The sequence below is a fragment of the Streptomyces sp. NPDC058291 genome (assembly GCF_042880855.1).
Taxonomy (GTDB): domain Bacteria; phylum Actinomycetota; class Actinomycetes; order Streptomycetales; family Streptomycetaceae; genus Streptomyces.
In genome coordinates this window covers 113,548-157,088 of the sequence record NZ_JBHVYK010000005.1, presented here as the reverse complement: position 1 = coordinate 157,088, position 43,541 = coordinate 113,548, and the positions used below count along the sequence as shown (strand labels likewise).

At 72.9% G+C, this 43,541-nt stretch carries 41 protein-coding genes and 3 pseudogenes; 18 read left to right on the top strand and 26 right to left on the bottom strand.

From position 1 onward, the window contains the following. The 6 genes and pseudogenes from ACFVYK_RS04540 to afsQ1 all read right to left on the bottom strand — a co-directional run. Nucleotides 1-109: pseudogene (locus ACFVYK_RS04540) on the bottom strand (universal stress protein); the annotation flags it as partial. After that, a pseudogene (locus tag ACFVYK_RS04535) lies at nt 109-261 on the bottom strand (PspC domain-containing protein); the annotation flags it as partial. The pseudogenes ACFVYK_RS04535 and ACFVYK_RS04540, both read right to left, overlap by 1 nt. A gap of 130 nt (nt 262-391) precedes the next feature. Continuing rightward, nucleotides 392-943, bottom strand: a complete 552-nt coding sequence (locus tag ACFVYK_RS04530) for a VanZ family protein (RefSeq protein ID WP_389768365.1) — start codon at nt 941-943, stop codon at nt 392-394. Between the two features lie 208 nt (nt 944-1,151). Beyond that, the gene (locus ACFVYK_RS04525) at nt 1,152-1,787 is read right to left on the bottom strand and encodes a hypothetical protein (protein ID WP_389768364.1); all 636 of its coding nucleotides are present in this window, start codon (nt 1,785-1,787) and stop codon (nt 1,152-1,154) included. Beyond that, nucleotides 1,784-3,370: an ATP-binding protein gene (locus tag ACFVYK_RS04520; protein ID WP_389768362.1), complete on the bottom strand. Its 1,587-nt coding sequence runs from the start codon at nt 3,368-3,370 to the stop codon at nt 1,784-1,786. The genes ACFVYK_RS04525 and ACFVYK_RS04520 overlap by 4 nt, the downstream gene beginning before the upstream one ends. After that, on the bottom strand, nt 3,367-4,044 hold the full coding sequence (gene afsQ1, locus ACFVYK_RS04515; RefSeq protein ID WP_057584528.1) for a two-component system response regulator AfsQ1: 678 nt from the start codon (nt 4,042-4,044) through the stop codon (nt 3,367-3,369). Before afsQ1 ends, ACFVYK_RS04520 begins: the two co-directional genes overlap by 4 nt. Nucleotides 4,045-4,856: 812 nt before the next feature. Here afsQ1 and ACFVYK_RS04510 point away from each other — a divergent pair. Beyond that, nucleotides 4,857-5,600: a SigE family RNA polymerase sigma factor gene (locus ACFVYK_RS04510; RefSeq protein ID WP_389768359.1), complete on the top strand. Its 744-nt coding sequence runs from the start codon at nt 4,857-4,859 to the stop codon at nt 5,598-5,600. 263 nt (nt 5,601-5,863) lie between these two features. Here the strand turns inward: ACFVYK_RS04510 and ACFVYK_RS04505 are convergent, their stop codons facing one another. Beyond that, complete coding sequence (locus ACFVYK_RS04505; protein WP_389768357.1) at nt 5,864-6,571, bottom strand: uridine kinase; 708 nt, start codon at nt 6,569-6,571, stop codon at nt 5,864-5,866. Between the two features lie 59 nt (nt 6,572-6,630). Here ACFVYK_RS04505 and ACFVYK_RS04500 point away from each other — a divergent pair, with 59 nt between their 5' ends. Next, nucleotides 6,631-7,038 (top strand): hypothetical protein, encoded by a 408-nt coding sequence (locus tag ACFVYK_RS04500; RefSeq protein ID WP_389768355.1) that lies wholly within the window; start codon nt 6,631-6,633, stop codon nt 7,036-7,038. A 141-nt stretch (nt 7,039-7,179) separates the two neighbouring features. On the opposite strand, the gene ACFVYK_RS04495 is transcribed toward ACFVYK_RS04500, so the two are convergent. From ACFVYK_RS04495 to deoC, 3 genes are read right to left on the bottom strand one after another with little or no spacing between them, the layout of a single operon-like run. Beyond that, nucleotides 7,180-8,091 (bottom strand): aldehyde dehydrogenase family protein, encoded by a 912-nt coding sequence (locus ACFVYK_RS04495; RefSeq protein WP_389768353.1) that lies wholly within the window; start codon nt 8,089-8,091, stop codon nt 7,180-7,182. Continuing rightward, on the bottom strand, nt 8,084-9,532 hold the full coding sequence (locus ACFVYK_RS04490; protein ID WP_389768351.1) for an aldehyde dehydrogenase family protein: 1,449 nt from the start codon (nt 9,530-9,532) through the stop codon (nt 8,084-8,086). Before ACFVYK_RS04490 ends, ACFVYK_RS04495 begins: the two co-directional genes overlap by 8 nt. A gap of 5 nt (nt 9,533-9,537) precedes the next feature. Further along, nucleotides 9,538-10,497: a deoxyribose-phosphate aldolase gene (gene deoC / locus ACFVYK_RS04485; protein ID WP_389768383.1), complete on the bottom strand. Its 960-nt coding sequence runs from the start codon at nt 10,495-10,497 to the stop codon at nt 9,538-9,540. A gap of 123 nt (nt 10,498-10,620) precedes the next feature. Here deoC and ACFVYK_RS04480 point away from each other — a divergent pair, with 123 nt between their 5' ends. After that, entirely contained in the window at nt 10,621-11,331 is a 711-nt protein-coding gene (locus tag ACFVYK_RS04480) for a PH domain-containing protein (RefSeq protein WP_389768349.1), read from the top strand. Between the two features lie 164 nt (nt 11,332-11,495). Here ACFVYK_RS04480 and ACFVYK_RS04475 read toward each other — a convergent pair. The 5 genes and pseudogenes from ACFVYK_RS04475 to ACFVYK_RS04455 form a co-directional block, all read right to left on the bottom strand. Further along, nucleotides 11,496-11,835, bottom strand: a pseudogene (locus ACFVYK_RS04475) (DUF899 family protein); the annotation flags it as partial. A 334-nt stretch (nt 11,836-12,169) separates the two neighbouring features. Further along, a complete protein-coding gene (locus ACFVYK_RS04470) occupies nt 12,170-13,804 on the bottom strand; it encodes a phospho-sugar mutase (protein ID WP_389768347.1) in 1,635 nt (544 codons plus the stop codon). Nucleotides 13,805-13,962: 158 nt separating this feature from the next. Then, nucleotides 13,963-14,787, bottom strand: coding sequence for a purine-nucleoside phosphorylase (locus tag ACFVYK_RS04465; protein WP_389768345.1), 825 nt, complete (start codon nt 14,785-14,787; stop codon nt 13,963-13,965). 108 nt (nt 14,788-14,895) lie between these two features. Then, nucleotides 14,896-15,177 carry a type II toxin-antitoxin system RelE/ParE family toxin gene (locus ACFVYK_RS04460; RefSeq protein ID WP_389768343.1) on the bottom strand — a complete coding sequence of 94 codons (282 nt, stop codon included), beginning with the start codon at nt 15,175-15,177 and terminating at the stop codon, nt 14,896-14,898. Nucleotides 15,178-15,229: 52 nt separating this feature from the next. Beyond that, on the bottom strand, nt 15,230-15,667 hold the full coding sequence (locus ACFVYK_RS04455) for a gamma-glutamylcyclotransferase (RefSeq protein ID WP_389768341.1): 438 nt from the start codon (nt 15,665-15,667) through the stop codon (nt 15,230-15,232). Between the two features lie 96 nt (nt 15,668-15,763). On the opposite strand from ACFVYK_RS04455, the gene ACFVYK_RS04450 reads away from it, so the two are divergent. Together ACFVYK_RS04450 and ACFVYK_RS04445 are read left to right on the top strand one after the other, a co-directional pair. Next, on the top strand, nt 15,764-17,212 hold the full coding sequence (locus ACFVYK_RS04450) for an NAD(P)H-quinone dehydrogenase (RefSeq protein WP_389768339.1): 1,449 nt from the start codon (nt 15,764-15,766) through the stop codon (nt 17,210-17,212). A 200-nt stretch (nt 17,213-17,412) separates the two neighbouring features. Beyond that, nucleotides 17,413-18,378 carry a DeoR/GlpR family DNA-binding transcription regulator gene (locus ACFVYK_RS04445; protein ID WP_389768337.1) on the top strand — a complete coding sequence of 322 codons (966 nt, stop codon included), beginning with the start codon at nt 17,413-17,415 and terminating at the stop codon, nt 18,376-18,378. A gap of 271 nt (nt 18,379-18,649) precedes the next feature. Here the strand turns inward: ACFVYK_RS04445 and ACFVYK_RS04440 are convergent, their stop codons facing one another. Continuing rightward, nucleotides 18,650-20,422 carry an acetyl/propionyl/methylcrotonyl-CoA carboxylase subunit alpha gene (locus ACFVYK_RS04440; RefSeq protein WP_389768335.1) on the bottom strand — a complete coding sequence of 591 codons (1,773 nt, stop codon included), beginning with the start codon at nt 20,420-20,422 and terminating at the stop codon, nt 18,650-18,652. A 384-nt stretch (nt 20,423-20,806) separates the two neighbouring features. Here ACFVYK_RS04440 and ACFVYK_RS04435 point away from each other — a divergent pair, with 384 nt between their 5' ends. Next, entirely contained in the window at nt 20,807-21,313 is a 507-nt protein-coding gene (locus tag ACFVYK_RS04435; protein ID WP_389768333.1) for a hypothetical protein, read from the top strand. On the opposite strand, the gene ACFVYK_RS04430 is transcribed toward ACFVYK_RS04435, so the two are convergent. The 4 genes from ACFVYK_RS04430 to ACFVYK_RS04415 form a co-directional block, all read right to left on the bottom strand. Continuing rightward, complete coding sequence (locus tag ACFVYK_RS04430; RefSeq protein WP_389768331.1) at nt 21,282-21,887, bottom strand: Maf family protein; 606 nt, start codon at nt 21,885-21,887, stop codon at nt 21,282-21,284. The genes ACFVYK_RS04435 and ACFVYK_RS04430 overlap by 32 nt on opposite strands. A 110-nt stretch (nt 21,888-21,997) precedes the next feature. After that, nucleotides 21,998-22,126, bottom strand: a complete 129-nt coding sequence (mmpB, locus tag ACFVYK_RS04425; RefSeq protein WP_389768329.1) for a morphogenic membrane protein MmpB — start codon at nt 22,124-22,126, stop codon at nt 21,998-22,000. A gap of 171 nt (nt 22,127-22,297) precedes the next feature. Then, nucleotides 22,298-22,510: an acyl-CoA carboxylase epsilon subunit gene (locus ACFVYK_RS04420; protein ID WP_389768327.1), complete on the bottom strand. Its 213-nt coding sequence runs from the start codon at nt 22,508-22,510 to the stop codon at nt 22,298-22,300. A 9-nt stretch (nt 22,511-22,519) separates the two neighbouring features. Beyond that, nucleotides 22,520-24,157, bottom strand: coding sequence for an acyl-CoA carboxylase subunit beta (locus ACFVYK_RS04415; RefSeq protein ID WP_389768325.1), 1,638 nt, complete (start codon nt 24,155-24,157; stop codon nt 22,520-22,522). A 111-nt stretch (nt 24,158-24,268) separates the two neighbouring features. On the opposite strand from ACFVYK_RS04415, the gene ACFVYK_RS04410 reads away from it, so the two are divergent. Further along, nucleotides 24,269-25,135, top strand: coding sequence for a biotin--[acetyl-CoA-carboxylase] ligase (locus ACFVYK_RS04410; RefSeq protein WP_389768323.1), 867 nt, complete (start codon nt 24,269-24,271; stop codon nt 25,133-25,135). Nucleotides 25,136-25,275: 140 nt separating this feature from the next. Further along, nucleotides 25,276-26,421, top strand: a complete 1,146-nt coding sequence (locus ACFVYK_RS04405) for an adenylate/guanylate cyclase domain-containing protein (protein WP_389768321.1) — start codon at nt 25,276-25,278, stop codon at nt 26,419-26,421. A gap of 62 nt (nt 26,422-26,483) precedes the next feature. Here ACFVYK_RS04405 and ACFVYK_RS04400 read toward each other — a convergent pair whose 3' ends face one another. Further along, nucleotides 26,484-27,176, bottom strand: coding sequence for a hypothetical protein (locus ACFVYK_RS04400; RefSeq protein ID WP_389768319.1), 693 nt, complete (start codon nt 27,174-27,176; stop codon nt 26,484-26,486). A gap of 276 nt (nt 27,177-27,452) precedes the next feature. Here ACFVYK_RS04400 and ACFVYK_RS04395 point away from each other — a divergent pair, with 276 nt between their 5' ends. From ACFVYK_RS04395 to hutH, 3 genes are all read left to right on the top strand, one after another. Further along, a complete protein-coding gene (locus tag ACFVYK_RS04395; RefSeq protein WP_389768317.1) occupies nt 27,453-28,322 on the top strand; it encodes an enoyl-CoA hydratase/isomerase family protein in 870 nt (289 codons plus the stop codon). A 104-nt stretch (nt 28,323-28,426) separates the two neighbouring features. Then, nucleotides 28,427-29,575, top strand: coding sequence for a diguanylate cyclase domain-containing protein (locus tag ACFVYK_RS04390; RefSeq protein WP_389768315.1), 1,149 nt, complete (start codon nt 28,427-28,429; stop codon nt 29,573-29,575). 84 nt (nt 29,576-29,659) lie between these two features. Then, entirely contained in the window at nt 29,660-31,198 is a 1,539-nt protein-coding gene (hutH, locus tag ACFVYK_RS04385; protein WP_389768381.1) for a histidine ammonia-lyase, read from the top strand. 73 nt (nt 31,199-31,271) lie between these two features. Here hutH and ACFVYK_RS04380 read toward each other — a convergent pair whose 3' ends face one another. Together ACFVYK_RS04380 and ACFVYK_RS04375 are read right to left on the bottom strand one after the other, a co-directional pair. Beyond that, a complete protein-coding gene (locus ACFVYK_RS04380; RefSeq protein ID WP_389768313.1) occupies nt 31,272-32,072 on the bottom strand; it encodes a hypothetical protein in 801 nt (266 codons plus the stop codon). 42 nt (nt 32,073-32,114) lie between these two features. Continuing rightward, nucleotides 32,115-32,492: an LPXTG cell wall anchor domain-containing protein gene (locus ACFVYK_RS04375; protein WP_389768311.1), complete on the bottom strand. Its 378-nt coding sequence runs from the start codon at nt 32,490-32,492 to the stop codon at nt 32,115-32,117. 148 nt (nt 32,493-32,640) lie between these two features. Here ACFVYK_RS04375 and ACFVYK_RS04370 point away from each other — a divergent pair, with 148 nt between their 5' ends. From ACFVYK_RS04370 to ACFVYK_RS04350, 5 genes are all read left to right on the top strand, one after another. After that, nucleotides 32,641-32,970 (top strand): hypothetical protein, encoded by a 330-nt coding sequence (locus tag ACFVYK_RS04370; RefSeq protein WP_389768309.1) that lies wholly within the window; start codon nt 32,641-32,643, stop codon nt 32,968-32,970. Nucleotides 32,971-33,173: 203 nt separating this feature from the next. Next, complete coding sequence (locus ACFVYK_RS04365) at nt 33,174-34,436, top strand: Ig-like domain-containing protein (protein WP_389768307.1); 1,263 nt, start codon at nt 33,174-33,176, stop codon at nt 34,434-34,436. A 167-nt stretch (nt 34,437-34,603) separates the two neighbouring features. Next, complete coding sequence (locus ACFVYK_RS04360) at nt 34,604-36,067, top strand: ABC transporter permease (protein ID WP_389768306.1); 1,464 nt, start codon at nt 34,604-34,606, stop codon at nt 36,065-36,067. Between the two features lie 36 nt (nt 36,068-36,103). Continuing rightward, nucleotides 36,104-36,790: an ABC transporter ATP-binding protein gene (locus tag ACFVYK_RS04355; RefSeq protein WP_389768305.1), complete on the top strand. Its 687-nt coding sequence runs from the start codon at nt 36,104-36,106 to the stop codon at nt 36,788-36,790. A 115-nt stretch (nt 36,791-36,905) separates the two neighbouring features. Beyond that, nucleotides 36,906-37,724: a group II truncated hemoglobin gene (locus ACFVYK_RS04350; protein WP_389768303.1), complete on the top strand. Its 819-nt coding sequence runs from the start codon at nt 36,906-36,908 to the stop codon at nt 37,722-37,724. A 33-nt stretch (nt 37,725-37,757) separates the two neighbouring features. On the opposite strand, the gene ACFVYK_RS04345 is transcribed toward ACFVYK_RS04350, so the two are convergent. Continuing rightward, nucleotides 37,758-38,657: a helix-turn-helix domain-containing protein gene (locus ACFVYK_RS04345; RefSeq protein WP_389768301.1), complete on the bottom strand. Its 900-nt coding sequence runs from the start codon at nt 38,655-38,657 to the stop codon at nt 37,758-37,760. 175 nt (nt 38,658-38,832) lie between these two features. On the opposite strand from ACFVYK_RS04345, the gene ACFVYK_RS04340 reads away from it, so the two are divergent. After that, the gene (locus ACFVYK_RS04340) at nt 38,833-39,876 is read left to right on the top strand and encodes an NAD(P)-dependent alcohol dehydrogenase (RefSeq protein ID WP_389768300.1); all 1,044 of its coding nucleotides are present in this window, start codon (nt 38,833-38,835) and stop codon (nt 39,874-39,876) included. Nucleotides 39,877-40,127: 251 nt separating this feature from the next. On the opposite strand, the gene ACFVYK_RS04335 is transcribed toward ACFVYK_RS04340, so the two are convergent. Together ACFVYK_RS04335 and ACFVYK_RS04330 are read right to left on the bottom strand one after the other, a co-directional pair. Then, a complete protein-coding gene (locus tag ACFVYK_RS04335; RefSeq protein ID WP_389768298.1) occupies nt 40,128-40,454 on the bottom strand; it encodes a hypothetical protein in 327 nt (108 codons plus the stop codon). Between the two features lie 86 nt (nt 40,455-40,540). Continuing rightward, the gene (locus ACFVYK_RS04330) at nt 40,541-41,134 is read right to left on the bottom strand and encodes a DUF4291 domain-containing protein (RefSeq protein ID WP_389768296.1); all 594 of its coding nucleotides are present in this window, start codon (nt 41,132-41,134) and stop codon (nt 40,541-40,543) included. 206 nt (nt 41,135-41,340) lie between these two features. On the opposite strand from ACFVYK_RS04330, the gene ACFVYK_RS04325 reads away from it, so the two are divergent. After that, nucleotides 41,341-43,401, top strand: a complete 2,061-nt coding sequence (locus ACFVYK_RS04325) for a restriction endonuclease (RefSeq protein ID WP_389768294.1) — start codon at nt 41,341-41,343, stop codon at nt 43,399-43,401. Nucleotides 43,402-43,541 lie beyond the last annotated feature (140 nt).

Sequence of the window (43,541 nt, the reverse complement as noted above, 5' to 3'; positions counted from 1 at the left end):
GCGTGGAACCGACGACGATCGCGTCGGCCGAGTACTCCCGGCCGACCTCCTCCAGCTCGTGGCAGATGTCCCCGCCGCGCTCCACCAGGACCCACGGCACCTCGGTGAGGCTATGTAGAGCAGGAACTGCGGGCCCGGCAGCAGGCAGGAGAGCAGGAAGATCACGCGCATCGTGGTCGCGGAGGTGCCGAAGCGCCGGGCCAGCGCGGCGCACACTCCGCCGATCATGCGGCCGTTGGTGGGGCGGGCGAGGCTGGACATCTGCGGCTCCTTCGTGAGCGATGGGGGCCCCACCCGCTCGAGTGAAGTCGAGAGTGGGGGACGGAGGCGGCCTCTGCGGCTGCCCCATCTGACGTCAACGTTACGGAGACGAAGGGGACGAAGCGTCGCTCTATGGGGCGATGCCGACCCTGGGAATCCTCGGGGTCCGACCCTGAGGCGCATCCTCCTGGCGGACCGGGGCGGACGGCCGGTGATCCTCCCTGCGGCGCAGCCGCGAGCGCACCGCCGGCACCACCGCCACATGGGCGAGGGCCACGCCCACGGTGTTCAGCAGCATCGAGTCGACGTCCACCACCTGACCGGGCACCCCGGTCTGCAGCAGTTCGATCCCCAGCGACAGCAACGCGCCCGCCGTGACCGTGCGGAGCAGGGAGGCGAGCGGCGAGACCCGGACCCTGCCGTGCGTCAGCGGCAGCAGGACGCCCAGCGGAGCCAGCAGCCCGAGCCCCGCGCCGATCCGCCGCGCCGCCTCGGGCCAGCCCAGCCGCAGGTCGGCGCGGATCCCGTCGAACGGGTGCAGATTGGCCGGCAGCACCCAGGGAACGTCCAGCGGACGCAGCGTGACCCAGGCGACGTACACGAGATGGGCGGCCAGGAGAACAATCCCGGTCGCGCGGATGCGGATCGCGGCGCTGCCGCCGATGGAGCCTTGACGCTGCACGCCCCCCAAGACGCGCCCCCCGGCACGATCGGTTCCGGCCCGCCCCCCGCCACCGTCGCACCCGCCATGCCCGGCCGCCGCCCGGCAGCCGGTGACCTGGGACGAAGACGGCCGCGGGCCCCCGCATGAGTCGTCCGCCACACCGGCCGTTCCGCCGCACCGGCCGTTCCGCCGCCCGCCGCTCGACGTCCGGGCCGGATGGCGCGGCTCAGCCCCCGTCGGCGACCGGCGACGACGGGGGCTCGGCGCTGCCGGGACGGGAGCGGACCTCGTCGGTGCACGCGTAACGACGCACCGGCGCGGAGTCGGGGCCGCCCAGGATCACCGAGCCGTCGCCCTCGGCGGCCGCCGAGTCGGAGAACGTGCAGACGAGCTGGGCGAGGGCGTACGAGGTCAGGCTCCCGGGCCGGGCGCTCAGCCGCAGCGCGTCGTCCGGGTCCCGCGGACCCGGCCCGCGCACCGTCATCCCGCCGCGCACGTCCGTCGTGTAGCCGGCCTCCTTCTCGGCCGCCGACGGCGACTCGGCGAGCTCGTCCAGCAGGCCCTGCGCGACCAGCGCGCGCCGCGCGGAGTCGGCCGCGCCGTCCGGGACCCGCACGGAGCGGTCCACGGCCACCAGCGACGAACCGCACAGCAGGAACACCCGCACCGGCACGCCCGCGCGCGTGGACTGCGTCGTGACCTCCGGCTCGGCGAGCGAGCAGCGCACCCGGGAGGGCGCGGGTCCGAAGTCGGTCGGCACCTCGGTGGCCCGTATGCCGCAGCCGCCGAGGAGAGCGGCCGCCAGACCGGCCAGCGCGGGAACGGCGAACAGCCGTCGTACGGTCGCACGGCTCTTGCTCACGAGGCGTTCCCCTTGTCCGGCACGGTCCGCACGTCCTGCTCGCCGCCCCCGCCGTCCTGTTCGCTCTGCCCGGAGACGTCCCGGGGCAGCCGCAGCGTGAACACCGCACCGCCGTCCGGGGAGTTGGCGGCGGTGATCTCGCCGCCGTGGATGTGGGCGTTCTCCAGGGCGATGGACAGGCCGAGCCCGCTGCCCTCGGAGCGCGGCCGCGAGGCGCTCGCCTTGTAGAACCGGTCGAAGACGTGCGGCAGCACGTCCTCGGGGATGCCGGGCCCGTGGTCGCGCACCGCGATCACGACCGCGTCGTCCGCCGCCGACACCGACACCCGCACCGGCGAACCGCCGTGCTTGAGCGCGTTGCCGATGAGGTTCGCCATGATGACGTCCAGCCGGCGCGGATCGAGCAGGGCGTGGATGCCGCGCTCGGCGTCCAGGTCGACGGCGTCCAGCCAGGCGCGCGCGTCGATGCAGGCGGTGATCTGGTCGGCGACGTCGACGTCGTCCAGGACCAGCCGGGCCGTCCCCGCGTCGAAGCGGGTGACCTCCATCAGGTTCTCGACGAGGGTGTTCAGCCGCCGCGTCTCGCTGACCACCAGCCGCACCGCGGGCTCGATCATCGGGTCGATGCTGCCCGACTCGGCGTCCAGCTCCTCCTCCAGCACCTCCGCGACGGTGGTGATGGCGGTCAGCGGCGTCCGCAGCTCGTGCGACATGTCGGCGACGAACCGGCGCGAGGCCTCGTCGCGGGCGGCCATGTCGTCGACCCGCTTCTCCAGCGCCTCCGCCGTCCGGTTGAACGTCCGCGACAGATCGGCCAGTTCGTCCGTCCCGGACACCCGCAGCCGGGTGTCCAGCCGCCCCTCGCCGAGCCGGCGCGCCGCGACGCCCAGCCGGTGCACCGGCTTCAGGACGGTCGTGGCGGCGGCCTGGGCGAGCAGCGCGGCCCCGATCAGCGCCAGAGCGGTGGCGATCCCCAGCGACCAGGCCAACGAGTTGAGGTCCTTGGCCTCCGGCTCCAGCGACTTGCGCATGTACCCGGTCGGACCGCCGCCGATGACCTTCGTCCCGGCCACCAGATAGGGCGTCCCGTGGGTCACGACCCGCTGCCAGTACACGTGGTACGGGGACTTGTTGCCGCCCGAGAGGTCCTGCTGTTTGTTGACCGCCGTGCGCAGCGACCCGGGCACGTCCTCCAGCGAGAACCCGTTCAGCCCGCCCGAGCTGCCGTACACGGTCTGGCCGCTGCCGTCCGCGGCCACCAGCAGCACGCTGAACCGCTGGCTGCTGTTGGCCATCTGCCCGGCGGTGTGCTGCAGTTCGTCCTGCGAGGGGTGCTCCGGCAGCGAACCCGCCCGGTTCTGCATCTCCTGCTCGAAGTCCCGCAGCACCGAGCCCTGCGTGCGGGTCAGGACGGCCTCGCGGTTCAGCCAGTAGGCGATGCCGGACGCGGACACGGCGGCGGTCAGCGCCACCGCGCCGAAGACCACGACGAGCCGCAGCCGCAGGCTCGTCAGACGCAGCCGTGACACTCTTCCCCTGCGCGCCGCGGACCGGCCGCGCAGCCCCCCTTGCGCCTGGGTCACTGAGGGGCGTCCAGGCGGTAGCCGACGCCGCGCACGGTACGGATCAGGACGGGGGACGACGGCACGTCCTCCACCTTGGCCCGCAGCCGCTGGACACAGGCGTCCACCAGCCGCGAGTCGCCCAGGTAGTCGTGCTCCCACACCAGGCGCAGCAACTGCTGCCGGGACAGCGCCTGGCCGGGCCGCCGGCTCAGTTCGAGCAGCAGCCGCAGCTCGGTCGGGGTGAGCTGGAGGTCCTCGCCGTTCTTCGTCACCGTCATCGCGGCACGGTCGATGACGAGGCTGCCGAAGGTGGCCGCGTCGCTCGACTCGCGCTCGCCGCGCCGCAGCACGGCCCGGATCCGGGCGTCCAGCACCCGGCCCTGGATGGGCTTGACGACGTAGTCGTCGGCGCCGGACTCCAGCCCGACGACCACGTCGATGTCGTCGCTGCGCGCGGTGAGCAGGATGATGGGCAGCTGGTCGGTGCGCCGGATGCGACGGCACACCTCGAACCCGTCGATGCCGGGCAGCATCACGTCCAGCACGATCAGATCCGGCCGTTGCTCGCGCAGCAGCTTCAGACCGTCCTCACCGCTCGCAGCGGTCGCCACCCGGTGTCCCTGGCGCGTCAGTGAGAGCTCCAGGGCCGTACGGATGGCGTCGTCGTCCTCGATCAGCAACAGGGAAGGCACGGGCTCATTCTGGCCCATGAGGGGGCCGTCGTTCGACCTGTGGGGCGGGGCCCGTCCGGGCGCGACCGCCGGAGCGAGGTGGCCGCGGCGGCGCGCGCGGCTCGCGGCGGGTCGGCCGCGCCCCGCGAACGCCGGCGCCGGGGTCGGGCATCCATGCGGTTCACAACCCATTGGACCTGCGGTTTTCGACAGGCCCGAGCAGTCCGCGGCGGGCGCTCGGGCCGGGGGCTCGGCCCGCTCGGACGGCATCGGCCGGACCTCCCGACCGGTGCCGGACACCCCGCCGGACCCGCCGGGAATCCGGGGAGCGTCCCGCCGTCCCCGTCGAACGCGCCGGGCCGCGGCTCGTCCGCCGGCCGTCCGGGCGCCACGGCGGACCGCGGACACGGAGACCCGCCCCGGCGGCGGTGTCCGGAAAAGGCGGTGATGTCCGCCCGGCGGCCGGTCCGTTCGCGGCCCCGCGAGGCGGCGCGGGGCACGAACACGGCCCGGTGACGCCGTTCCGGTCGTCCGGGGCCGGACAGCGGGCGCCGAACCGCACCGCGCTGCCGGCCGCCCCTCGCCGCCCCCCGTCAGCCCGCGCCGCTGACCTGCGAGAACCCGAGCCGACGGCCGTACCGCGCCCGCCTGTGGACGATCTGTGCGCCCGCCGTGACAGGCCGCTGTGACAGGTCTGTGACAGTCGGCGGACACGGCGATGAAGTGGCCCGGGCAGTCTTTTCGTCACCAGGCAGGGCGACGCGGGAACAGCACGGCGAAGCCCGGCCGGCGCAGGGAACCGAACACCGTAAGTCCACGACGGGGGGCGCGAGATGAACACGCTGCACGGTATGAGCACCACCGCAGTCGCGGTCGTCACGCGTCTGCACGACGTGCACCGGACCGCCGAGAAGTCCGGCGCCGTGACCGCTCGGGGGTGCGGTCGCGGCGCCGGGCGTCAGCACACCGCCTTCATGACGGTGGTCGACGCGGGGGAACAGGCGGCTCACGGGGGAGCCGCTCAGGGGGAGGACGCGGTGGTGCGCCGCTCGCTGACGGAGGCGGAGTTCACCGCCTACGTCCAGGAGCGCCGCGCCTCCCTGTACGCCACCGCCTACCACCTCACCGGCGACCGGTTCGAGGCCGAGGACCTGCTGCAGAGCGCCCTGTTCTCGACCTACCGGGCCTGGGAGCGCATCAGCGACAAGGCCGCGGTCGGCGGATACCTCCGCCGGACGATGACCAACCTGCACATCAGCGCGTGGCGCCGCCGCAAGCTGAACGAGTACCCGACCGAGGAACTGCCGGAGACGCCCGGTGACACGGACGCGATGCGCGGCACGGAACTGCGCGCGGTCCTGTGGCAGGCGCTGGCCCGGCTGCCCGAACTCCAGCGGACGATGCTGGTCCTGCGCTACTACGAGGGCCGCACCGACCCGGAGATCGCGGAGATCCTCGACATCAGTGTCGGCACGGTGAAGTCCAGCATCTGGCGCTCGCTGCGCCGGCTGCGCGAGGACGAGGTCCTCAGCTTCGGCCGTGACGAGGAGGACGCCTTCGGGGAGCTTGTCGCCTGAGGGTGAACGGGGGAAGGGCCGGCTCCGCTCCACGCAGCCGGTGAACGGGGGAAGCACGGGGGAGCGGTACCGGGGGGACCCGACGGGGGACGTCAGGGGAGCGGTACCGCACCAGCACGGGGGAAGCACCACCCTGGGGGGAGCACGGGGGAACAGAGGGAGCGGGACCGGAGGGCCGGGGGGTCCGTCCAGTCCCGCTTCTTCGTGTGCGTCGGCCTGGGCGGCCGTGTGCGTCGGTCTGGGCGGCCGTGCGCGTCGGCGGTCTAGACGGCCGTGTGCGCCGTCGGGGTCCGGTCGCCCGTCGCCGCGGCGGCCAGCCGGTCCATCGCCTCGTCGCGGTCGCACGCGTACGCGCCCAGCGCGGTCTGGCGGGCCACGATGGAGCGTTCGGTGCGCATCAGCCGCCAGCCGCGGCGCAACAGGAAGGGCACCGACTTGCGGCCCTCCTTCAGGTCCCGCAGGAAGCGGCGCCGGAACGTCTTCACCGGGCCGCGGCTCAGACACAGCGCGTCGGCCAGGACGCCCAGTTCCCGGCAGCGGTTCACGATCTCGGCGGCGAAGATGCCCTCCGCGATGAACAGCGGCGTCCGCCCGATGCCGATCTCCTCCTCGCCCGTGCGGGCGCTGAGCGAGATGTCGTACACGGGAACGTTCGTACGGCCCGTGCCGCACAGGTCCAGGATCGCGGCGACGGCCGCGTCCGCGTCCCACGAGCCGGGGTGGTCCCAGTCGATGTCGGAGCTCCCCGCGACCAGCGGCAGCGTCGGGTCGTCGCCCTCCTTGTAGAAGTCGTCGAGCCGGAGCACCGGGAGGCCGCAGCGGGCGGCGAGCAGGGACTTGCCGGAGCCGGAAGGGCCGCAGAGCAGCACGACTCGCGTGGGTATGGGCGGCAGGGAGGTCACGGGACACCAGTGTGAGGCATCCCCCGGGGCGTCAACGACCCCGCGGGTCGGCTTTGATGCGCGCGTCACACCTCAACTACCCTTCGTGTCGACCGGATCACCTTGCGCAGCAGAAGGCGGCATCGACGATGGCCCGACACGACTCCCCCCAGACTCCCACCGCCCGGCGCGCCCTCGCCGCCCTCGCGACCGCCGGAGTGGCGCTGGGCGCGGGCGCCGGCACCGCCGCCGCGGCGGCCGGCGAGCCCGTCGTCGACGTGGCGCGGACGCGGCCCACCTCGATCGGCCAGATCGACCCGCAGGCCGGGCTGCAGGGGGCGCTGGGCTCGCTGTCCTACGTCACCGGCACGGTCTCCGGTCTCAAGCCCAACCCGCTGGCGGGCACCGGCGTCGACCCCCTCGACAACGGCGTCGGCACCCAGCTCGCCGACTTCAAGCCGCTGACGTCCCAGATGCTGACCGGCCCGGTGGCGCAGGCCCAGTCGATCGGGTCGATCCCGGTGGTGGGCGACGTCACGAAGGTGCTCGGCGGCTGACCGCGCCCCCGCGCGCACGGCGACGCACGGAAGCCGCGCCGCCCCCGGACGGAGGGGTGGCGCGGCTTCCGCGTCTGCGCGGGCGCCCGGGAGCGCCCGGGAGCGCCCGGGAGCGCCGGTTCGGGGCGCCCGAGGGGCCTGCTAGTACGACGACCCGGACGCGCCCAGCGAGCCCGTCGGGTGCCAGACCGTCTTCGTCTCCAGGAAGGCCGTCAGGCGGTCGATGCCCGGCGTCGCCGACCAGTCGTCCACAGACTGTGGACGAAGAACGCGCTTCAGGTTGTCGGCCGCCGCGATCTCCAACTCCTTCGCCAGCGCCTCGTCGGCGCCCGCGAGGTCGATCGCGTTGACGTCCTGGTGCGCGGCCAGCGGCGCCGCGATCTCCGCCGTGCGGCCCGAGAGGATGTTGACGACGCCGCCGGGGACGTCGGAGGTGGCCAGGACCTCGCCGAGGGAGAGCGCCGGGAGCGGGGCGCGCTCGCTCGCGATCACGATCGCCGTGTTGCCCGTGGCGATCACCGGGGCCAGCACCGAGACCAGGCCCAGGAACGACGACTCCTGCGGCGCGAGGACCGCGACCACGCCCGTCGGCTCGGGCGAGGAGAGGTTGAAGAACGGCCCCGCGACCGGGTTCCCGCCGCCCACCACCTGGGCGATCTTGTCGGTCCAGCCCGCGTACCAGACCCAGCGGTCGATCGTCGCGTCGACCTGCTCGGCGGCCTTCGACTTCGACAGGCCCTCGGCGTCGGCGACCTCGCGGACGAACTGGGCCCGGCGGCCCTCCAGCATCTCCGCGACGCGGTAGAGGACCTGGCCCCGGTTGTACGCCGTGGCCCCGGCCCAGCCGCCGAACGCCTTGCGCGCGGCGACGACCGCGTCCCGGGCGTCCTTGCGGGAGGCCTGCGGGGCGTTGGCGAGCCACTCGCCGTTGCCCGCCGCGTCGGCGGCTGACGTCTTCGTGGTCACCTCGTACACCCGGCCGCTCTCGGAACGCGGGAACTTCCCGCCGACGTACAGCTTGTAGGTCTTGAGCACGGAAAGTCGGTCAGACATCGAGGTACGCCTCCAGGCCGTGGCGGCCGCCCTCGCGGCCGAATCCCGACTCCTTGTAGCCGCCGAACGGCGAGGTGGGGTCGAACTTGTTGAACGTGTTGGACCAGACGACGCCGGCCCGGAGCTTGTTCGCGACGGCGAGGATCCGCGACCCCTTCTCCGTCCAGATGCCCGCCGACAGGCCGTACTGCGTGTTGTTGGCCTTGGCGACGGCCTCGTCCGGGGTGCGGAAGGTGAGGACCGACAGCACCGGGCCGAAGATCTCGTCCCGCGCGACCGTGTGCGCCTGGGTGACGTTCGTGAACAGCGTCGGCGCGAACCAGTAGCCGGCGGTGGGCAGTTCACAGGCCGGGGACCAGCGCTCGGCGCCCTCCGCCTCGCCCTGCTCGACGAGGGTGGTGATGCGGGCGAGCTGCTCGGCGGAGTTGATCGCGCCGATGTCGGTGTTCTTGTCGAGCGGGTCGCCGAGGCGCAGGGTCGACAGGCGGCGCTTGAGCGAGTCCAGCACCTCCTCCTGGACCGACTCCTGGACGAGCAGGCGGCTGCCCGCACAGCAGACCTGGCCCTGGTTGAAGAAGATGCCGCTGACGATGCCCTCGACGGCCTGGTCGATCGGGGCGTCGTCGAAGACGATGTTCGCGCCCTTGCCGCCCAGTTCGAGGGTGAGCTTCTTGCGGCTGCCCGCGACCGTGCGCGCGATCTCCTTGCCGACGGCCGTGGAGCCGGTGAAGGCGACCTTGTTCACGTCGGGGTGGGCGACGAGCGCGGCACCCGCGTCGCCGTAGCCCGGCAGGATGTTCACGACGCCCTTGGGCAGACCGGCCTGGCGGCAGACGTCCGCGAAGAACAGCGCCGACAGGGGGGTCGTCTCGGCGGGCTTGAGCACCACCGTGTTGCCCGTGGCCAGCGCGGGGGCGATCTTCCACGCCAGCATCAGCAGCGGGAAGTTCCAGGGGATGACCTGGCCGGCCACGCCCAGCGGCTTCGGCGAGGAGCCGAACCCGGCGTGGCCGAGCTTGTCGGCCCAGCCCGCGTAGTAGAAGAAGTGCGCGGCGACCAGCGGGAGGTCGGCGTCGCGCGTCTCCTTGATGGGCTTGCCGTTGTCCAGCGTCTCCAGGACGGCGAGCTCGCGGGAGCGCTCCTGGATGATGCGGGCGATGCGGAAGAGGTACTTCGCGCGCTCGGCGCCCGGCAGCGCGGACCACTTCTCGAAGGCCTTGCGGGCGGCCCGCACGGCACGGTCGACGTCCGCCTCGCCCGCCTGGGCGATCTCGGAGAGGACCTCCTCGGTGGACGGCGAGACGGTCTTGAAGACCTTGCCGTCGGCCGCCTCGGTGAACTCGCCGTCGATGAACAGACCGTAGGAGGGCGCGATGTCGACGACCGAGCGGGACTCGGGAGCCGGTGCGTACTCGAAAGCGGAGGTGAATGCGGATGCCATGGTGATCAGTCCACCGTCACGTAGTCGGGGCCGGAGTAGCGGCCGGTGGCCAGCTTCTGACGCTGCATCAGCAGATCGTTCAGGAGCGAGGAGGCGCCGAAGCGGAACCAGTGGTTGTCGAGCCAGTCCCCGCCCGCGGTCTCGTTGACCAGGACGAGGAACTTGATCGCGTCCTTGCTGGTGCGGATGCCGCCGGCGGGCTTCACGCCGACCTGGACGCCGGTCTGGGCGCGGAAGTCGCGGACGGCCTCCAGCATGAGCAGGGTGTTGGCCGGGGTGGCGTTCACGGCGACCTTGCCGGTGGACGTCTTGATGAAGTCCGCGCCGGCCAGCATGCCGAGCCAGCTCGCCCGCCGGATGTTGTCGTACGTCGACAGCTCGCCCGTCTCGAAGATGACCTTGAGGCGGGCCGCCCCCGAGGCCTCCTTCACGGCGACGATCTCGTCGTACACCTTCATGTACCTGCCCGCCAGGAACGCCCCGCGGTCGATGACCATGTCGATCTCGTCGGCGCCGGCGGCGACCGCGTCGCGCACGTCGGCCAGCTTCACGTCGAGGGCGGCGCGGCCGGCCGGGAACGCGGTGGCGACCGAGGCGACCTTCACGCCGGAGCCGGCGACGGCCTCCTTGGCGACGGCCACCATGTCGGGGTAGACGCAGACCGCGGCCGTGGCGGGGGCCGAGCGGTCGGTCGGGTCGGGCCGGACCGCTTTCGCGCCGAGCGCCCGGACCTTGCCCGGGGTGTCCGCGCCTTCCAGCGTCGTCAGGTCGACCATCGAGATGGCGAGGTCGATGGCGTACGCCTTCGCGGTCGTTTTGATGGAACGGGTGCCGAGCGCGGCGGCGCGCGCCTCCAGGCCGACCGCGTCGACCCCGGGCAGCCCGTGGAGGAAGCGGCGCAGCGTGCTGTCGGACGAGGTGACGTCCGAGAGGGTGCGGGCCGCGCTGGGTGCATTGGTGGGCATGGTCACCAGACGAGCATATCTACGCGCGTAGCGGGTGTACACCCCCGGAAGTAGTCCGGGGGCTCGGCGCATGCCGGGGCTCCGCGTGGGAGCGGGCGGCGGACGTCGGGCAGAATCGGGGCCATGACGAGCCCGGAAGACCAGTCACCAGCGCCGCGGCCCTCGGGGGCGTCGCACCCCGCGGATCCCGAGATCAGGGACCGCGTGTACCGGTCGTCCGGGGGCATCGCCGGCGGCGTGCTGCTGCTCGCCCTCGTCGGCTGGCTCGGCATCGACGCGATCGTCGCCGGCGAGGGGCGCACCCCGTGGCTGGCGCTCGCCACGATGATCCTGCTGGTCCCGCTGATCGTCGCCCTGACCCTGCGGCCCGCCGTCTTCGCGAGCCAGGAGCGGATGCGGGTGCGCAACCCCTTCCGGGTCATCGTGCTGCCCTGGGGGCAGATCGCCACGCTGCGCTCCGGTTACTCCAACGAGGCGCTCACCGTGGGGGGGACCAGGTTCCAGCTGTGGTCCATCCCCGTCTCGCTGCGGGCCCGCAAGCGGGCGACCCGCCGGGTGTCGCGCGCGGCGGCCGGGCAGGACGCCCGCGGCGGCCGGGGCGCGGCCGCACTCGGGGCTTTCGGCGGCGGACGCGGACGGGCGGGCGCCGTCGCCGCGGACGGGCCCGCGCGGGCCGGGGCCGACCGGGCCATGGACGACCTGCGCGGGCTGTGGGAGGCACGCGAGAAGGAGGAGAGCGCGCAGGGCGAGGTGAGCGTGCGCTGGGCCTGGGAGATCCTCGGCCCGGCCGCCGCGGGAGCCGTCGTGCTGGCGATCCTGCTCGCGGTGGGCTGACGAGCGGTTCTGACGAGCGGTTCTGAGGAGTGCGCTGACGGCCGTCGGCCGGGGACGCGGTGATCGCGAGGTTCCGGCAGCCGTCGGCCTTCCGGCCCCGAGGCGAGCGGACAGGACGCCGCGGCCGCGGCGCCGGTGTCGGCGCCGGTGTCCGCGCGCCGGTGTCAGCGGCAGCCGCCCCGGCGGCCGAGGGTGTCCACGGGGGTCGCGCCGGGGCGGGTCCACTGCGGGACGGGGCGGCTGGTCGGGCCCCGGGCGGCGTTGCCGTCGGCGTCCGAGCGCCAGTACCGGCACGGGCCGTCTCCCTCGGGCCGGCCCTCGGGGTCGTCCTCCCAGGCCTCGGCGGGACGGCGGCGGACGACGGCAGCCGCGGCCGTACGGCGTCATGTCGAGCAGGGCGAAGGACCCGCTGAACGGCTCGTTGCCGCGGCCCGTCGTGGAGCAGGTGAGGAACACGCGGTCGCCGTCGCACAGGAACAACACGCGCCCGGCGGACCCGCCCCCGAACCCGGCGGACCCGGCGGACACGGCCCCGGCCCCGGCGGACACGGGCCCGGCGGACCCGGCCCGGGACCCGGCGGACACGGCCCCGAATCCGGCAGACCCGGCCCCGAACCCGGCGGACAGGCCCGGCGGACAGGCCCGGCGGACCCGGCCCGGGACCCGGCGGACAGGCCCGGCGGACAGGCCTGGCGGACCCGGCCCGGGACCCGGCGGACCCGGCCCGGGACACGGCCCCGGACCCGGCGGACACGCGCCCGGCGGACACCGGCACGGCCGACCCGCACGGGTCGCCGCCGCGAGGATCGGCCGGTGCGAGGGACCGACGGCGTGGGTGTCAGATGCCGGCCGCCGCCGACAGGTCCTGCTTGATCGCGGCGAGGAGGGCGTCCGCCCGGGTGCGCGCGGCCGGCAGGTCGTCGTGGGCGGCGACCGGGATCACGACCTCCAGGTAGCACTTCAGCTTCGGCTCGGTACCGCTGGGCCGGACGATGACCCGGGCGCCGTCGAGCGTGTAGCGCAGGCCGTCGGTGGGCGGCAGGGTGTCCGTGCCCCGCGTCAGGTCCTCGGCCCGGGTGACGGTCAGGCCCGCCAGCGAGGCCGGAGGCCGGGCGCGCAGCCGCTCCATCGCGCGGGCGATGACCGAGAGGTCCCGCACCCGCACGGACAGCTGGTCGGTGGCGTGCAGACCGTGCTCCACGGCGAGGTCGTCGAGGAGGTCGAGCAGGGTGCGGCCCTCCTCCTTGAGCTCCGAGGCGAGCTCGGTGACCAGCAGGGCGGCGGTGATGCCGTCCTTGTCGCGCACGCCGTCGGGGTCCACGCAGTAGCCGAGGGCCTCCTCGTAGCCGTAGCGCAGGCCGTCGACGCGGGCGATCCACTTGAAGCCGGTGAGGGTCTCCTCGTAGGGCAGGCCCGCCTTCTCGGCGATGCGGCCGAGCAGCGAGGAGGACACGATCGACTCCGCGAAGACGCCGCGCGCGCCCCGCCGGACGAGATGCGCGGCGAGCAGCGAGCCGACCTCGTCGCCCCGCAGCATGCGCCAGTCGCCCGCGTGGGGGACGGCCACGGCGCAACGGTCCGCGTCCGGGTCGTTGGCGATGATCAGGTCGGGCGCGCTCGCGCGGGCGGCGGCGAACGCGAGGTCCATCGCGCCGGGCTCTTCCGGGTTGGGGAAGGCCACGGTCGGGAACTCCGGGTCGGGCTCGGCCTGGTCGGCGACGAGGACCGGCGTCGGGAAGCCCGCGCGGGCGAACGCGGCGAGCAGGACGTCCTTGCCGACGCCGTGCATCGCGGTGTAGACCGTGCGGGCCGTGCGCGGGGAGCCGGGGGCGAGCACGGCGTCCGTGCGGGCCAGATAGGCGTCGAGGACGGCGTCGTCGAGGATCTGCCAGCCTTCTCCGTCCGGGCGGGGGACCTCGTCCAGGCTTCGCACCGCGTCGATCTCCGCGGCGATCTCGGCGTCGGCCGGCGGCACGATCTGCGAGCCGTCGCCCAGGTACACCTTGTAACCGTTGTCGCGGGGCGGGTTGTGGCTGGCCGTGACCTCGACCCCGGCGACCGCGCCCAGGTGCCTTATGGCGTACGCCAGGACGGGGGTCGGCAGCGGGCGGGGCAGGACGGCCGCGCGCAGACCGGCGCCCGTCATGACCGCGGCCGTGTCGCGGGCGAAGTCGGCCGACTTGTGCCGGGCGTCGTAGCCGATGACCACGAGACCGCCCTCCTGGCCCTTGCCCTTGAGGTACGCGGCGAGCCCGGCGGCGGCGCGGATGACGACCGCGCGGTTCATCCGCATGGGGCCGGCCCCCAGCTCGCCGCGCAGACCGGCGGTGCCGAACTGGAGCGTGCCGCTGAAGCGGTCGGCGAGCTCGGCGACGTCGCCGGCCTCGATCAGCCCGGCGAGCTCGGCGCGGGTCTGCGGATCGGGGTCCTCGGCGAGCCAGGTCCGGGCGCGGGCGAGGAGATCGTCGTGCACGGGAGTCAGCCTCCGGTTGGGTGGGGACGCCGGTTGTCCGCCGGCTCGGACCGGCGTCGTCCGGCCCGTCTGGGAGTCCCCCGTTCGGGGGATGTGGGGACGAGGCCCGTTCGGGGCCGAGGGGCGCGTTCCGGGGGCGCGGGCCCCCGGCGGCGCGCTCAGATGCGGCCGAGCACCTGGGCCAGCAGCGCGCCCATGCGCGTCGCGCTGTCGCGGCCCGCCTGCAGGACCTCTTCGTGGTTCAGCGGCTCGCCCGTCATGCCGGCGGCGAGGTTGGTCACCAGGGAGATGCCGAGCACCTCGGCGCCGGCCTCGCGGGCGGCGATGGCCTCCAGCACCGTCGACATGCCCACCAGGTCCGCTCCGATGGCGCGGGCCATGCGGATCTCGGCCGGCGTCTCGTAGTGCGGGCCGGGGAACTGGGCGTAGACGCCCTCCTCCAGCGTGGCGTCGATCTCCTTGCACAGGGCGCGCAGCCGCGGCGAGTACAGGTCCGTCAGGTCGACGAAGTTCGCGCCGACGACGGGGGAGGTCGCGGTGAGGTTGATGTGGTCGCTGATCAGCACCGGCTGACCGGGGCGCATGCCCACGCGCAGGCCGCCGCAGCCGTTGGTCAGCACGATCGTCTTGCAGCCGGCCGCCACCGCGGTGCGGACGCCGTGGGCGACGGCGGCGACGCCGCGGCCCTCGTAGTAGTGGGTGCGGCCCAGGAAGACCAGCGCCCGCTTCTCGCCCATCTGGTACGAGCGGATCTTGCCGCCGTGGCCCTCGACCGCGGGCGGCGGGAAGCCGGGCAGCTCGGTGACCTGGAACTCCGCGTCGGGGGTGCCCAGGGCGTCGACGGCCGGAGCCCAGCCGGAGCCCATCACGAGGGCGACGTCGTGGGTCTCGGCGCCGGTCAGTTCGCGCAGACGCGCGGCGGCGGCGTCGGCGGCGGCGTGCGGGTCGCCCTGGATGTCGTCCGGGAGAAGAGATGCGTTCACGCGACTGAGGGTAGCCGCTTCCGGCCTACGCGCGTAGATGCCGAAGCCGACGGGATGGCGATCGTTGTCTTGTCGTTTCCAACGAGGGACGCGCCGCCGCCGGAGCGGTCACTCGCCCGTGACGAAGATGTCCTTGTCGTTGAAGACCTCGACGATGAAGATCAACAGCCTGCCGACGCTGACCGTGTACTCGATGAGGATGCTCTGGGTCAGCCGGATCGTCCGGTCGTCCCCGGTGGAGCTTATGGGTCGGGACAGGTCGGGGAACGGATCCGCGGCGAGCATCATGATGCCCTTCTCGAACGCGGCCCGCTGCTGTTCGTCGAGCCGGTCGCGCGCCGCTGCCGCCTGCTCCGTGTAGAAGACGGTGTACGCAGTCCTGCCGGTCATCGCGCCCTCCCGTTCGTGTGCTGGTGCTCGTCGAGTCTAGAGTCGGCCGAGCTCAGCAGGGCCGCTTCCGCAGCTCCATCACGTAATCGTCTGGCGCCCCGGCCGATTCGGCCGCGTCGGCGACCTCGCCCAGGTACCGGGCCGAGGGCAGCCCGCCCTCGTAGCCGTTCAGAACGTACATCCAGGCGGACTCCTCGGCCTCCAGGGTGTGCACCCGCACCCGGGCCCGCCGGTAGATGCCGAGGCCGACGCCCTCCCAGCGGTCCAGGGAGTCCTCGTCCATGGGGGCGACGTCGTACAGCGCGACGAAGACCTGAGCGCCGGGGTCCTCCACGACCGTGGCCAGCGCGCCCTCCCAGCCCAGCTGCTCGCCGCCGAACGTCAGCCGCCAGCCGTTCAGCCAGCCGGTGGCGCGCAGCGGCGAGTGGGGAGCGCGGCGGGTCATCAGCCGCGCGTCGAGGTTGCCGGCGTACGCGGCGTAGAGCGACATGCAAGGAGAGTACGGCAGTCGGCGCGGGCGTCACTCTGGTCACAGTCCGGGCGTCCGCGGCCCCCGGGGCGGTACCACCGCGGCCGGTACGGGACAATGGAGTACGTGACTCGGATCGTGATCATCGGTGGCGGACCCGGCGGCTATGAGGCGGCCCTGGTGGCCGCGCAGCTCGGCGCGGAGGTGACCGTCGTCGACTGCGACGGTCTGGGCGGAGCGTCGGTGCTGACCGACTGCGTGCCGTCGAAGACCCTGATCGCCACGGCCGAGGTGATGACCACCTTCGACTCCTCGTACGAGGAGCTCGGCATCATCGTCGCCGACGACACCCCGCCGCTGGAGCAGGCGGCCCGGGTGGTCGGGGTGGATCTCGGCAAGGTCAACCGCCGGGTGAAGCGGCTCGCGCTCGCCCAGTCGCACGACATCACCGCCTCCGTCACCCGGGCCGGCGCCCGCGTGCTGCGCGGCCGCGGCCGGCTGGAGGGCATGCAGGCCCTCGACGGCTCCCGCAAGGTGGTGGTCTCCGCCGCCGACGGGACCGAGGAGACCCTCACCGCCGACGCCGTCCTGCTCGCCACCGGCGCCCACCCGCGCGAGTTGCCCGACGCCCAGCCCGACGGCGAGCGCATCCTGAACTGGACCCAGGTCTACGACCTCGCCGAGCTGCCCGAGGAGCTCATCGTGGTCGGCTCGGGCGTCACGGGCGCGGAGTTCGCCGGCGCCTACCAGGCCCTCGGCTCGAAGGTCACCCTCGTCTCCTCCCGCGACCGGGTGCTGCCCGGCGAGGACCCGGACGCCGCCGCCGTGCTGGAGGACGTCTTCCGCCGCCGCGGCATGAACGTCATGGCCCGCTCGCGCGCCGAGTCCGCCAAACGGGTCGGCGACCGGGTCGAGGTCACCCTGTCCGACGGCCGGGTCATCACCGGCTCGCACTGCCTCATGGCCGTCGGCGCCATCCCCAACAGCGAGGGGATGGGCCTGGAGGAGGCGGGCGTCAAGGTCCGCGAGTCCGGGCACATCTGGACCGACAAGGTCTCCCGGACCACCGCCCCGGGCGTGTACGCCGCCGGAGACGTGACCGGGATCTTCGCGCTGGCCTCCGTCGCCGCCATGCAGGGGCGCATCGCCATGTACCACTTCCTGGGCGACGCGGTGGCCCCGCTCAACCTCAAGACGGTCTCCTCGAACGTCTTCACCGACCCCGAGATCGCCACCGTCGGCTACAGCCAGGCCGACGTGGACGGCGGGAAGATCGACGCCCGGGTCGTCAAGCTGCCGCTGCTGCGCAACCCGCGCGCCAAGATGCAGGGCATCCGGGACGGCTTCGTCAAGATCTTCTGCCGGCCCGGCACCGGGATCGTCGTCGGCGGCGTGGTCGTCGCGCCGCGCGCCTCGGAACTGATCCACCCCATCTCGATCGCCGTCGACAACAACCTGACGGTCGAACAGATCGCGAACGCGTTCACCGTGTACCCGTCCCTTTCCGGGTCGATCGCGGAGGTGGCGCGACAGCTGCACACGCGCAAGACGGCGGGCGAGGTCTGACGGCCGCTGTCGGCGACCGGCCGGACTGCCGTCCGGTCGTGGGGAGTTGACGGCCCGTGCGCAGCGGGCCGCCGTAAGGTGCGCAGGCGCCGGTAAGGGACTTGCGCCTTATACCACTGGCCGTCCCCCTGTGCGAACAACTTCTACTATTCGGCGCAAAGAGCTGAAAGCAGACGGTCGTCCGCGTTACTGTCAGTTTCGTGTTCGCTGCAGAACGTCGCCAATTGATCCTCGAAATGGTGCGAGCGAACGGGGCCGTGTCGCTCCGTGAACTCGCCCGCGTCGTCCAGACCTCCGAAGTGACCGTACGGCGGGACGTGCGCGCACTGGAGGCAGAAGGACTCCTCGACCGCCGGCACGGCGGTGCGGTATTGCCGGGCGGGTTCACGCGAGAATCCGGCTTTCCGCAGAAATCCCATCTCGCGACCGCCGAAAAGACCGCCATCGCGGACCTCGCCGCCAACTTCGTCGAAGAGGGCGAGGCCATCGTGGTCGGGGCGGGCACCACGACCCAGGAGCTGGCCCGCCGGCTCGCCCGGGTGCCCGGTCTGACCGTGGTCACCAACTCCCTGCTGGTGGCGCAGGCCTTGGCCCATGCCAACCGGGTCGAGGTCGTGATGACCGGCGGCACCCTGCGCGGCTCCAACTACGCCCTCGTGGGCAGCGGCGCCGAGCAGTCCCTGCAGGGGCTGCGGGTCTCGCGGGCCTTCCTCTCCGGGAGCGGGCTGACCGCCGAGCGCGGGCTGTCCACGTCCAACATGCTGTCGGCGTCCGTGGACCGGGCGCTGGTGCAGGCCGCCGCCGAGGTCGTGGTCCTCGCCGACCACACCAAGCTCGGCACCGACACCATGTTCCAGACGGTGCCCACGGACCTCATCACCCGCCTGGTGACCGACGAGCCGCCCGCGCACGACGAGCGCGCCGCCACCGAGCTGCAGGCCCTGGCCGACCAGGGGGTGCAGATCGCCGTGGCCGGGGCGACGGGAAGCCAGGGGGGTGACACGGTCCCGGCGCGCCACCAGCAGCAGCGTCGGGACGTGCCGCTGCCGGCCCCTCGCCGGGGCCAGGTCCCGGGCGCTCCGGCGGGGCTGCGCGCGACCTCGATGCTGGGCGAGCAGTCCCCCGGCGGGGAGCGCGCCCGCGTCGCCGACCTGCGCCGTCGCTGACCTCCCCGGCCGCCACGGGGCTGCCGCCCCGGGCCCCGCCGCGGCTGAGGAAGCCGACGCGGGGAGAGCACCGGCCGGCCTGCGGCAGTCGCGTGGGCTGGACGGCCCGGGCGGGTCGGATGCCCGGGCGGGCCGTCCGGGGCCGGTGGGCCGGGTCGCCCACCCGGGGGCCCGGGCTCCCGAGGACCCCGGCTCCCGAGGGCCCCGGCAGTCGCCCGGAACGCGGTGAGGCGCCCGACAGGCGGGCGCCTCGACACGTCGACCGGTGAGGTCAGTCCTTGATCTCGCAGATCGCGGCGCCCGAGGTGATGGACGCGCCGACCTCCGCCGCGAGCCCCTTCACGGTGCCCGAGCGGTGGGCGTTGAGCGGCTGCTCCATCTTCATCGCCTCGAGGACGACGATCAGGTCGCCCTCCTTGACCTCCTGCCCCTCCTCGACGGCCACCTTGACGATGGTGCCCTGCATCGGAGAGGCCAGGGTGTCGCCGGAGGCCATGGGGCCGGACTTCTTGGCCGCGCGGCGCTTGGGCTTGGCGCCCGCCGCGAGGCCGGTGCGGGCCAGGGACATGCCGAGCGAGGACGGGAGGGAGACCTCCAGGCGCTTGCCGCCGACCTCGACGACGATCGTCTCGCGGTCCGTCTCGTCCTCGGCCTCGGTGTCGGCCGCGGCGGAGAAGGCGGGGATCTCGTTGACGAACTCGGTCTCGATCCACCGGGTGTGGACCGTGAACGGGTCCCGGCTGCCGGTGAGCTCGGGGGCGAACGCCGGGTCCTTGACGACCGCGCGGTGGAACGGGATCGCCGTGGCCATGCCCTCGACCTGGAACTCCTCCAGGGCGCGGGCCGCCCGCTGCAGCGCCTGCTCACGGGTGGCGCCGGTGACGATCAGCTTGGCCAGGAGCGAGTCCCACGCCGGGCCGATGACCGAGCCGGACTCGACGCCGGCGTCCAGGCGCACGCCCGGACCGGACGGCGCCTCGAAGCGGGTCACCGTGCCCGGTGCGGGCAGGAAGTTGCGGCCCGGGTCCTCGCCGTTGATGCGGAACTCGAACGAGTGCCCGCGCAGCTCCGGGTCGCCGTAGCCGAGCTCCTCGCCGTCGGCGATGCGGAACATCTCGCGCACCAGGTCGATGCCGGCGACCTCCTCGGTGACCGGGTGCTCGACCTGGAGACGGGTGTTGACCTCCAGGAAGGAGATCGTCCCGTCGAGGCCGACGAGGAACTCCACGGTGCCGGCGCCGACGTAGCCGGCCTCCTTGAGGATGGCCTTGGAGGAGGCGTACAGCTCGGCGACCTGCGCCTCGGACAGGAACGGCGCCGGGGCCTCCTCGACCAGCTTCTGGTGGCGGCGCTGGAGGGAGCAGTCGCGGGTGGACACCACGACCACGTTGCCGTGGCGGTCGGCCAGGCACTGCGTCTCCACGTGCCGCGGCTTGTCCAGGTAGCGCTCGACGAAACACTCGCCCCGGCCGAAGGCGGCGACCGCCTCGCGGACGGCCGAGTCGTACAGCTCGGGCACCTCTTCGAGGGTGCGGGCGACCTTGAGACCGCGTCCGCCGCCGCCGAAGGCGGCCTTGATCGCGATCGGCAGGCCGTGCTCCTCGGCGAAGGCGACGACCTCGTCGGCGCCGGACACCGGGTCGGGCGTGCCGGCGACCAGCGGCGCGCCGGCACGCTGGGCGATGTGCCGGGCGGCGACCTTGTCGCCGAGGTCGCGGATGGCCTGCGGCGGCGGGCCGATCCAGATCAGGTCGGCGTCCAGGACCGCCTGGGCGAACTCGGCGTTCTCCGACAGAAAGCCGTAGCCCGGGTGGACGGCGTCGGCGCCGGACTCCCGCGCCGCGTTCAGCACCTTGCCGATGTCGAGATAGCTGGTCGCCGGAGTGTCACCGCCCAGGGCGAACGCCTCATCCGCCGCGCGGACATGCAGAGCGTCCCGGTCCGGGTCGGCGTAGACGGCCACGCTCGCGATACCGGCATCCCGGCACGCCCGGGCCACGCGGACTGCGATTTCGCCACGGTTGGCGATGAGCACCTTGCGCACGATTGAGGCTCCCTCCTTGAAACAAGCCGAGTTTAGGGACTGCCGACACGGCTCTACGACCCGTCCCCAAAGGTGAGCTTGCCCACACGGAGCGTGATGTCAGGCTCACTCGACCGCGAAATCCCTTGTAGTACCGCCGTACGCAGCACTCCTGCCGGAAACCCTAGCCCTCATGTGTGGTCAAGGTCTCTGTGAGAGCGTGCTGCGGCCCACTCCGTTTCTTTGTCGAGTCCCTACGAATGGCCCAATGATTCTTTGCCGCACGCAGAACCCTTGTCCCATCGTTTACCCGTTAGTAGCGTTCCGGGTGTCCCGGACGTACTTGAGGTAACAGCTAGCTTGCCCGGACCCGCTGAGGTCCGGCTCGAAAGTGGGTGGGGACCGGTGGTCCGCAGACCGGTGGCGTGGGTCGTGGCGATCGTGCTGTTCGTCGAGGCGATCGGGATCGCCGCGCTGAACTGGTTCATGGGCGTCGTGGTGGACCGGCAGGACATGTCCCTGGCCGGCCTGGACCCGCACGTGATGTCGACGTCCTCGAAGGTCGGCGGGATCGTCTTCGGGCTCTACTTCGCCCTGTGCGGCGTGGTGGCCCTGCTGGTGGCGCTGCGCGACCGGGCGCCCGCGGGCTTCGGCCGGGTCCTGCTGATCAGCGCGGCCGTCGTGCACGGCCTGCTGGGCGCCTTCGCGTGGGGGCTGCTGGGCGTGCCGCAGTTCCTCTTCATGGTGGTCGTGCTCGCCCTGATCGTGCTGCTGCTGATGACGTACGACGCCCGGCAGCGGCCCGCCCGGACGCCCCAGGACGGCAAGGGCGACGCCGGCGGGTCGCCCGCCGCGCGCCCGGCCACCGCGCCTCAGCCGGTCACGCCTCCGGCGGCGCCCACAACTCCGTGATGCCGACGCCCAGTTGCGCCAGCAGTCGGCGCACCAGGGGCAGGCTGATGCCGATGACGTTGCCGTGGTCGCCGTCGATGCCGTCGACGAACGGGGCCGAACGGCCGTCGAGGGTGAACGCCCCGGCGACGTACAGGGGCTCGCCCGAGGCGACGTAGGCGGCGACCTCCGCGTCCGACGGCTCGCCGAAGCGGACGACGGTGGAGGCGGTCGCCGAGGCGTGGCGCCCGCTGGCGGTGTCGTAGACGCAGTGGCCGGTCTGGAGCGTCCCGGCCCGGCCGCGCATCGCCTTCCAGCGCGCGGTCGCCTCGGCGGCGTCCGCCGGCTTGCCCAGCGCCTCGCCGTCCAGGTCGAGCACCGAGTCGCAGCCGATCACCAGGGCGCCCTTGACCTCGGGCCGGGCGGCCACGACGGACGCCTTGGCCTCGGCGAGGGCGAGGGCCAGCTCGGCCGGGGTGGGGGCGGTGACGGCGTCCTCGTCGACGCCGCTCACGATCACCTCGGGGGCGAGGCCGGCCTGGCGCAGCAGATTCAGCCGGGCGGGGGACTGGGAGGCGAGGACGAGTCGGCGCATGCGGTCAGCCTAGGGCCTGTCGTTCGGATCAGTCCGCAGAAGCGGGGCGAGCAGGCACCGTCGGACTCCCGCGGCCTGATCCGGACGACAGACCCCGGCGGCGGCGGAGTTCACCTGACACCCAGCACGATCATGGCCACCACCATGGCCAGGGCGAGGAAGAAGCCGAGTCTGCGCAGGGTCTCCTGCATGTCGCGGAGTTCCTCGGGCGGCTCGTTCTCGGGGTCGGACCACAGCATTCCACCAGCGTGCGGCTCGACGCGTCGACGGCGCCTGAGTACCCGTACTCAAGTTGCGGCCCGCAGCCGTTCACCTGATGTCCGGTGTGCGTCGGCTGCGGGCCGGTGGGGGGCTCGTCGCGCAGTTCCCCGCGTCCCCGAGAACGGGCCCCCGAAGGGGGCCGGGCGACCCTAGGCGGGCCAGTAGGTGCGGGTCCAGGACGCCTGGCCGGGCTGCGGCAGGCGCTGTCCCGCGATGCGGGCCGGGTCGGACCACGCGTCCCTGGGGCCGCCTTCGGCGCCGGACGGTGCGGCCGCCGCCGCCGCGGCGCGGGCCCGGACCACCGCCAGGGCGGCGGCGAGCTCCTCGGGGGTCGGGTTGCCCCGAACGACCTTGATCGTCACAGCGGCTCCTTAGAGGGGGATGTTGCCGTGCTTCTTCGGGGGCAGGGATTCCCGCTTGGTGCGCAGTTGACGCAGACCGCGCACGATGTGCCGGCGGGTGTCGGACGGCATGATCACCGAGTCGACGTAGCCGCGCTCGGCGGCGACGTACGGGTTGAGGAGGGCGTCCTCGTACTCCCGGATCAGCCGGGCGCGCACCGTCTCCGCGTCCTCGGCGCTCCCGCCGTTCGCCTCCGCCTCCGCCTCCGCGATCGTGCGGCGGTGCAGGATGTTGACCGCGCCCTGGGCCCCCATGACCGCGATCTGCGCGGTCGGCCAGGCCAGGTTGAGGTCCGCGCCCAGGTGCTTGGAGCCCATGACGTCGTACGCGCCGCCGAAGGCCTTGCGGGTGATGACGGTGATCAGTGGCACGGTGGCCTCGGCGTAGGCGTAGATCAGCTTGGCGCCGCGGCGGATGATGCCGTCGTGCTCCTGATCGACGCCGGGCAGGAAGCCGGGCACGTCCACGAACGTGATGACCGGGATGTTGAAGGCGTCGCAGGTGCGCACGAAGCGGGCCGCCTTCTCGGAGGCCGTGATGTCCAGACAGCCCGCGAACTGCATCGGCTGGTTGGCGACGATGCCGACCGGGTGGCCCTCGACCCGCCCGTAACCGGTGAGGATGTTGGGGGCGAACAGCGCCTGCGTCTCGAAGAACTCGGCGTCGTCCAGGACGTGTTCGATCACCGTGTGCATGTCGTACGGCTGGTTGGCGCTGTCCGGGACGACGGAGTCCAGCTCCAGGTCCTCGTCGGTGACGGACAGGTCCGCCTCCTCGGGGAACACCGGGGCCTCGGAGAGGTTGTTGGACGGCAGGTACGACAGCAGCTGCTTGACGTACTCGACGGCGTCCTTCTCGTCGCCGGCCATGTGGTGCGCCACGCCCGACACCGCGTTGTGGGTGCGCGCGCCGCCCAGCTCCTCGAAGCCGACGTCCTCGCCGGTGACCGTCTTGATGACGTCCGGGCCGGTGATGAACATGTGCGAGGTCTGGTCGACCATGACGGTGAAGTCGGTGATCGCGGGGGAGTAGACCGCGCCGCCCGCGCACGGGCCCACGACCAGGCTGATCTGCGGGATCACACCCGAGGCGTGCGTGTTGCGGCGGAAGATCTCGCCGTACGCGCCCAGCGAGGCCACACCCTCCTGGATGCGGGCGCCGCCGGAGTCGTTGATGCCGATGACCGGGCAGCCGGTCTTCAGCGCGAAGTCCATCACCTTGACGATCTTCTGCCCGTAGACCTCGCCCAGCGCCCCGCCGAAGACCGTGAAGTCCTGGGAGAACACGGCGACCGGACGTCCGTCCACCGTGCCGTAGCCGGTCACGACGCCGTCCCCGTACGGACGGTTGTGCTCCAGGCCGAAGTTGGTGGAGCGGTGCCGGGCGAACTCGTCCAACTCCACGAAGGAGTCCTCGTCGAGGAGGAGGTCGATGCGCTCACGGGCCGTCAACTTGCCCTTGGCGTGCTGCTTCTCGACGGCACGTTCCGAACCGGCGTGCGTCGCTTCCTGGATGCGGCGCTGGAGGTCCGCGAGCTTGCCCGCGGTGGTGTGGATGTCGATCCCTGGGGTCTGTTGGATCTCGTGACGCTCTTCCGGCTCGGACATCGGGATCGCGGCTCCCTGCCTGCTCAAAAGGGGGGACGGTTACTCATCCGTAGAGTAGTGCTGCCCCTACGGATCGGCAGTGCGGCGTTCAACACACCTAGGGTGGCTTGCATGACACCGCGAGATGCAGCAGACGCAGGCGGCAGCCGGTGGTCCGATCTGGACCGTCCGCCCCTCAATGTGACGGCCCTGCGGCGGGGGCTGGTGCGCGAGGGCGGCCTGTGGTCGGGCGTGGAGGTGGTGCAGCGCACCGGTTCCACCAACTCCGACCTGGTGGCGGCGGCGGGCGCGGGACGGGCGGCCGAGGGCGCGGTCCTCGTCGCCGAGGAGCAGACGGCGGGCCGCGGCCGCCTCGACCGCCGGTGGACGGCGCCCCCTCGCTCCGGACTGTTCTTCTCCGCCCTGCTCACCCCCGGCGAGGTGCCGGTGGCCCGCTGGGGCTGGCTGCCGCTGCTCACCGGCGTCGCGGTGGCGACGGGACTGTCCCGGGCGGCCGGCGTCGACACGGCACTCAAGTGGCCCAACGACCTCCTGGTGACCGTCGGGGGCGAGGAGCGCAAGGCCGGCGGCATCCTCGCGGAGCGGGCCGGACAGGACGCGGTGGTCGTCGGCGTCGGCGTCAACGTCTCCCTGCGCGCGGACGAACTGCCGGTGCCGCAGGCCGGCTCGCTGGCGCTGGCCGGCGCGGTCAGCACGGACCGCGACACCCTGCTGCGGAGCGTCCTGCGTTCGCTGGAGGAGTGGTACGGGCGCTGGCGGGAGGCCGGCGGCGACCCGGCGGCCAGCGGTCTGCAGGAGACGTACGCGGCCGGGTGCGCCACTCTGGGACGAACGGTACGGGCCGAGCTGCCGGGGGACCGGTCGCTCGTCGGGGAGGCGGTCGCGGTCGACGGGGACGGACGCCTGGTGATCGCCACGGAGGAAGGGGTACAGGAGCCGGTGGGAGCGGGCGACATCGTCCACCTCAGACCGGTGTGAGCGTCGGCGGCCGTTCCGGCCCCGGAGAGACCGACCGCACCGCACCCGCCGTCGCACCGAACGGAGTGAGCTGGCGCACACCTGCCGTAGAGTTGAGGCCGGTCGATACCTGACCGCGGAAGATCGGAAGGGCAGCAGGCGTGACCGTCGACGACACGGGCTCCGGCGAGGACGGCCGGGGCAACCTGCCGGCCGCCGAACCCGGCGAGCCGGGCGACCCCGGTGAGGACCCGCATCCTCTCGCGCTGCGCCTCGAACAGCTCATCCTCGGCGCCGAGCGCCGATACACCCCCTTCCAGGCCGCCCGCAGCGCCGGCGTCTCCATGGAGCTGGCGTCGCGTTTCTGGCGGGCCATGGGCTTCGCCGACATCGGGCAGGCCAGGGCGCTCACCGAGGCCGACGTCCTCGCCCTGCGGCGACTGGCCGGTCTCGTCGAGGCGGGACTGCTGAGCGAGGCGATGGCCGTCCAGGTGGCACGGTCCACCGGGCAGACCACCGCCCGGCTGGCGGAATGGCAGATCGACTCCTTCCTGGAGGGCCTGACCGAGCCGCCCGAGCCGGGGATGACCCGCACCGAGGTCACCTACCCCATCGTCGAGCTGCTCCTGCCCGAGCTGGAGGAGTTCCTCGTCTACGTCTGGCGCCGGCAGCTCGCCGCCTCGGCGGGCCGGGTCGTGCAGGCCGCGGACGACGAGGAGATGGTGGACCGGCGGCTCGCCGTCTGCTTCGCCGACCTGGTCGGCTTCACCCGGCTGACCCGCCGCATGGAGGAGGAGGAGCTCGGCGAACTCGTCGAGGCCTTCGAGACCACCTCCGCCGACCTGGTGGCCGCCCGCGGCGGGCGGCTGATCAAGACCCTCGGCGACGAGGTGCTGTACGCGGCCGACGACGCGGGCGTCGCCGCCGAGATCGCGCTGCTGCTGGTCGAGACGCTGAGCAACGACGAGACAATGCCCGAACTGCGCGTCGGCATGGCGTTCGGCACGGTCACCACCCGGATGGGCGATGTCTTCGGCACCACGGTCAACCTGGCCTCCCGGCTGACGTCGATAGCTCCGCGGGACGCCGTCCTGGTGGACAGCGCCTTCGCCGAGGAGCTCATCCGCACCGGCGACGCCCCCTCCTCCGAGGCGGAGGCCGCGGAGGAGGCGGCCGCGGCGGAGAAGGAGGGCGAGGAGCCCCCGAAGTACCGCTTCGCGTTGCAGCCGATGTGGCAGCGCCCGGTGCGCGGCCTGGGCGTGGTCGAGCCCTGGCTGCTCACCCGCCGCGGCGACCCGGAGGGCTAGACCCTCCACGTGGAGGGTCTAGCCCTCCGCGTCGGCGCCCACGAAGGCTGCCGGCCTCGCCGCTACAGCTTCGGCAGGGGCGCTGCCAGGGGGTCGACGCACAGGCCGACGACGGGGACGCAGACGCCGGGCTGCCGCGGAGTGCCGGTGTGTCCGGGCCGGGGCGCGGGCGGCGTCGTGGCCGGGGCGGGGGCCGGCGTCGCCGAGGGCCGGGGGGCCGCGGTCGACGTGGGCGCGGGCCGTGCGGTGTCCGGTGCGTCCGGTGTCTCCGGCGCGTCGGCCGAGTCCTGCGGGGGCGCCGCGTCGCGGGCGGCCGGAGCGTGGGCGACGCCCGGGGTGAGGGCGACGGACGTCGGTGAGCCGGGGGCGCCCGGCAGGAGGCCGACCTCGGGGGCCGGGCCGGCGCTCGCGCCGCCCATCGCGCTGGGCGCCGTCGGGGAGGCCGCGACGGTGGCCGCGGTGTCGACCGAGCGGCCGGCGCCGGCGTCGGCCCCGGTGCTCGCGACGGGATCGGGCTGCGGATCGGCCTCGGCGGCGCCCATGCCGACGGCACCGCCCGGGTCGGGGGTCAGCCGCACGAGGCTCAGCACGCCCGCGGCCAGGGCCAGGCCGCCGGCGGCGAACAGCACCTTGTGAGGGCGGGGACGGCGGTGCCGGCCCCGGGGACGCGGCGCCCACGGCCGGTCGGTCTCGGCCTCCGCCGGCGCCGCCATGTCCTGTGCCGTCGGGTCCGGCCCGGTCCGCGTGCTCGTCATCGCGTTTCCTCCCGGATGCGCTCGCGCCCCCGCTGCGCCGGGGCGGACGCACGTTATGCGCTCCTGTGAGCGGTGCGGGGCGAGTTGGGCGGGATGTCACTCGAACGGGTGGGCGGGGCCCGCGGAAACGACGGGTCGGTGAGGGACGGGCGGTCAGAAACGAGTGGTGCGGGCCGGAGGGTGCGGGCCGGAGGGTGCGGGCCGGAGGGTGCGGGCCGGAGGGTGCGGACCGGGCGGCGGCGCGGTTCGCTCTTTCGCTCCCGGCCCGGGGCTGGGATGATCGGACCGCAGTTGTTAACCATCGTTAACCCGGAGGGTGTCGTGAGCGGTGTCGTGGGTGTCGGGGACGAGGAGCGGTTCGGGGAGTTCGTGGCGGTGCGCCGGCACGGCGACGGCGGGCATGTCGCGGAGCTGGCCCTCGACCGGCCGAAGGCCATGAACGCCGTCTCCACCGACATGGCCCGGTCGATCGCCGGGGCCTGCGCGGCGCTCGGCGGGGACCGGGACGTCCGGGTGGTGGTGCTGACCTCGACGCACGAGCGGGCGTTCTGCGTCGGCGCGGACCTCAAGGAGCGCAACTCCCTCAGCGACGCCGAGCTGGTGCGCCAGCGGCCGCTCGCGCGCGGGGCCTACACCGGCGTGCTGGAGCTGCCGGTCCCCACGGTCGCGGCGGTGCACGGGTTCGCGCTGGGCGGCGGCTTCGAGCTGGCCCTCGCCTGCGACCTGATCGTGGCCGACGGCACGGCCGTGGTGGGGCTGCCGGAGGTGTCGGTGGGCGTGATCCCGGGCGGCGGCGGCACCCAGTTGCTGCCGCGCCGGGTGGGGGCGGCCCGGGCTGCCGAGCTGATCTTCACCGCCCGCCGGGTGGCGGCGGCCGAGGCCCGTGAGCTGGGGCTGGTGGACGTCCTGGTGGAAGAGGGGCGGGACCGGGAGGAAGCGCTGGCGCTGGCCGCCCGCATCGGCGCCAACTCGCCGGTCGGCCTCCGCGCGGCGAAGCGGGCGCTGCGGCTCGGGCAGGGGCTGGACCTGCGGGCCGGGCTGGAGGTCGAGGACGCGGCCTGGCGGTCGGTGGCGTTCTCGGGCGACCGGGCGGAGGGGGTGGCCGCGTTCAACGAGAAGCGGAAGCCGCAGTGGCCGGGCGAGTGAGTGCGCCGGGACGGCCGCTGTCACTCTAAGTGCCCCCTTCGTGTCTCTTTTTCACCCAAATATCCCTAGCCTGGGATGATGGGCGAGGGCAGTGGGTGAGGGTGATGGGTGAGGACGGACGCCTCGTGGCCGTCGTGGCGCTCGCGCAGGGCATGGCGGCCGCGCGCACCCCCCGCGAGTCGTGGCGCGCGGCGACCCTCGGCGCGTGCCGCGCGCTGTCCGGGGACTTCGCCGCGCTGTCGGTGTGGGAGCGCGACCTCGGGCGGCTGCGCGTCCTGGCGAACGTGGGCGACCGGGCCGCCGACGAGGACGAGTTCCCGGCGGCCGAGGCCTACCCGGTGCACCAGTTCCCGGAGATCACCGAGTTCCTGCACGAGCGCTGGGCGGCGGGCGGCGAGCCCAACGCCTGGGTGGAGACGGCCCAGGGGCCGGCCGCCGGGCGCCCCGGCTACTGCCACCAGAGGGTCGCCGCTCTGCGCCGCAGGGGCCGCGGCTCCTGTGTGGTGGCGCCGATCGTGCTGCACGGCCGGGCCTGGGGCGAGCTGTATGTGGCACGTCGCGCGGGCGCTCGCGTCTTCGACCGTGCCGACGCCGACTTCGCCACCGTCCTGGCCGCCGTCGTCGCCGCCGGTCTCGCCCAGACCGAGCGGCTGGAGGAGGCCCGCCGGCTCGCCTTCACCGACGCGCTGACCGGTCTGGCCAACCGCAGGGCCGTCGACGTGCGGCTGGAGGAGGCGGTCGAGCGGCACCGCGCGGAGGGAGCGGTGGTCAGCCTCGTCGTGTGCGACCTCAATGGGCTGAAGCGGGTCAACGACACCCGGGGGCACGCCGTGGGGGACCGGCTGCTGGAGCGGTTCGGGTCGGTGCTCTCGTTGTGCGGGGCGATGCTGCCGGGGGCGCTGGCCGCCCGGCTGGGCGGGGACGAGTTCTGCCTGCTGGCGGTGGGCCCGTCGGCCGACGACGTCGTCAAGGTCGCCGACGAGCTCTGCCGCCGGGCCGGGGAGCTGGAGCTCGGCGAGGGGGTGGCCTGCGGGGTCGCCTCCACCCAGGACCCCATCGGGCCGGTGGCCTCGGCGCGGCGGCTGTTCCGGCTGGCCGACGCCGCCCAGTACCGGGCCAAGGCGGTGCGGGCCGGGCGGCCGGTGGTCGCCGGGCGCCAGGGGCCGGACGATCCCGTCGTGCGGCTGGCCGACGAGCCGCCGTCGGGGCGGGAGCGGACCGCCGAGCGGCGCAGGTTCCGGGGGCGGCCCTGACGGTGTGACGCAGTCGGTAAGGGGCGAACCCCGCCTCCACTGGTGACATCCTCGTCTTCAGTCACTACGCTCCTGAATATGGATATGCACACTGTGGTGATGGGGACGCACGGGGTGACCGCGTCCGACGTGCTCGCCGTGGCGCGCGGCGGCGCCCGCGTCGAGCTCTCCGAGGAGGCGGTGGCGGCCCTCGCCGCGGCCCGCGAGATCGTGGACGCGCTGGCGGCCAAGCCCGAGCCCGTCTACGGCGTCTCCACCGGGTTCGGCGCCCTCGCCACCCGGCACATCAGCCCCGAACTGCGCGCCCAGCTGCAGCGCAACATCGTCCGCTCGCACGCGGCCGGCATGGGCCCGCGGGTGGAGCGCGAGGTCGTCAGGGCGCTGATGTTCCTGCGGCTGAAGACCGTCTGCTCCGGGCACACCGGCGTCCGGCCGGAGGTCGCGCAGACCATGGCCGACATCCTCAACGCCGGCATCACGCCGGTCGTGCACGAGTTCGGCTCCCTCGGCTGCTCCGGCGACCTCGCCCCGCTCTCGCACTGCGCCCTCACGCTCATGGGCGAGGGTGACGCGGAGGGCCCGGACGGCGTCGTGCGGCCCGCCGGCGACCTGCTCGCCGAGCACGGCATCGCCCCCGTCGAGCTGCGCGAGAAGGAGGGCCTGGCGCTCCTCAACGGCACCGACGGCATGCTCGGCATGCTGATCATGGCCCTCGCCGACCTGGACATGCTCTACAAGTCCGCCGACGTCACGGCCGCGCTGTCGCTGGAGGCGCTGCTCGGCACGGACAAGGTCCTCGCCCCCGAGCTGCACGCCATCCGCCCGCACCCGGGCCAGGGCGCCTCGGCCGCCAACATGCTCGCGGTGCTGGCGGGTTCGGAGCTCACCGGCCACCACCAGGACGACGCGCCCCGCGTCCAGGACGCCTACTCGGTGCGCTGCGCCCCGCAGGTGGCCGGGGCCGGCCGCGACACCATGGCCCACGCCCGGCTCGTCGCCGAGCGCGAGCTGGCCTCCGCCGTCGACAACCCGGTCGTGCTGAGCGACGGGCGCGTGGAGTCCAACGGCAACTTCCACGGGGCGCCGGTCGCCTACGTCCTGGACTTCCTCGCCATCGCCGTCGCCGACCTCGCCTCCATCGCCGAGCGGCGCACCGACCGGCTGCTGGACAAGAACCGCAGCCACGGCCTCCCGCCGTTCCTGGCGGACGACGCCGGCGTCGACTCCGGGCTGATGATCGCCCAGTACACGCAGGCAGCGCTGGTCAGTGAGCTGAAGCGGCTGGCCGTGCCGGCGTCCGCCGACTCCATCCCGTCCTCCGCGATGCAGGAGGACCACGTGTCCATGGGCTGGTCCGCGGCCCGCAAGCTGCGCACCGCGGTCGACAACCTGACGCGCGTCATCGCGGTCGAGCTGTACGCCGCCACCCGCGGCGTCGAGCTGCGCGAGGGACTGACCCCGGCGCCGGCGACCCGGGCGGTCATCGAGGCCGTCCGCAAGGCGGGCGTCCAGGGCCCCGGCCCGGACCGGTTCCTCGCGCCCGACCTCGCGGCGGCGGACGCCTTCGTACGCGACGGAGGCGTGGTGGCCGCCGCCGAGACGGTCACCGGGCCGCTGCGGTAGAGCCGCGACGGCAGGGGCCCCGCCGTCCCGCGCCCGTGCGGCGCGGGGGCGGGGCCCCGGAGTGCGGCGGAAGCTACTTGAGCTTCGCGACCTGCGCCTCGACCACGGCCGCGGGCACGTCGGACGACTTGCCGGTGGACGTGAGCGCGGCGAAGTCCACCGTGTAGAACGAGGCCACGGTGTTGCCCTTGCGCACCACCTCGGTGTGGAAGGTGGCCGAGCCCTCGCCGTCGACCTCGGAGTCGACGGTGAACGCCACGGACTCGTCACCGCTGCCCGAGGCCTTCTCCGAGGCCACCTTCGTGATCTTCTGCTTCTCGCCCTGGGCGGTGACCCCGAACCCGCCGGAGCAGGCCGCGACGCCGTCGGAGACGGCCTTCAACGCCTTCTCCGCACCGTCGCCCTCGTACGAGGAGAGGCCCACGAAGGTCATGTTGACCTTGAAGGCGTTCTCGAGGTCGGACTCGCTGACGTCCCCGGGGGACTTGGTGGCGGCGGCCGAGACATTGTCCTTCGTGAGCGTGTTGCTCGCGTCGGCCTCCGTGTCGCCCGGCGCGAGACCGGACATGGCGTAGGCGAGCGGCGCGCACGCCTCCTTGTCGGTCTTCACCGCGCTCTTGGACGCCGGCAGGGTGTCGTCGCCCGAGGTGACCTTGTAGCCCTTGATCTCGCCCTGGGCGAGCAGCAGCTTCTCCAGCGAGGCCGTGGGCAGCGCCTTCGCGTCGGACGCGGGCGCGGAGGCCTTTGCGGACGCCGACCCCTTGGCGTCGCCGGCGTCCTTCGATCCCTCGTCGGAGCAGGCGGTCAGGAGGGAGAGCGACAGTGCGCCGATGGCGGCCGTGGCGCACAGCCGCGCCCCCGATGATCTCTTCATGAGCGAACTATGAAGAACCAGTCAAAGGTCAGTCAAGTTCATTTAAAAACCAAGGCGTTCCCGGCGAATCGAGTAGAAAACGAAGCCCGCGCCGAGGGTGAGCAGTGTGGTCCCGCCCACGACGTAGGGGGTCGTGTCGAAGCTTCCGGTGTCGGCGAGCCGGGTGCCGTCGTCGACCGTGGTGTCGGCGGCGGTCCGGACGGCGGTCAGGGCCGTCGCGTCGCCGACGGTCGTGCCGGTCGCGTCGGACGCGTCGTTCATGGTCGTCGACGCGGCCCGTGCCTGGGTCGTGACCTGCGTCGTCGTCTCCGTTCTGACCGGGGCGTCCTGGGACGCGTTGGCGGACGGGACGAACCACAGGGCGCCCAGCAGGGTCCCCGCGGCGGTGGCGGTCAGCAACGGACGGCGAGCGGATGACACGGAATATCGATCCCCTTGTGACGCTGGCGAATTGGCCGTGTGGCCCCGATGCTAATGAAAGGCGCGGGTCGCGGAAAGCCGCGGGAGCCGTCAGCCGTACGCTCCGGCCATGAGTGTTGAAGAGTCATCACGTTTTGTACGGATCCGAGTGGAAATTCTTCTTGAGGTTCATGACGAGGACGCCGTGACGGCGGCCGCGCTGCGACGGCTCGCCGAGGACGAGGGGATCCCGGACGCCGAACGCGCCCATGCCGAGGGCGCTGTGACGGAGGACACCGCGGAGGCCCTCGCCTACCTGGTCGATCCGTTCGACCTGGTCGGCGAGGTCGACGGAGTGGAACTCCAGCAGGCCTCCTGGTCCAGCGAGCGGGTCGACCACGATCCCGATTCGCCGGAGTGGGACCTCGACGACGATGATGTCGACCAAGATGGGGACCCGGACGACGAGTCCGGCGGCGAAGCGGGCGGCATCGGCTGAGCGTTCCGGGGAAACCCGTGACCCCGGACGGCAACCGCCGCCCGGGGTTTCGTCGTCTCAGGGGGCGCACGAGCCGACACCCGCACCAGGCGTGCCACGAACGTGGCATGCCCCACACCCTCGCGGAACGTGGAACGGGACGCACCGGTCGTAGCGTTGAAGGTTCCCGACGGGGACTCTCGGGTTTCAGGCAATCGGCAACGATGGAGAAACGTGTGATGACGGACAGTAGGCGGCGTCGAGGTCTGATGACCGCGTCCGCCCTGCTCGGCGGTGTTCTGGTGCTCTCTGCGTGTTCCGGCGGTGACAGCGGCGCCTCGGACGGCGGAGGCAGCTCCTCACAGGCCAAGGCCGACGAGGCGGCGGCGCAGAAGTCCTCCGAGGCCCAGATCAAGATCACACCCTCGGACGGCTCGAACAACGCCTCCATCAACAACTCGGCGACCGTCACGGTGAGCAAGGGGACGCTCTCCTCCGTGACGATGACCAGCGCCGACGGCAAGGCGGTCGAGGGCGCCCTGTCCGCCGACAAGACCAGCTGGAAGCCGAGCCGGCAGCTGGAGCGCTCCACCACCTACAAGCTGGCGGCCGAGGCCAAGGACTCCGCCGGCCTCGTGGCCCACGAGAACGCGTCCTTCACCACGGTCTCCCCGGACAACAGCTTCATAGCCAACTTCACGCCGGAGGACGGCTCCACCGTCGGCGTGGGCATGCCGGTGTCGATCAACTTCAACAAGGCGATCACCGACAAGGCGGCCGTCCAGAAGGGCGTCACCGTCACCTCCACCAGCGGTCAGGAGGTCGTCTGTCACTGGTTCTCCACCCAGCGCATGGACTGCCGTCCCCAGGACTACTGGAAGGAGAACTCCACCGTCACGCTGAAGCTCGCGCTCGACGGTGTGGAGGGCGCCAAGGGCGTCATCGGCGTCCAGCAGAAGACCGTCACGTTCAAGATCGGCCGCAACCAGGTCTCCTACGTCGACGCGAAGACCAAGCAGATGAAGGTCACGCACAACGGCGCGGTCGTCAAGACCATCCCGATCTCCGCCGGCTCGCCCGACAACAAGACGTACGAGGGCCAGATGGTGATGTCGGAGAAGTTCAAGGAGACGCGCATGAACGGCGCGACCGTGGGCTTCACCGACGACGACGGCAAGGGCGAGTACGACATCAAGGACGTGCCGCACGCCATCCGCCTCACCAACTCCGGCACCTTCGTGCACGGCAACTACTGGGGCGCGAAGTCCGTCTTCGGCTCGGTGAACACCAGCCACGGCTGCGTGGGCCTGTCCGACACCAAGGGCGCCAACGACACCGGCACGGCGGGCTACTGGTTCTACACCCACTCGATCGTCGGCGACGTCGTGGTGGTCAAGAACACCGGCGACAAGACCGTGGCCCCGGACAACGGCCTCAACGGCTGGAACATGGACTGGGCCCAGTGGAAGGCGGGTTCGGCCGTCTGACCGGTCCTCACGACCGGCTCCGACGGGTCCCCGCGACGGTCCGTCCTCAGCTTTCCGGTGCCGCCCCCAGGGGCGGCACCGGTGTTTCCGGGGTCCGGCACAGCCTTCTCATCGTTCTCTTATACCGGCCTTATCCCGTCATCACGCGCCGTACCTAGCTTGCGGCCATGTTCTTCACCTACCTGAGGCGCGAACTGCGCCGCCGCAGAAAAGCGGCTCTCGTCGTCGCCTCCGGCCTCGCACTGGGCATCGCGCTGGTCATCGTGGTCTCCTCCGTGTCGTCCGGCATGGGCAAGGCCCAGGACCAGGTCCTGCAGTCCCTGTACGGCCTGGGCACGGACATGACGGTCACCAAGGCCGCCTCGCCCACCGCCGGCGCCTCGGACCGGCCGCGCTTCCAGTTCGACGCGCAGGACCAGGACTCGGGCACCGAGCAGAGCACCGACCGCGTCATGGTGCAGGGCTTCCAGACCCTGTCGACGGCGACCGTCGGCACGGTCGGCAAGCAGAGCGGCGTCTCCGACGCGGTCGGCGGGCTGAGCCTGCGGGTCGTCAAGATCAACGGCCAGTTCACCCGGGGCCAGTTCCAGCAGAACGGCGGCGGCGCCACCGGCGGCGGCCAGGGCGGCCGCGGTCAGGGCGGCGGCCAGCCGCAGGGCGAGGTGCAGGGCGGCGGCGCGAACTTCGACGTCGACAACTACTCCGTCTACGGCGCCGACGTCACCGAGCCCGAACTCGGCCCGCTGACCTCCTCCACGATCACCGGCGGCCGCACCTTCAAGACCTCGGAGACCGACGCCAAGGTCGCCGTCGTGGACTCGGCCTACGCCAAGGAGAAGTCGCTCAAGGTCGGCTCCACGCTCACCATCAGCGGCGTCAAGCTCTCCGTGATCGGCGTCGCCACCGCCGACAGCGGGGACTCCGCCGCCGACGTCTACATCCCGCTGACCCTGGCCCAGACCCTCGGCGACGCGAAGAACAAGGTCACCACGATCTACGTCAAGGCGACCGACTCGAAGAAGATCGGCAGCGTCAAGTCGACCATCCAGAAGAACGTCTCGGGGACGACGGTGACGACCTCGGCCGACCTCGCGGACACCGTCTCCGGCTCCCTCTCCACGGCCTCCTCGCTGGCCACCGACGTCGGCAGGTGGCTGTCCATCGCGGTACTCGTCGCCGCGTTCCTGGTCGCCGGGCTGCTCACCTCCTCGGCGGTCTCCCGGCGCGTCCGTGAGTTCGGCACCCTGAAGGCCCTCGGCTGGAAATCCGGCCGGGTCACCCGGCAGGTGGTGGGCGAGGCCATGGTCAACGGACTGCTGGGCGGGGCCCTGGGCATCGCGCTCGGACTGGCGGGCGCGTACGCCGTGACCGCGATCAGCCCCACGCTCCAGGCCCGGTTGGGCGGTGGCGGCGGCCAGGTCGGTCCCGGCGGCGGGGGCGGCGGCTTCGGCGGTCCCGGCCGCCAGACGGCGGCGAGGACCCTCGACGTCGCCCTGACGGCTCCGGTCAGCGCGACGACCGTCGCGGTCGCCGTGGGTCTCGCCGTGGCCGGCGGCCTGATCGCGGGAGCGTTCGGCGGCTGGCGGGCGTCGAGGCTGCGCCCGGCGGACGCGCTGCGCCGCGTCGAGTAGCCAACCCACCCACCAACCGCAGGAGTTGCAGTCCCCATGTACGAACTCAGAGGCGTCACCAAGCGCTACACCCGGGGCAGGGACACCGTCCACGCCCTCGACGGCGTCGACCTGACCGTCCCGGACGGCGACCGGCTCGTCATCCAGGGCCCCACCGGCGGCGGCAAGTCCACGCTGCTGCAGATGATCGGCGCGCTCGACCGGCCCACCGAGGGCGAGATCGTCCTCGACGGCGTCGACCTGGCCAAGCTCTCCGAGGCCAGGCTCACGAAGGTGCGCAGCGAGAACATCGGATTCGTCTTCCAGTCCTTCAACCTCATTCCGACGCTCAACGCCCAGGAGAACGTCGAGACCGCCCTCGTCCCGCTCGGCGTGAAGCGCGGCGAACGCCGCGAACGGGCCGCCGAGGCGCTGAAGTCGGTCGGCCTCGGCGAGCGCCTCGGGCACCTGCCCTCCGAGATGTCCGGCGGCCAGCAGCAGCGCGTCGCGATCGCCCGCGCGCTGGTCAAACAGCCGAAGGTGCTGCTCGCCGACGAACCCACCGGCAACCTCGACGAAAGCATGCGCGACGAGATCATGGACGTGCTGCACACCCTGTGGGAGGAGCACGGGCTGACCTTCGTCATGGTCACGCACGACTCCGCGATCGCGAGGAAGGCCCCGCGGGTGGCCACCATCCGCAAGGGCCGGATCACCGTGAAGGAGAACGCGGCGGCGCGGTGAACCCCGCCGCGCGGCGGCCCCGGACCGGGCGGCCGGGCCGGCGGTTCGCTGAGCGCTGAGAGGACGCCCGCCGGAAGGGGAGCCTCCGGCGGGCCGCTCGTGCTTGCGTGGCCCCATGACGGCACCGCAGACAGATCCGACGCCCACCAAGCCCACCACCGTCGAGTACATCCGCTACCGCATCCCGGAGGACCGTTCGGCCGAGTTCCTGGCCGCGTACAGCCGGGCCGCCCGGGAGCTCGCGGCCTCCCCGCACTGCGTCGACTACGAACTCGCGCGCTGCGAGGAGGACTTCGCACACTTCGTCCTGCGCATCACGTGGACCTCGACCGAGGACCACCTGCAGGGCTTTCGCACCTCCGACCTGTTCCCGGCCTTCCTCGCCGAGATCCGCCCGTACGTCGCGAACATCGACGAGATGCGCCACTACAAGGCCACGTCCGTGCGCGGCGCCGGCTCCGCCGTGCCCACGCTGTACGAGTGGGCCGGCGGCGCGGAGGCCTTCGCCCGGCTGACCGAGGCCTTCTACGCCAAGGTGCTTCAGGACGACCTCCTCGCCCCGGTCTTCGCGGGCCTCGCACCGGAGCACGCCGAGCACGTCGCCCTCTGGCTCGCGGAGGTCTTCGGCGGCCCGCAGACCTACTCGGCGACCCAGGGCGGCCACAGTCACATGGTGGCCGAGCTACCCCAGAGGGGGTGCCCCCACGGCCGGGACATCACCGAGCCCCAGCGCCGCCGCTGGGTCAACCTGGTCCAGGACGCCGCCGACGAGGCCGAGCTGCCCGCCGACCCCGAGTTCCGTTCGGCGTTCCTCGCCTACGTCGAGTGGGGCACCCGGCTCGCCGTGCACTTCTCGGGCCCGGACGCCAAACCGCCCGCCGAGCAGCCGGTGCCCCGATGGGGCTGGGGCGCGGCTCCGCCGTACCGGGGCTGAGCCCGCAGAGGGTGTTCGCGGGGGCGGCGCCGTTCAGACGGACGGCGCCTGGGAGCCGGCGCGGGTGGCGTCGGCGCCCCAGCTGGCCAGCAGGCGCAACGCCTGCGCCGACGCCGACTCCGGCTCCGCGTGGTAGGTCACCATCACCTGCTCGCTGTCGTCCGGCAGTCGGAAGCCCTCGAAGTTCAGGGAGAGCTCGCCCACCAGCGGATGCCTCATGTGCTTCACGCCGTGGGTCTTCTCCTTGACGTCGTGCGTCGCCCACAGCCGCCGGAAGTCCTCGCTCTTCACCGACAGCTCGCCCACCAGCGCGGAGAGCCGCGGATCGTCCGGATGGCAGCCCGCCTCCATGCGCAGGACGCAGACGATGTCGATCGCCTTCTGCTCCCAGTCCACGAAGAGATCGTGGTAGTCGGGGCGCAGAAACGTCAGCCGGGCCCAGTTGCGCTCCGCCGCCGGAAGCTCCCCCCAGTCGCCGAACAGGGCCGCCGCCATCCGGTTCCACGCCAGGATCTCCGAGCGCCGCCCGATGACGTACGCCGGCACCGCGTCCATCACGTCCAGCAGCTGGCGCAGCGCGGGCCGCGCCTGCGGGGAGCGCGCCGTCTGCTTCTTCTTCTGCTTCGGCTTCGCGAGGTGGGTGAGGTGGGCGTGCTCGGCGTCCGTCAGGCGCAGGGCGCGGGCGATGGCGTCCAGCACCTCCGCCGAGACGTTCCGTCCGTTGCCCTGCTCCAGGCGCGTGTAGTACGCCACCGACACTCCGGCCAGCTGCGCCAGCTCCTCGCGCCGCAGCCCCGGCACCCGGCGGTGCCGGCCGAAGGCGGGCAGCCCCACGTCCTCCGGCTTCAGCCGGGCCCGCCGGGTGCGCAGGAACTCGCTGAGCTCGGCTCGCCGGTCCAGTGAGGCGCCGGCGGGTTCGGGGCGTTCGTCCATGTCCTCCAGTATTCACGGTCGTACGCACACCATCCTGACCCCGCCAGTGGTAGGCACAGCAGTCGTACGCAAAGGCGTGACCTGGGTGAATCCCGCGGGGCGGGGCAGGCTGGACGTCGTGCCCGGCAGGAAGGCAGGCCGGACACGACGCAACCCCGCAAGGAGAGACCCCGGCATGACCACCACCGTCGCCGCGTACGCCGCCCCCGCCGCCAAGGCTCCGCTGGAGCGCACGACCATCGAACGCCGTCCCGTCCGCGAGTTCGACGTCCTGATCGACATCGAGTTCGCCGGCATCTGCCACTCCGACATCCACCAGGCCAGGGAGGGCTGGGGCGAGGCGATCTTCCCGATGGTGCCCGGCCACGAGATAGCGGGCGTCGTCTCCGAGGTCGGCCCGGGCGTCACCAAGTTCGCCGTCGGGGACCGGGTGGGCGTCGGCTGTCTCGTCGACTCCTGCCGCGAGTGCGCCAACTGCAAGGCCGGCCAGGAGCACTACTGCACCGGAGGCGGCGTCGCCACCTACAACGCCGTCGGCAAGGACGGCGAGCCCACCTACGGCGGCTACGCCCAGAAGATCGTGGTCGACGAGAACTTCGTCGTCCGCATCCCCGACGGCCTCGCCCTGGACGTCGCCGCGCCGCTGCTGTGCGCCGGCATCACCACGTACTCCCCGCTGAAGCGCTGGAACGCCGGCCCCGGCAGGAAGGTCGCCGTCCTCGGCATGGGCGGCCTCGGCCACATGGCCGTCAAGATCGCCCACGCGCTCGGCGCCGAGGTGACCGTCCTGTCCCAGTCGCTGCGCAAGAAGGACGACGGCCTGAAGCTGGGCGCCGACCACTACTACGCCACCAGCGACGAGAAGACCTTCCAGGAGCTGAGCGGCTCCTTCGACCTCATCCTGTCGACGGTCTCGGCCCCGTTGGACTTCAACGCGTACCTGTCGCTGCTGAAGGCGGAGGGCGCGCTGGTCAACGTCGGAGCCCCCGAGGAGCCGATCTCCCTCAACCTCTTCTCGGTGATCGGCGGCGGCAAGACCCTCGCCGGTTCCATGATCGGCGGCATCGCGGAGACCCAGGAGATGCTGGACTTCTGCGCCGAGCACGGTCTGGGCGCCGAGATCGAGCTGATCGGCGCGCAGGAGATCAACGACGCGTACGAGCGGGTGCTCGCCAGCGACGTCCGCTACCGGTTCGTGATCGACACGTCGACGATCTGACCCTCACGCCCCTGAGCGAGCGGCCGGCTCGGACCGGTCCGGGAGGACCGGCAGGACCGGCAGGGCGGACGGCTCGGACCGGTCCGGCAGGGGTCGCGGACCTGCCGGGGCCGGCGCAGCCGACGGCTCTCGTGGACGTCGCACGGCTCTCGTGGACGTCGCACGGCCCCTGGAATCCGCCCTGGCGCCGGGGGCCTGCCGCGTCCCGGACACGCGGGCGGAGGGCGGTTGGGCCGGGGGCGGCGAACCGCTCAGCTGGGGACGGCGAACGACTCGCCGTGACCGTAGGACCGCGTGACGACCCCGCCGCCCGGAGCCGGCCGCATCGAGTGGGCCCGGCCGAGCCCGGCCACCCGCGCCCGCCCGTCCGCGACCTCGACCAGGGTGTTCTCGTCGATCGCCACCGCGTGCGCGAGCCGCCCCGCCGCGCCCCCGGCGGCCGGCCGCCCCGGCGTGCCCCACCGCGCGGCGTGCACGTCCGCACCGAACGGCACCAGCCCCGGCCCGGGCCGCACCTCGACCTCCTCGAGATCCTCGGCGGCGTCCGGCGGACACACCGCCACCCCGTTGTCAGCCATGACGCCATCCAGCCCCCGCGCACCCCCCCACGGGCAACCGAATTCGACCTGGGCCGAACGTGCGGCCGGCCGGCCTCGCCGCCGTGCTACCGCCGCAGATGATCCAGCAGCTCCTCCGGAACGGGATACGGCCGTTCGGCCGGAAGCAGGGCGGTCGCCTCCGCGAGTTCGCCGGCCCGCACCCGGCCGTGGATCTCCCGGGCCAACGGCGTGACGTCCTCGATCCCCACGATCCACTCGTCGGCGTACCGCACCGTCGCCTCCCCCGCGAGCCCCAGCTGAAGGGAGCGGTGAGGCAGCGCGTTCAGGTGCAGATCCCGTTCCGGATCCCACTGCACCCGAGCCGGGGCCCGCCTCAACTCCCGCTTCCAGTCGGCCGGCTCACCGTGCAGCCCCGGCACGTGATGCGACAGACAGGCGTGCCGCAGCGCCCACTCGAACCCGTCCCGGCTGATCTCGACCGCCAGCACGGTCTCCTGGCCCTCCTTCAGGCCCCACCCGCAGCGGTACATCATCCACAGGAAGCTGGGCTTGATCCACGTCATCCTGTCCCGCTTCCACGCCGCCGGGAAACGGTCGTCCCGGACGGCGGGCAGGCCGATGGCCGGCGGGTACGCCTGGTAGACGGTGATCGTGGACTCCGAGTGGACCGCTCGGATCTCATGACGCGTTGCTTGCATGACGCACAGCGTGCGGGGCGTCCGTGCTGAAGGACCACCGAATTTCGCCCCTGCTCCCCACCGGGCCCGCCGCCCGCTGCCCGGTCCTGGCGACGAGTGGATGTGCGGGACGGCGATTGCTGGTTAGAGTCGTGTCGTCACAACTGGTTGTGGGGACAACCAACGTGCCTTTCGGCTGCCAACGTCCTGGGGAGGGCCTGCAGCACATGAGTCGTCGTTCCACCGGTTCCGTCGGCGTCTGGGCCGAGATGCAACGGCAGCAGCAGCGCCAGCTGGAGGCCGAGGCCAGACGGCGCAGGCAGCAGGAACAGCAGGCGCGGGCCTACCAGCGGCGAGCCGCCCAGAGCCACCGCGAGTACCGGCAGGCGGAGGCGCTACGGCGCACGGAGGAGCTGGACGCGCAGGTCGCGTCCCTGCAGGGCCTCCTCGCCGAGGGCTGCCGGGCTCCGGGCTTCAGGGCCGCCTCGCTCCTGCGGGCCGAGGACGTCCAGCCCTTCGCTCCGGGGCCGTTGGCTCAGCCGGTGACCATGCCGGACGTCCAGCACTACCAGGCGCAAGGCGGATGGACCGCCGGCCGGCGGTCCCAGGCACAGGCCGAGGCACGCGCACGCTTCGAGCGGGACTGGCAGGCGGCCCAGGCCGCTGAGGCTCAGCGACAGCGGCAACTGGCGTCCTACGAGCGGGAGTACCGGCAATGGGCCGATGCCCGGCTGGCCGAGGTCCGGCGGCACAACGCCGGCGTCCTCGCGATGAGCGAGGGCGTGAGGCGGCAGGACCCCGACTCCGTGATCGAGTACTTCTCCGCCGCTCTCTACGCCTCGACGGCGTGGCCGGAGGGCTTCCCGCGCCAGGTGGCGGCGGCCTACGACCCGGCGGCCCGGCAACTGGTGCTCGACTGGGAGCTGCCCGGCTACGGCGTCGTGCCGGAGGTCAAAGCCGTCCGCTACCTGTCCGGCGCCGACCAGGACAAGGAGACCCCCCGCCCGGCAGGCCAGCGGCGCGCCCTGTACCGGGAGGTCCTGGCTCAGTGCGTGCTGCTGGTTCTGCACGAACTGTTCGCGGCCGACGACCTGAGGGCGCTCGAGTCGGTGGCCCTGAACGGGTTCGTCGACGGGCACGACCCCACGACGGGTCGGCCCGGCCACATCGTCCTCGCCACCGTCATGGCCTCCCGCTCCTCGTTCCAGGACCTGCACCTGGCGCAGGTGGACCCGGTCGGTTGTCTCGCCGACGCGCTGCGCGGCCAGCTCTCGGCCCGGCCCGATCAGCTCACGCCGGTGCGGCCCGGGCGGCGGCCGCAGGAGGTCGGCAACCGGGTCGTCGCCCACGGCGACGACGAGGAACCGGACCTGTACGCCATGGATCCGATCGCCTTCGAGCATCTCGTCGCCGACCTCTTCCGCGCGATGGGGATGCAGGCGGTCACGACCCAGCGCTCGAACGACGGCGGCGTGGACGTCGACGCGCTGGACCCGACGCCGATCCGAGGCGGCAAGATCGTCGTGCAGGTGAAGCGCTACCGCAACACCGTCCCGCCCACGGCGGTGCGTGATCTGTACGGAACCGTGCAGGACACCGGGGCCAACAAGGGCGTTCTCGTGACGACTTCCGGGTTCGGCCCCGGCTCGCACACCTTCGCCAACGGCAAGCCCCTGGAACTCGTGTCGGGTCCAGAACTCGTCGACCTGTTGCACCGGCACGGACTGCGCGGGCGGCTGGGCGAGCGCGGCCGAAGGACCTCGACGCCGCCGCCGTCCGGAGCGCCCGACGGCCGGCTGCCGGACGACTACAACGTTCTCGGCATGTCCTGGTCCGGCAGCGTCGCCCTGGACGTGTGCGCCCTCGTCTGTCGCGGCGACCGGGTCCTCAGCGACGATCACTTCGTCTTCTTCAACAACCCGCGGACGCCCGACGGCTCGGTGCGCGCCCTGCCCGCCACCGCCCCGGACAAGGCCGCCGTCTGCGTGGCTTTCGACGGGCTGCCCGCAGAAGCCGACCGGTTCGTGCTCGTGGCCGCCGTCGACCCGGAGGCCGACCCCGACGCCGACCTCTCGGGCTTCACGAACGCCGGCATCCGACTGCTCGACCCGGGCCTGACCGAGCTGGGACAGCTCGCGGTCTCCGACGGCCGGCCGGGCGAGACCGCCCTGGTGCTCGGCTCCTTCCGCCGACGGCCGAACGGGGACTGGGACTTCGTCCTGGGCGGCAAGGGCTACCCGGGCGGCCTGGAGGAGCTCGTCCAGGACTTCGGCATCGAGGTGGACTAGGGCTGCCCGGGCCCCCCAGGCCCCCCAGGCCGCCCGTGCCGCTGCGCCGGGCGGCCATCCGGACGGCCGGCCCGGCGGCGCCCGCCCTGCCACTGGGCGACCAAGTAGCTGCTGCTCAGGATCAGTTGAGTATGCGGGCT

What these genes read in the sequence shown, in the direction of transcription:
- ACFVYK_RS04450 (WP_389768339.1), top strand. Translation starts at nt 15,764, where the DNA reads ATGGAGTACGTGACTCGGATCGTGATCATCGGTGGCGGACCCGGCGGC.
- ACFVYK_RS04380 (WP_389768313.1), bottom strand. Translation starts at nt 32,072, where the DNA reads ATGAAGAGATCATCGGGGGCGCGGCTGTGCGCCACGGCCGCCATCGGC.
- ACFVYK_RS04365 (WP_389768307.1), top strand. Translation starts at nt 33,174, where the DNA reads ATGGAGAAACGTGTGATGACGGACAGTAGGCGGCGTCGAGGTCTGATG.
- ACFVYK_RS04350 (WP_389768303.1), top strand. Translation starts at nt 36,906, where the DNA reads ATGACGGCACCGCAGACAGATCCGACGCCCACCAAGCCCACCACCGTC.
- ACFVYK_RS04495 (WP_389768353.1), bottom strand. Translation starts at nt 8,091, where the DNA reads ATGTCTGACCGACTTTCCGTGCTCAAGACCTACAAGCTGTACGTCGGC.
- ACFVYK_RS04455 (WP_389768341.1), bottom strand. Translation starts at nt 15,667, where the DNA reads ATGTCGCTCTACGCCGCGTACGCCGGCAACCTCGACGCGCGGCTGATG.
- ACFVYK_RS04500 (WP_389768355.1), top strand. Translation starts at nt 6,631, where the DNA reads ATGGCCCGACACGACTCCCCCCAGACTCCCACCGCCCGGCGCGCCCTC.
- ACFVYK_RS04480 (WP_389768349.1), top strand. Translation starts at nt 10,621, where the DNA reads ATGACGAGCCCGGAAGACCAGTCACCAGCGCCGCGGCCCTCGGGGGCG.
- ACFVYK_RS04325 (WP_389768294.1), top strand. Translation starts at nt 41,341, where the DNA reads ATGAGTCGTCGTTCCACCGGTTCCGTCGGCGTCTGGGCCGAGATGCAA.
- hutH (WP_389768381.1), top strand. Translation starts at nt 29,660, where the DNA reads ATGCACACTGTGGTGATGGGGACGCACGGGGTGACCGCGTCCGACGTG.
- ACFVYK_RS04430 (WP_389768331.1), bottom strand. Translation starts at nt 21,887, where the DNA reads ATGCGCCGACTCGTCCTCGCCTCCCAGTCCCCCGCCCGGCTGAATCTG.
- ACFVYK_RS04460 (WP_389768343.1), bottom strand. Translation starts at nt 15,177, where the DNA reads ATGACCGGCAGGACTGCGTACACCGTCTTCTACACGGAGCAGGCGGCA.
- ACFVYK_RS04510 (WP_389768359.1), top strand. Translation starts at nt 4,857, where the DNA reads ATGAACACGCTGCACGGTATGAGCACCACCGCAGTCGCGGTCGTCACG.
- deoC (WP_389768383.1), bottom strand. Translation starts at nt 10,497, where the DNA reads ATGCCCACCAATGCACCCAGCGCGGCCCGCACCCTCTCGGACGTCACC.
- ACFVYK_RS04390 (WP_389768315.1), top strand. Translation starts at nt 28,427, where the DNA reads ATGGGTGAGGACGGACGCCTCGTGGCCGTCGTGGCGCTCGCGCAGGGC.
- ACFVYK_RS04360 (WP_389768306.1), top strand. Translation starts at nt 34,604, where the DNA reads ATGTTCTTCACCTACCTGAGGCGCGAACTGCGCCGCCGCAGAAAAGCG.
- ACFVYK_RS04410 (WP_389768323.1), top strand. Translation starts at nt 24,269, where the DNA reads ATGACACCGCGAGATGCAGCAGACGCAGGCGGCAGCCGGTGGTCCGAT.
- ACFVYK_RS04335 (WP_389768298.1), bottom strand. Translation starts at nt 40,454, where the DNA reads ATGGCTGACAACGGGGTGGCGGTGTGTCCGCCGGACGCCGCCGAGGAT.
- ACFVYK_RS04355 (WP_389768305.1), top strand. Translation starts at nt 36,104, where the DNA reads ATGTACGAACTCAGAGGCGTCACCAAGCGCTACACCCGGGGCAGGGAC.
- ACFVYK_RS04340 (WP_389768300.1), top strand. Translation starts at nt 38,833, where the DNA reads ATGACCACCACCGTCGCCGCGTACGCCGCCCCCGCCGCCAAGGCTCCG.
- ACFVYK_RS04490 (WP_389768351.1), bottom strand. Translation starts at nt 9,532, where the DNA reads ATGGCATCCGCATTCACCTCCGCTTTCGAGTACGCACCGGCTCCCGAG.
- ACFVYK_RS04395 (WP_389768317.1), top strand. Translation starts at nt 27,453, where the DNA reads ATGATCGGACCGCAGTTGTTAACCATCGTTAACCCGGAGGGTGTCGTG.
- ACFVYK_RS04415 (WP_389768325.1), bottom strand. Translation starts at nt 24,157, where the DNA reads ATGTCCGAGCCGGAAGAGCGTCACGAGATCCAACAGACCCCAGGGATC.
- ACFVYK_RS04330 (WP_389768296.1), bottom strand. Translation starts at nt 41,134, where the DNA reads ATGCAAGCAACGCGTCATGAGATCCGAGCGGTCCACTCGGAGTCCACG.
- mmpB (WP_389768329.1), bottom strand. Translation starts at nt 22,126, where the DNA reads ATGCTGTGGTCCGACCCCGAGAACGAGCCGCCCGAGGAACTCCGCGAC.
- ACFVYK_RS04400 (WP_389768319.1), bottom strand. Translation starts at nt 27,176, where the DNA reads ATGACGAGCACGCGGACCGGGCCGGACCCGACGGCACAGGACATGGCG.
- ACFVYK_RS04345 (WP_389768301.1), bottom strand. Translation starts at nt 38,657, where the DNA reads ATGGACGAACGCCCCGAACCCGCCGGCGCCTCACTGGACCGGCGAGCC.